The sequence below is a fragment of the Streptomyces sp. NPDC060064 genome (genome assembly GCF_042736455.1).
GTDB lineage: Bacteria > Actinomycetota > Actinomycetes > Streptomycetales > Streptomycetaceae > Streptomyces.
The window spans coordinates 225,553-283,223 of record NZ_JBHWWF010000006.1 but is presented as its reverse complement, the minus strand read 5'-3'; the positions used below and the strand labels follow the sequence as shown (position 1 = coordinate 283,223).

The window sequence follows — 57,671 nt, the reverse complement described above, 5'->3', positions numbered from 1 at the left end:
TCGGCTTCGTCTCGTACGGCGGAATCTCCGGCGGTCTGCGCGCCGTCGAGCAGCTGCGCCAGGTCTTCGCCGAAATGCACGCCGTCACCGTCCGCGACACCGTCTCCTTCCACAACGCCGGCAGCCAGTTCGACGACGAAGGGCAGCACAAGGACCCCACCGCCTGCGACGCCGCCGCGAAGACGATGCTGGACCAACTCGCCTGGTGGGGGCACGCCCTGCGCAACGCCAAGTCGGCCTGTCCGTACGGCGGCTGACGCCATCGCCATCGCCGCGGCCGTGGGCAGGGGCGGGACGACGGGGCGGGAAGGGCGCGTCGTGCGTACGGTGGCCTGATCGACCGGCAATGGACTTAAGGTCCCGCCCGCCCCTGCGACCCGAAGGAACGTGTCCATGGCCCAGGCACTGACCGCACTCACCGTGCTGACCACGACCGACAGTGCGGAGAAGGCGGAGGCGCTCGCGCGGGGTGCGGTGGAGTCGCGGCTGGCCGCCTGCGCGCAGATCTCCGCGCCCGTCACCTCCGTCTACCACTGGAAGAACGCGATCGAGACGGCGGAGGAGTGGCAGGTCCTGTTCAAGACGACCGAGGCCTGCTACGCCGCGCTGGAGGCGCATCTGACGGCCGCGCACGACTACGAAACGCCGGAGATCATCGCGACGCCGGTGGCGCGCGGCAGTGCGGGGTATCTGGCATGGATCGACGCGGAGACCGTGGCGCCGTGACCGAGCCCGAGATCGAGTCCGGGTCCGGGTCCGAGACCGAGTCCGGTTCCGGGCCTGGGGCCGAGCTCCCGTTCTTCGTCTACGGCACGCTGCGCCCCGGTGAGTGCAACCACGATCTCTTCCTGCACGGCCGCACGGCGGCGGAGGAGCCGGCGTTGCTGACCGACGCGGTGCTCTACGAGGGCCCGGGCTATCCGTATGCCCTGCTCGACGCCGGTGGGGGCACGGTCGCGGGTGAGGTGGTGACGGCGGCACCGGGGGAGTACGGGGAGCTCCTCGCCGTACTCGACCGGCTGGAGGAGTACGTCGCGCCGGGCCACCCGCGCAATCTGTACGAGCGGGTGGCCCGCGACGTCGTCCGGCCGGACGGCACTGCGGTCCGGGCCTGGGTGTACCTTGCGGCGCCGGGCCTGGCCCGGGAGCTCCGCGCGAAGGGCACCCGCATCCGCGGCGGCAACTGGTGCGGCCGAAGCGGCAGCTGACCCGCGCCCACTGCCGCTGTCGCCTACCCCTGCCGTTCCTCCTGCTCCGCGCGTTCCACCCGTACCGCGCACACCTTGAACTCCGGCATGCGCGAGGTCGGGTCGAGCGCCGGATTCGTCACCGAGTTGACCCGGCCCTCGCCCGGCCAGTGGAACGGCATGAAGACGGTGTCCGGCCGGATCCCGGTCGTGATCCGCGCGAGCCCGACGGCCCGCCCGCGCCGCGAAACGACGGCGAGCGGAGCCCCCTCGACGGCGCCCACGCGCTCGGCGAGCTGCGGATGCAGCTCGACGAAGGCCCCGGGCGCGGCGGCATTGAGCTCATCGACCCGCCGGGTCTGCGCCCCGGACTGGTACTGGGCGACGACCCGCCCGGTCGTCAGCAGCACGGGATACTCGGCATCCGCTTCCTCCGCGGCGGCCCGGTGCCCGACGGCGATGAACCGGGCACGCCCGTCCGGAGTGGCGAACCGCTCGAGGAAGAGCCGTGGCGTACCGGGATGGACGGGTCGGGATCCGGGCGCGTGCTCGGCCGCGACGGGTCCATGGGTGCCCCCGGCCGCGGCCGGCTCCTCCGGGCACGGCCAGAACACCCCGTCCTCCTCCGCGATCCTTTTGTAGGTGATGCCCGAGTAGTCCGCGGGGCCGCCCGCCGATGCCCGGCGGAGTTCCTCGAAGACCTCCTCCGGGTCCGACGGGAAGCCCTTCTCGTGGCCCAGCAGGCCCGCCAGGCCGCCCAGGACTTCCAGGTCGCTCCGTACTCCCGGCGGCGCCGACACCGCCTTCCGGCGCAGCAGGACCCGGCCCTCCAGGTTCGTCGTCGTGCCCGTCTCCTCCGCCCACTGGGTGACCGGCAGCACCACATCCGCCAGCGCCGCCGTCTCCGACAGCACCACGTCCGCGACCGCCAGGAAGTCCAGCGAGCGCAGCCGTTCCTCCACATGCCCGGCGCGCGGCGCGGACACCACCGGGTTCGAGCCCATCAGCAACAGCGACTTCACGTCCCCGCCCAGCGCGTCCAGCAGTTCGTACGCGCTGCGCCCCGGACCCGGCAGCGTCTCCGGCTCCACACCCCACACCCCGGCGACATGCGCCCGCGCCGCCGGGTCGTCCAGTTTGCGGTAGCCCGGCAACTGGTCCGCCTTCTGGCCGTGTTCGCGGCCGCCCTGGCCGTTGCCCTGACCGGTCAGACAGCCGTAGCCGGACATCGGCCGTCCCGCCCGGCCCGTCGCCAGGCAGAGGTTGATCCAGGCGCTCACCGTGTCCGTGCCTTTGGAGTGCTGCTCGGGCCCGCGCGCCGTGAGCACCATCGCGGACTCCGCGTCGCAGAACATCCGTACCGTCTCGCGCAGTTCGGGCACGCCGACACCCGTGATGCGCTCGACGAGCTCGGGCCAGTGCGCCATCGCGGCCGCCCTGGCCTCCCCCCAGCCGCTCGTACGGTCCTTGACGAACTCCTCGTCCGTTCGTCCCTCCGCCACCACCACATGCAGCAGCCCGAGCGCGAGCGCCAGATCCGTTCCGGGCCGCGGCGCCAGATGCAGATCGGCCTGTTCCGCGGTCCGCGTGCGGCGCGGATCGACGACGATGAGCTTGCCGCCGTTCGCCCGGAGCTCGGTCAGATAGCGCAGCGCGGGCGGCATCGTCTCGGCGAGATTCGAGCCGACGAGGATCACGCATCCGCTGCGCGGAATGTCCTCCAGCGGGAACGGAAGCCCGCGGTCGAGACCGAACGCCCGCTGGTGCGCGGCCGCCGCCGACGACATGCAGAAGCGGCCGTTGTAGTCGATCTGCGAGGTGCCGAGCACGACCCGGGCGAACTTCCCCAGCGTGTACGCCTTCTCGTTGGTGAGGCCGCCGCCACCGAAGACGCCGACCGCGTCGGGACCGTACACCGCCCGCGTACGCCGCAGTCCCGCAGCGACGGTGCCCAGGGCCTCCTCCCAGGTGGCCGGCTCGAGCCTGCCTGTGGCGGGGCGTCGGACCAGGGGCTCGGTCAGGCGCACCCGGGAGGAGAGCAGCGCGGGCGCGGTGCGGCCCTTGCCGCACAGCGCGCCACGGTTGACGGGGAAGTCCGGCCGCTCCACCACCTCGACCGCCTCGGCTCTGCCGCGCAGGCTCATGCCGCACTGCAGGGCGCAGTAGGGACAGTGGGTCGGGGTGGTGTCGTCGAGCATGTCGGGCATAGCGCCAGCGTGCGACGCCCGTGTTACGCGGGCGGACGCCCCGGATTACGGTCCGGGTACGCCCGGCTCCGAGCGCGCCCGCCCGTCTCGTGAGGCGCCTCGCCCTCTTTCAGGCGCGCCGGCCCAGCAGGGCCAGCAGCCTGGTCTGGTGGCCGTCGCCCGGCGGCGGCTCGATGGGCGGGGCGAACAGGCCGGACTTCGACAGGCCCGACGCGTACGGCGTGACTTCGTCGAGCGCGAAGCTCACCAGCGCGGCCGGCAGCTGCTCCTGCGCCCCGATCCCACGGGACAGGTCCCAGGTGTGCACCACGGCGTCCGTGATCATCTGTGCGCAGTACGCGACGGCCGGTGTCTCCCCGTACGACAGCTGTACGGTCTGCTCCAGCGCGCCCGGGGCCGCGAAGGCATTGCGTGCGGCGCGTGCGGCGGCGTCCCAGGTGGCCTTCGGTTTCTTGCCGAGCACATCCCCCTCGTACGTGTCGCCGACCTCCTCGACGCTCGATCCGTCGGTCACCAGGGCGGGCACCCAGAGCTGTTCCACGGTGAGGTGGTTGACGACATCGCGTACGGACCAGTCGGTACAGGGCGTCGGAGCGTCCCACTGGTCGGCCCCTACGGCATGCACGCGCTCGGTGAAGAGCGCGAGCGCTTCGGTGTGCCGGGTGAGGAGGATTGCCACATGGTTTTCCATACGGCTCACTGTCGCGCGCCGCGGATGCCGACGCGAGTCGGTCGGCCGCCGTGAGGCTCGTGTCGCAGCGTGTCACCCTGCCGCTGCGGCCAGTGCTTCCTTCACACCGCGCTCCTTGGCGCCGAGGAATTGCGGATCGGGCGTGAGCGTGGCGTCCAGCGCCGCCTTGCCGGCGGCGAACATCTCCCGCGTCCCGCCGTAGTACCAGGTCGCGTCATGGGGCTCGGCGACCCCGACACCGTACGACTCGACCCCGGCCGCCTGGCAGAGCGCGACGGCCCGCCGGATGTGGAAGCCCTGCGTCACCAGGACCGCCCGCTCCACGCCGAAGATCTTCTTGGCGCGGACGCACGAGTCCCAGGTGTCGAAGCCGGCGTAGTCGCTGACGATCCGCCCACCCGGTACTCCGCGGGCGGTGAGATACGTCCGCATGGCATCCGGCTCGTCGTACTCGACCCTGCTGTTGTCGCCGGTGACCAGCACGACCTTGACCTTGCCCGCCCGGTACAACTCGGCGGCGGCGTCGAGCCGGTGCGCGAGGTACGGCGTGGGCCGGCCCTTCCACAGCCCGGCCCCGAAGACGACGGCGACATCCTGCGCGGGCACCTCGGCGACGGTGCGGACCCGGCTGTCGGCGACGGCATGCATCCAGGTCGCGGGCGCGAGCGCGAACACGCACGCGAGCATGACCGTCTGCACGAACCGTCGCTGGGTGCGCCGGGCGCGCGGCAGCTTCGGGAGTCGCAGCAGCTTCAGTCCTGATGCCTTGGACGGCTTCGGCGCCTTGGCTGCTTTCGGTGCTTTCGGTGCTTTCGGTGCTTTCGGTGCTTTCGACGTCTTGGGCGCCTGCGATGCCTTCGATGTGCGGGATGCCTTCACGCCTGGTCAGACGCGGATCGGGGCGCAACGGTTCGGTCCACGGTGCCGGAGATCGCCCTCGTGTCGTGGTCCGGGCCCGTCGCCGACCATGCGGCCGACAGCAGCGACCTGACCGCCGCCGAGGTGTAGACCGCGGCCGCGAGCCAGGCTGCCGCGAAGGCGTCCGGGTCGGCGGGCAGCAGTCGGCCCAGTGCGTCGTGGCGGCGGTCGGCTGCCGTTTCGGCCAGGGACAGGGCGCAGTCGGCGCCCGTGGCGAGGCCCACCGCGCGCAGGCGGCGCGGGAGTTCGCCGTCGGCCGATGCTGCGGTGACGGCGCGGCCGCCCGCGACCGTACGGTCCACCGCGCGGCGCAGCAGATCCAACTCCACCGGCAGCGCGGGCGGCGCGGCGGCGACGAGGTGCAGTGGATCGGTCTGGGTCGGTACGGGCGCCGGTATATGCGCCGGTACATGGGAACGGTTCAGCCGCCGCAAACCCAGGTCCGCGCGGACGCTCTCGCCGTCGTGGCCCGTCCAGGCAGCGGCGAGGGCATGGACGCCGCCCGGCCGGTCGGGAACGGCTCGGGCGATCAGCCGCAGCGCGAGTCCGGGGCGCGAGGCGAGCAGACGCAGATTCTCCGCGTACGGCAGTTCCGGGCGCTCGTCCGGGGCGAGCAGCTGCAGCGCCGGGCCGCCGACGACGCGGAACCCGCCACCGCAGACCGTCCCGGTGAGGAAGAGCAGATCGCCGCCCGCCGTGCGGTCGTCGGCCGGTTCCGCCAGCCAGTCGAGTGCGGCCGCGAGTTGAGCCGCGGGCGGCCGCTGCCACAGCGCGTCGAGCGGCGACTCGTGCCATTGTGCGCCCGCCGCTCGTACGGAACGGAGCCGGGCGCCGCCGCCGATCCGGCCGTCCGGTGAGACGGTCGGGCCGGTCAGGATCACCCCGCCGCCGTCGCCCCACGCCCGCAACGGCAGCGCACAGCCGCCCGGCACCGGCGAGCCCGCCGCCTGGACCGCCCGCTCCGGGCCGCCGGGCGCCACGTCCGAGACCGTGCGGAGGGTGCCGTCCGGTGCGACGGCGTACGTGGTCGCGCCCGCATAGCCGGACGCGGTGACGACCGGTTCGGTGAACAGGCCGTACAGGCGCAGGGGTTTGGCCGGCCGGTAGGCGCGGCGCGCGGGGGTGACGGCGTCGGCCGGCCGCTGTACGAGATCGAGCAGCTCCGCGAGCTCGGCGGAGAGCTCGGGCAGCCGGAACGCCGGATCCTCGGAGCGCGCCTCGCCCAGCCGGCGTGCGATCCGTACCGCGGCGGCGGAGTGCAGCTGGAGCCCGGCGAGCCGCGCGGAGTGCGCGGCATGCAGCAGCTCGGCGCGGTGAACGGCGCCGGAGCCCGTAACTCCCGTGACGAGAACCGCTGTTGCGGCGGCGCGGAGGGTGTGGAGGGCGGTCGACCGATTGGTGCCGAGACTGGTGCTGGTGCTGGTGCTGGTGCTGGTGCTGGTGCTGGTGCTGGTGCCGGCGGGGGCGGGGGCGATGGTGCTGCCCGTGGGCGCCGCGGCTTCCGCCTCCGGGGTTTTCGGTGGTGCCGCGTCCGGGGCCCCGGGCGGCGCCGTGTCCTCCGCGAGTGGCGCGAGCGAGAGGACCGCCGCGCGATGCAGGCAGGCCGGGGCCAGCAGACAGCCGCATACCGCGTCGTCCGCCCGCGCCACGATCCCGTTCGTGACTTTCAAGGTCACCGCGGTGTCCTCGTCCACCCGGACGAGGACACCGTCCGGCGTGGCCTCCACCGGCCGGCCGGACACCTTTGCCACGGCGCCGTCGAGGCGCTTGCGCAGCCGTGCCGGGAGCAGGTCGAGAGCCCCGGCCGCCACCTCGGCGGTCACTGGAGGCAGCCCCGAGGGTCCGGAAGGCAGTCCCGTAGAGGGTGTTGTGGTCACCGGTGCGTACCTCCTACGCGCTCGCCGACCCAGCGGGCCAGCTCCAGGGGACTGAGTGCCGCGACCGGCATGCCCGCAGCCACCAGCCGGCCCGCCACGCCCGCCGAGTAACGCGGCCTGCCCTCGTCGTCCAGCGAGGCGCAGCCCAGGACATGGCAGCCCGCGTCGACCAGCGTCCGTACCTCCGACAGCAGGGGGCCGACCGGTCCGCCCTCCTCGAAGTCGCTCACCAGGACGACGAGCGTGCGTGACGGCACCGTCACCAGCTCGCGCGCGTGGCGCAGGCCGCGCGCGATGCTCGTGCCACCGCCGACGCGTACCTCCAGGAGCAGGCTCAGCGGATCGTCCACCTGGTCGGTGAGGTCGAGCACCTCGGTGGAGAAGGCGATGAAATGCGTGCTCAGGGCGGGGACTCCGGCCAGTACGGACGCGGTGAGCGCGGACCAGATCGTCGAGGCCTCCATCGAGCCCGACACGTCGACGACGAGGACCAGCCGCCAGTCGGCCGACCTGCGGGCCCGGGTGCGGAAGACGGGCCGCTCCGGGAGGACCGTGACCGTGCCGGTGTCCGGGTCGCGGCGGGCGGTCGCCAGGTTCGCGCGCAGGGTGCGCGGGAGGTCGAGCGGGCCGCCGGGGCGACGGGTGGGGCGCGGATGGGCCAGGCCGGTGAGCGCGGGGCGCAGCCGGTTGGCGAGGGCCTCGGTCAACTCCCGTACGAGCCGGGCCACCAGGGGCCGCAGACGGGCGAGCTGCTGCTCGGGGAGACCGCCCGCGTAGGACAGGACGGTGCGCAGCAGCTCCACGGATGGGCGGGCCGATGCGGGGTCGAGCTCGAGTGCGGCATCGAGCCGGCCGGCGTCGGCGGCAGCGGCGAGCACCTCTTCGCGGACGCCGGGCCCGAAGAGCGCGGTGAGCTCGTCCGACCAGGCCCGTACATCGGGGTACGGAGCCTCGCTCCCGCCGCCGCCCCCGAGACCGTCACCGTCCTCGCCACGGGAGCCCTCGCCCCGCCCGTGCCCGTACAACTCGTCGAGCGCGGCGGCAACTCGCGCGGCGTCTCCCGTCAACTCCCGCCCCCGCCCGAGAAGCAACCGCCACCGCTCCCCGGCCACCGGCCCGACGCCCGCACCCTTTTCCTCAGGACCGTCCGGTCCGGCCCCCGGGGCACCGGCCGCCCCGGCCCCCGGGGCACCGGCCGCCCCGGCCCCCGGGGCACCGTCCGGTCCGGCCCCCGGGTCACCGTCCACCGGAGCACCAAGGCTCCGATGCTCCGGAGCCGGCGCACCCAACGTGCCCCGTCCCGCAGTCGCCTCGGACCGGCCCTCCCGGACCTGGGCCTCCCGGGTCAGGCCTCTTGCCGCCAGTGCCTCCCTGCCCGCCAGGTCCGCCGTCGCCAGCAGGGCCAGCGTCGCCGGGTCCGTCACCGGCCCCTGGAGGGTGCCGGCGGCCGTACCGGTGCGGTCCTCCACCACCGACAGCAGCCGGGAACGGGCCGCGGGCGCGAGCGTGTCGAAGCCCGCCCGCAGTGCGGGCAGCCGGTTCAGGAACTCCCGGTCGGGCAGCGACTCCACCCGCTCCAGCAGCGGGTCCAGCGCCTTGCCCGTCTCCAGCAGCGGGCCCGCCGCGAGCAGTGTCCCGCGCAGGAACTCCGCCAGCCCCGCGCGCAGTTCCCGCGAGGTCGCGCCGTCCGCGCGGGAGGCCAGGCGCTCCCCGAACTCTCCCGGGTCCCGCTGACCCAGCAGCACCCGTGCCGCGCCCGCCGCGCCCCGCATCAGCGGTGTCGCCCCCGAATCCAGCCGGGCCAGCGCGTCGGCGAGGCGCAGGCCGCCGCCCACCCCGGCGGCCTGGCAGGCGAGCGCGACGAGGGCGCGGGCGTCGTCCGGTGCGGTGGAGCCCGCGAGGCCGTCGAGCGCGCGGACCCCCGCCGCGGCCAGTTCCTCGTACGCCGCGTCGACGGCGTCCCGCTCCCATCCGGCGTCGAGCCCCGGCAGATGGCCGGATCTGATCCCGTCCAACAGGTCCATTCCGGCAAGCAGTTCGGGCAGCGTTCCGGTGGCCGGAAGCAGTTCGGCGGACTCCGCCAGCCGCTCCGCCGCCAGGTCCGGCAGGCCGCACCGCGCGGCCTCCGCCAGCCCGTCGACGACCTCGGCGGCGGTCGGGCCGCCCTGCCGCCGCTCATCGGCGCGCCGCTGCCGCAGCACTCCGGCGGCGGCCTGCTCGATGGTCACCCCGTGCAGGCCCGCCACATCGAGCATCGCGGCCGTCGACGGAGACCAGGCGACGGCCCAGCGTGTGGTCAGCGCGGCGGCGTCGCCGACTCCCGCGACCGCGGACTCCTCGCCGTACGGGACGCGGCAGACCGCGAGCCGTCGCAGAGTGATCTCGCGGCGCCGGTCGAGCTCGGAGCGGAGCATGTCCAGGCGCAGCTCGCGCCGCTCGGGAGCGTCCGGCACGGGCAGCTTCAGCTCGCCGAGCAGCGTCTCGACGGCGGGCCCGAGCCCGGAACGCGGTGTCCCCGGCGCCAGCCGCCCCTGCCGTCGCCCGACCAGCACCCGCTCCATGGCGGCGGCCACCACGCGGCCCCGCCCCAGCAGCCGGCCCTGCGTGAGCACGGTCTGCGCGGCCTCCGCCAGCTCGCCCCGCCCGGCCGCCGGCAGCCCGCGCAGCGACGCCAGGTCCCGGGCGACGCGGACCACTTCGCGGGCATCGGCGGGCCCGCTCGGGTGACCGGCATCCCGTACAGCCGCACATATCCGTACGGCGGTGGAGGTCAGCAGGTCGTCCAGCAGGCCGGGATCGCCCGCCGCGTGGAAAACACCGCGCTGCCACTCCGGGTCCCGGATGCCTGCGGGGTAGCCGGAACGCTCGTCGAGCAGCGCGTACGAGTACGGCACCAGCGAGGTGACGACCTCGGCGCCACCCGGCCGAGGTGACTGGGGCAGGCCGCTCTCGGCACCGGAGCCCGCCGTCAGCGCGGGCGCGTGAAACGCGCCGATCACCGCGGCCGCGCGTCGCCCCGCATGCGCGGGATCCGCCAGCCGGCGACGCATGTTCGCCTCGCGCCGCAGGTCGTACGGATCCACCGCACCCGCACCCGCGTCTGTCCGCAGTGCCCACCCCACCAGCAGTGCGGCACGCCGCAGCGCTTCGGGCCCGGAGCCGGGAGCCGTCGCCTCGACCAGCCGGTCCCACAGGTCGTCGCCCGGCCGGCCACCGGCTCTCGCACGCAGCGCCGCCGTGAGCGAGCCCGCACCGGGACCTGCCTCCCGCGCCTCCTCGTCGGCAGGACCTCGCTCCGCCAGCGGGAGATCGAACGGCACCACCTCCACGCCCGCCTCCCACGCCCAGCGGATCGCCGCCAGCTCCGGCGAGAACTCCGCGAACGGCAGAAACACCGGACCGGCGCCACCTTCGCCCCCGCTGCCCGCCAGCGCGACCGGCGGCACCGTCGCCGGGTCGGCAAGGTGCTGCAACCACGGCGCGAACTCCTCCGGCAGCTCGATGAACAGCACCTCCGGCGCCGCCTGAGCCAGCAGCGCGGGCACGGCCGCCGCGAGCGCGGGGGAATGGTGCCGCACCCCGATCAGATACGGGTCACGGCACCCGGCAAGTTCAGCCAGCGCTTCCTCCGGAGCTTGCTCAGGGGCCTGCTCAGGTGAGCTCATCGCGCAGCTCCCACAGCGTCCGCCACAGCGGTGCGCCGCCCTCGGCCCGCCGCCGCACCGGCCCGTCCCAGTACCCCAACAGCCGTGCGTGGTCGGCCGGGTCGTCCTTGCGCACCGTGCCGAGGAGATGCCCCGGCAGTGTGCGTACGACATCCCGCCCGTCGCTCAGATACGCCGCACCAAGCCCCATCGACGTGGCCACATGGACCGCCTCCGCCGTCGACATGACCGTCGACGGCCGCTCGACCTCCCAGCCCTCCGCGCTGCGCCCGGTCCGCAGATCCCGGAAGGCCGTCACCAGCGCCTCCAGCACCGTCTCGTCCACCCCGAACGGTGCGCCGGAACGCGCCAGCGCCGCCGTGGCCTGCCCGCGCACCAGCTCCGTCTCGGCGTCGAGGTCGCCGATCGGGCCGACCTCCTCGAAGTTGAAGCGGCGCTTCAGCGCGGCGGACATCTCCGAGACGCCCTTGTCACGGAGGTTGGCCGTGGCGATCAGCGTGAAGCCGGGCACGGCGTGCACGGTCCCGTCCGCTCCCTCCGTCCCCTCGGTGCCGTCCCCGCCCGTGAGTCCTGCCAGTTCCGGCACGGACATCCGGCGCTCGGAGAGCAGCGAGACCAGTGCGTCCTGCACCTCGGGCAGACAGCGGGTGACCTCCTCGATCCGGGCGACCGCGCCCCGTGTCATCGCGGTCAGCACCGGAGAGGGCACGAGGGCCTCGCGGCTCGGCCCCTTGGCGAGGAGCATCGCGTAGTTCCAGCCGTAGCGGAGCTGGTCCTCGGTGGTGCCGGCCGTTCCCTGCACGGTGAGCGTGCTGCTGCCGCACACGGCTGCGGCCAGCAGTTCGGAGAGCATGGACTTGGCCGTGCCCGGCTCGCCGACGAGCAGCAGCCCCCGCTCGCCCGCGAGTGTCACCACACACCGCTCGACCAGTGCCCGGTCACCCACGAACTTCCGTGAAACGACCAGCTGCTGCCCCTCCGCCGTCCGCAGCGGCTCGCCGTCGGAACCGCAGACGAACAGCACCGCCGCGCGTGGCGTCATCCGCCATCCCGGCGGCCTCGGCCCGCCGTCGTACGCAGCGAGGAAGCTCAGCTCCTCGCCGTACCGGTCCTCCGGCAGCTCCACCTGCCGCGCCGCGCCTCCCGCGACGCTGCTCTTCGCGACCTTGCTCTTCGCGACCCTGCTCCCCGCGCCCGCGCTCATCGCGAACCTCCTCTGCCGCCACGTCCCTTGAACTCCTCGAACCCCGGCGCATCGCCTTCCACGACCCGCCGCCATGCCGCCGCGTACAGCTGCGCCACCGGACGGTCCGGCACCACGAAGCCGTACAGATCCCACGGCACGATCGCCGTCTTCCAGCTCTCCGCCGGCAGCCGCGGTGTCTTCTGCTCCAGCCAGCCGCCGGGCAGGAAGAGCGAACGCCCGGCGCGCGCCCGCTTTGCCTCCACCACCAGGTCGGTGGCGGCCAGTTCGGCCCGCGCCTTCTTGAGCCGGGCAGGCTTCCAGCCGGTCCACTCCGCCTGATTGCGGTCGGTCGGATCGGGCAGGGCCAGCAGCATCAGATAGAGCGCGGCCGCGTCCTCGGAGAGGCCGAACCGCTCCGCCGCCGCTGTCACCAGCTCCGGCACGCTGTGCGGCGGATACTGCGCCGCCCCCGCCTGCCCGTCGGCCGTGACCAGCGCCGTGAACTCCTCGCTCAGCACCGTACGCAGCGCCTTCAGCGCCGGCTTCTCGCCCGCCGTCGCGGCCAGCTGCTTCAGCGCCGGATGGTCCGGACCTCCGCTCGCGCCGTCCACGAGGGCCGCCGACCGCACCCACACCGAATCCCACTCCGAGCGGTACCGCATCGGCGCAAGCACCACCGCGTCCGAGACCTCGACCAGCCCGTCCTTCGCACTGTCGCGCTTCAGCGGCAGTCCATACGCCTCCCGCAGCCGCACCGAGGTCGCGCTGCCCTCCGTGTCCCAGTCCACGCCGAGGTCCAGCAGCAGCCCGGGGTCGGCGAGCCGCTCACGCACCATCCGCAGCGTGACCGGCAGGACCGCGCGCAGCGGATCGCCGTACGGCAGCCGGTACGCGAGCCAGCGCAACATGGCCACATAAGTACTCAGCGTGGATCCGGTGAGCAGCTTCTCCGGCTCCGCCGGGACCAGCCCGTCGTCGCCGTGCCGCTGCTCGGTACGGCCGGTGAGCTCGGTCTTCGCCTCGGGGTTGAGCGCGTGGTCGAGGATCGGTCCTGTCCCGATCTCGGCCACCGCCCGTGTGATCAGCCAGGCGGGCGCGACGCGCCGCTTGCCGCGCGCCGCCAGCCAGGCCCGGGTGAGCGGCTCCAGATCGAACCCCTTCGTCCACAGCTCCGCCACCCGCTGTGCCTCGGCCGGAACCAACAGACCGGTGTACAGCTGCCGTTCCGCGGGTGACAGCGAGCCCAGCACTCCTCGCCCGGCCTGCGCCTCGGCGCTCTTCGCTCCCAGCGGCGCCAGATACTCGGCGGAGAGCAGCCCGTGCCGGCCGTACGTGGTGACGCCCGGCAGCCCGAGCAGCAGCAGCGCACCCGTGACCGCGCCGACGCCGACCTCCTCGGCGAACTCCTGTGCCTGCTCCGGCCGGTACTGCAGCGGGCCGTGTTCCCGTATCCCGTCCACCATCCGGCGCACCGAGGCCGCCCGCAGCGGATCGTCGGCCGCGCCCAGCACATCCGACTCGGCGAGCGTGAAGTCGTCCCAGGCGCCGAAGGCCCCGGCCGGGTCGTACTCGATGCCGTTCCAGTACGCGTACTTGTCCTCGATCCGCTGACAGGCGACGATCAGCAGCCGCCGCGCCCCCGAGTGCCGGACCTCACCCAGCAGTTGATCGCTGTGGGAGGGCCGCGCGATCCGCAGCTGCACGATCCGCAGCCGTCCGCGCGGATCGACGAGTACCGCGTCGCCGTCCGCCCGTACCTCCAGCACCGCGTCGAGGAACTCCAGCAGCGCCGCGCGGTCCGTCTCACTCGTCGTCGGGGAGGCCGCACGTACGGCGAGCGCCGACATACCGGGCCCCGGAAGCGTCAGCCACCCCACGCCGGTGCCCGTCAGCGGCACCTTCCCGGCGCCGGTCTCAGGTGCCAGCACCCGTTGCAGCAACCGGAGTTGGTTCACGCACGTGGTGGTGTCCCGCTCCCAGTAGCGGTGGTGGCCATAGAAGTGCCGGGAGCCCATGAAGCCGTCGAATGCTTCGCGCAGCGCGCCGTCGAGCGCATGCCGTACCCGCTGCTCCTGCGCCTCGGCCGCGTCCGGCTTCTGCCGCTCCTTGGCCGCCCGCTCGGCGAACACACCGATGCGCTTGCCGTGCCGTACCGCCTCCTCGACCAGACCGGCCACGCCCGCGACCAGCCCGGGATGGGTGACCTCCGGCAGCAGTCTCCGTACGGCCGCGTCCGGCTTCGCACCGTCCGAGACAGCGCTCAGAAGTGCCTTCGCGTCCGCCTCCGTCACCGCCCGCAGAGCCGCCGAACCCCGCTCGTCGCGCGGCCGCAGCGCATGCCAGTAGGCGATCGGCGGAACCAGCGGTGTACCCGCCGCGTGTGCCCCGCCCCGGTCGCCCTCCTTGAACATGGCCAGGCAGATGCCCTCGGAGTCGTACAGCGCGAGCTGCCCGTCGAAGCCGCGCGACTCGCGCGGATGCAGTGCGGCCCCGCCCGGCAGCCGCAGCGGCGGCAGCGGAATGCCGTGCGTGAGGTGCTCGACGCTGCTGCCTCGCGGGAGCTCCACCGCCGGACTGCGGCTGCCGTCCACCGAGCAGGCGGTGAGCGTCCGCGCCTGCGCGTCGTACCGCACCCACCAGCCGAGCAGCCCGTCCTTGCTGCCGAACGGCGAGGACTCCAGGCCCGGTTGTACGGGCAGCAGCCGGCAGGCCCTCTCCAGCAGGCTGCACTGTCCGTGCGCGCTGCCCGCTCCTTCGGCGAGCGCCGAGTCGAAGAAGGCCGGCAGCGAGATCCGGCCCCTGCGGGCCGACTCGGGGTCGTAGTCCCACCACTGGCCCTGGTGCAGCACCCACACCGAGATGCCGTCCGAGGCGACCGGCCGCTGCTCCGCCGCGAACGAGGTGTCGCCCGCGTGGACGGGCCGCCCGCCGAAGGTGCGGCTGCCGTCGGGCAGTGCCAGCGTCGGATTCTGGAACGAGGTCCAGTGGTCCCTCAGGTCGCCGTCCGGCTTGAACACCTCGGCGGGCCGTCCCGACCAGCGCGCCCGCCGGTCGGCGCCATGGCCGTTGGCGACCAGCCACTGGCCGCCCACATAGCGGACCGTCGGCACATCCCAGGAGGACGACGACCGCACCGGCAGCGTGAGTGTCTGCCGGTCCAGCACGCCGTTCGGCCCCACCGCCGCGACGCGCGTCCCGACCCGGACGACCAGCGCGGGCCAGGCGTCCGCGAGCCGGTACCACTCGTCGGCCAGATAGCCGTGCCGCTGCCCGGAGGCCATGGGATTGACCTTGCCGAGCTCCGGAAGCGCCTCCTCCAGCGCGGGCCAGCCCAGCTCGTCGAGAATGCCCGCGCGCAGTGTGCGGGCCAGCGCACCGGCCGGGGAGACGGCGGCGATACGGTCCACGGCCTCGGGCGCCGCCGCCAGGACGGACGGTGCGGAGAACTTCGTCAGCCGGCCCAACAGGCCGTCAAGACCCGGCAGTCCGAGCGGCTGCGACAGATCCTCGGCCCGGTCGGCCAACCAGCCCGCGAGCACCGCGCGCAGCGCCGGATGGTCCGCGATCCGGTTCAGCTGCGCCGACGCCTCGTTGGTGCCGGCCGCCCGCTCCACGCCGCCACGCAGCAGCGGCGCAAACCGTGAATCGGCAGCCAGCGCCGTCAGATCCCTGCGCCCCTCACCCTCGTCGGACAGCCACGGCCCCAGCTCCAGGTTCTCCATCGCGTCCGACGGCGCCTCGACCGGCACCCCCAGGGCCAGACACGCGTCGAGGAGATCCAGGTCGACGGTGGTGCGCCAGCCGCCGCCGCGCAGTAGCTGCAGCGGTGTGCCGTCCGCGACCAGCCGGTCCGCCAACCGCTCCACCAGGGCCAGTTCGGCCGCGAGCCGCTTCATGCCGCGCCAGCCCCGCTGCCGGTGCCTGGCCCAGGCCGACAGCCACTCGGCCGCCGGAACCGTCCCGTCCAGCAGCAGCCCGATGGCCCCGCACCGGTCCAGCAGCGACAGCCAGGCCTCGTCGAACTCCGCCGGGCTGTCGCCCCCCACCGCCGGCAGCAGCGCCAGCAGCCGCTCCCGTACCGCCATATCCTCGGCTGCGATATGAGCCAGGGCCGGCAGCGCCGACTTCCAGAAGCTCGCCGCCGCGCGGTTCATCGCCCCGGTGTGGATGATCTCCGCGATCAGCGCACGCTCCTCGGCGGCCGCGTCCAGACCCGCGCCCTTCGCGAGGCGCCGCAGATCCTCCACCATGCCCGCGTACGGAGTGAGTCCGGCCGCGCACCGCTCCAGCGACACCGTCCTGAACTGCGCGTACGCCTCCGGTGACGCCAGCCGGGCCGCCAGCCCCTTGGCGTACTCCCGCAGCGCCTTGCCGCTCAGTGCGCCCGCACCCGCGAACTCCAGGAAGACCTCCCGCAGCCGCTCCTCGTCGACCGCCAGTGCGTGCCGCTGCTCCGCCGCCCGCGCCTTGCCGAAGAACACCGCGGCGTGCTGCCGCGACTCGGCGGCCAGGAACAGCCGCGCCGCCTGCTCGTAGAAGGTCGGCAGGAAGTGCGGTACGGAACGGTCCAGCCGCGCACCGATCTCGTCGAAGCCCTCCTTGGCGAGCCCCGGCTTGGTCGTGACGAGCCGCGCGAGCCGTTCCATCTCCTTGACCACGGCGAGCGCGTGATGCCCGTTCTCCGGGTCGTGGACCAGTGTCCAGGCGGGGAAGCCGAGCGACTGCCGCTTCACCCGTCCCACCGGCGCCGACCCGGAAGGGGCGAAGCCCAGATACTCCAGGGCGAGATCCTCTGCGGGGCCGATCGCCTCCGGGACCAGCCGCACCACCGTGCGCCCATCGAGCGCCGGATGTCCGTACGCCCGCGCCGTCAGCTCGTCGCCCTGAGCCTGTACCTGTCCCTCGTCGCCAGGTCCCGCACTGTCGTCCGCGCCGAGCGGCAGCACCGCCCCGGCCTCCAGCAGTCCGTTCACCGTTCCCCCTGCCGTGCTTCCCGCGCCGCTCACAGCAGCCCCTCCTCGTCACCCGCGGCCACCCGGCCCGCGTACACCAGCGCGGCCATCCGCTCGCCCTCCGACCAGGCGACCGGCCCCACCTCGGCGAGCGGCAGCCGCCGGCCGTCCTTGTCCCGCCACTCCAGCGGGCCGGTCAGCGCCTCCAGATCCGGATAGTCGTCCCCCAGCCAGTACGCCGCCTCGAGCGACCGGCCTTCCTCCACCAGAGGGCAGACCGCCTGGCCGCCGCGCACCCGGTAGCCGAGCGAGACCGCGCGCGTCGTGGCGTGCCGCAGCTGCTCGAACTTTCCGTTGGCGTACGCCTGCCAGTCGTGGCCCCGCACGTCCTCGGGCCGCCGCCACACCTCGCGGAACAACTGCTCCACGCCTTGCTCGACCCCCAGCTCCACCGCGAACTCCCGCAGATCGTCGAGGTCTTCGAGGAGCACGGGATGCGGGATCAGCACGGTCTCGCAGTCCAGCCGCACCGAGTCGCCGTCCAGATCGACGATCCCCGCGCCCTTCTGCGCATCCGCGTCCCGCAGAAACCCGGCGCGCTCCATGTCGGCCGTCCCGTCCGCCGCCACCGGTGCCACCACAAGATCGCGCAGCGCCGTCTGCCACGCCGTGTCCGGCCACACCCGGGCCAACAGCCCCACCGGCACCGGCAGCGAGCGCACCAGCCAGGTGTCCACCTGCTCGCGGCAGTCCCGTTCGTGCCGCTCCAGCCACTCGGCCAGCTGCCGCAGCCGCACGACCTCGGCGTCGTCCCGCAGTTTCGCCGGCACTTGCTTCAAAGCGCGCCCGGCAGCGTTCCTGCACAGCACCTTGGTGCCGTCCAACGTGACGGCGTATCCGCCGCTCTCCGTCTCGATCCAGCCCATGGCAAGACCGCCTCCCCGACGTTCCGGTTCCGATGTCGATCACAGTAGGTGACGGGTCTGACAACGCCGCCGGGCAGCCGGTGAGCCCGTGGAAAACACCCGTCACCCTCACGCAACGACCCGGCAACCTGCGCCCGTCAGGATCGGTTCATGACGGAGTCGGCACACGTTCGTGAGTCTCTGCCCCTCGACACCACCGCGCAGCTTCTTACGCGCATCACGGCCCAGCTCGGCACCCAGCTCAGCCACGTCACACTGAACGGAACCCGCAGGCCCATGCCCCCGACCGACCGGCCGCCCACCCTCGTCGCAGTCGCCCACGGCAGCCGCGACCCGCGCGCCCTGCGCGTCGTGACCACGCTCCTCGACCGGGTCCGCGAACTGCGTCCCGGGCTCGATGTCCGCCTCGGCCACATCGAGCTGAACGAGCCGCTGCTCTCCGCCACGCTCGCCACGCTCGGCGGCGAAACCCGCGAAACCCGCGAAACCCGCGAGGTGCGCGAGGTGCGCGACGGGCTGAGCGGAGCCAGAGCCGTCCTTGTACCGCTGATGCTGAGCCGCGGCTACCACGTCAAGCACGATCTGCCGCAGGCCGCCGCGGCCGTCCCCGGCGCGGACATACGCATAGCCGCCCCGCTCGGCCCGCACCCCCTCCTCGTCGAGGTGCTCTGCTCCCGTCTCGCCGACGCGGGCTGGCGCCCCGAGGACGGCACCAGCCGCAGCGCCGGAGTCGTCCTGGCCGCCGCCGGATCCCGTGACCCGGACTCGGTCGCCGACGCCCGCCGCACCGCCGACCAGCTCAGCGAGCGCCTCGGCGGCGTGCCCGTCGTCCCCGCGTACGCCTCCGCCGTCTCGCCCACCGTCCCGGCGGCCGTGCGCGCGCTCACCGCCCGTGGCCGCCACCGGATCGCCGTCGCCTCCTACTTCGCGTCCCCCGGCCTCTTCGCCACCCGCAGCGCCGCCGTCGCGCCCTGGATCGCCGCCGCCCCGCTCGGTGCGCACCCGGCCCTGGCCCGGCTGCTGCTTCAGCGTTACGACGAGGCCGTGACCACTGCGTACGCCCCTCAGCGGCGCGAACTCACTCCGGCGTAGCCCGCCCGCAGCCCCCCGGCTGTCACCGGCTCCGGTTACCTTCGGTGCATGGAAGGCACCACCAGCACCACCTCATACGACCCCGCCGGCCACGACGTGTACGACGAGGCTGCCACCGCGCGCTGGGCCACCGAGCCCGACAAGCGTCCGGGCCGCACGGCCTTCCAGCGGGACCGCGCGCGCGTGCTGCACTCCTCCGCGCTGCGCCGCCTCGCCGGCAAGACCCAGGTGGTGACCCCCGGCACGCGCAACCAGGCATGGGACGCCAGCCCGCGCACCCGGCTCACCCACTCCCTGGAATGCGCCCAGGTCGGACGGGAACTGGGCGCGGCGCTCGGCTGCGACCCCGATCTGGTGGAGGCCGCCTGCCTGGCCCACGACATGGGCCATCCGCCCTTCGGGCACAACGGCGAGCAGGCGCTCAACGACTTCGCCAAGGACTGCGGCGGCTTCGAGGGCAATGCCCAGTCGCTGCGGCTGCTGACCCGTATCGAGCCCAAGCGGTTCGTCCACAGCGAGGCCGTGACATCATCCGCCGCCGCGGCGGGCGGCGAACTGGTCAGCGTCGGCCTCAACCTCACCCGGGCAGCCCTGGACGCCGCCACCAAATACCCCTGGCCGCGCGGCGGCCACCCCACCGATCCCGGCTCGGGCAAATTCGGCGTGTACGAGGACGATCTGCCGGTCTTCGAATGGGCCCGCCAGGGCGCGCCGGCGTACCGCAAATGTTTCGAGGCCCAGGTCATGGACTGGTCCGACGACGTGGCGTACTCCGTGCACGATTTCGAGGACGGTCTGCACGCCGGCCATCTCGACCCCCATCTCCTCCTCGCCGAGCCGGAGCGGAGCGACATCTGGGCGGTGGCGATCGGACGGTATGTACCTCAGGACACCGATCCGCAGGAGCTGGCCGAGGCCCTCGACCGGCTCGTCGGCCAGGAGTGGTGGCCGCACCACTACGACGGCTCGGCCGTCGCACAGGCCCGGCTGAAGGACGCGACGAGCCAGCTCATCGGCCGTTTCTGTCTCGCCGCCGAGGCCGCGACACGTCAGGCGTACGGATCGGGGCGGCTCACGCGGTACGCCGCCGAGCTGGTCGTCCCGCGCGCCACCCGCAACGAATGCGCGGTACTCAAGGCCGTCGCCGACCGCTATGTCATGCAGCGCGCCGAACAGGAGGCCATCCGCGCCGATCAGCGCATCGTGCTGGCCGAGCTGGCCGAGGCGCTCACGGCCCGTGCCCCCGAGAGCCTCGACCCGCAGTTCCGTGCCCTGTTCGTCGCCGCGCCGGACGACCGGGCGCGCAAGCGGGTGATCGTCGACCAGCTCGCGTCCCTCACGGACGCATCCGCGCGTACGCTCCACACCCAGCTCACGGCCCGCCGCTGAGCAGCCCGGAGCGCCTTGGCGGCGCCTGGGCGGCACGTCCGAGATGGCACGCCCGGGGACCACTCCCTCTTCCGCCATCACGCTCCGTGCGGGACGCTCGCTGAAGGCTGAACGGCGTAGAAGCAAAGAGGAGGCATCAAGTGGTCGACGCACATCGGACATTCGTCATCGTCGGCGGTGGACTGGCCGGAGCCAAGGCCGCCGAGACCCTCCGCGCCGAAGGGTTCACCGGACGAGTGATCCTCATCGGTGACGAGCGCGACCACCCCTATGAACGCCCGCCCCTGTCCAAGGGCTATTTGTCGGGCAAGGAGGAGCGCGACAGCGTCTTCGTCCATGAACCCGCCTGGTACGCGCAGGCCGACGTCGAACTGCACCTCGGCCAGACCGTCGTCGCCATCGACCGCGACGCCAAGTCCGTACGGATGGGCGAGGGCACCGTCCTCCACTACGACAAACTCCTGCTCGCCACCGGCGCCGAGCCGCGCCGCCTCGACATCCCCGGCACCGACCTGGCCGGCGTCCACCATCTGCGCCGCCTCGCCCATGCCGACCGGCTGCGCCAGGTGCTCACGGCCCTGGGCCGCGACAACGGCAGGCTGGTCATCGCGGGTGCGGGCTGGATCGGTCTGGAGGTCGCGGCGGCCGCCCGCGGCTACGGCGCCGAGGTCACCGTCGTCGAACCGGAGGCCACCCCGCTGCACCGGGTCATCGGCCCGGAGCTGGGCCAGGTCTTCACCGAGCTGCACCGTGAGCACGGTGTCCGCTTCCACTTCGGCGCCCGCCTGACCGAGATCACCGGGCAGGACGGCATGGTGCTCGCTGTCCGTACCGACGACGGCGAGGAACACCCGGCCCACGACGTCCTCGCCGCGATCGGCGCCGCCCCCCGCGCCGCACTCGCCGAAAGCGCCGGCCTCGCGCTCGCCGACCGGGGCCACGGCGGCGGTATCGCCGTCGACGCGGGCCTGCGCACCTCCGACCCCGACATCTATGCCGCGGGCGACGTCGCGGCCGCCCACCATCCGCTCCTCGACTCCCGGCTGCGCGTGGAGCACTGGGCGAACGCCCTCAACGGCGGCCCCGCCGCCGCCCGCGCGATGCTCGGCCAGGACGTTTCGTACGACCGCATCCCGTACTTCTTCTCCGACCAGTACGACCTGGGCCTGGAGTATTCCGGCTGGGCGCCGCCCGGCTCCTACGACCAGGTCGTTCTCCGCGGCGACGTCGGAAAGCGGGAGTTCATCGCGTTCTGGCTGAAGGACCGCAGGGTGCTTGCCGGGATGAACGTCAATGTGTGGGACGTCACCGATCCCATCCAGCAGCTGATCCGCAGCGGAACACCCGTGGACTCCGAGGCCCTCGGCGACCCGTCCGTACCGCTCACTTCCCTCAACAGCTGACGGGAGTGTCACAGCGCCACCGTAGACTTCACGCGTGGCAGGCAGGATCAACGATGACGACGTGAAGGCGGTACGGGACGCGGTCCCGATCGACGCCGTCGTTTCCGAGTACCTCCAGCTGCGCAATGCCGGCGGCGGAAACCTCAAGGGCCTCTGCCCCTTCCACGACGAGAAGTCCCCCTCCTTCCAGGTCAGCCCGAGCAAGGGTCTCTTCCACTGCTTCGGCTGCCAGGAGGGCGGCGACACGATCGCCTTCGTGATGAAGATCGACCATCTCTCCTTCTCGGAGACGGTCGAGCGCCTCGCCGCGACGGCGGGCATCACCCTGCGCTACGAGGAGGGCGGGTACAACCCCACTCATCAGCGCGGCGAGCGCATCCGCCTGGTGGAGGCGCACAAGATCGCGGCGCAGTTCTACATCGAGCAGCTGGAGACCGGCTCCGAGGCCGAGACCGGCCGCAAGTTCCTCGCCGAGCGCGGCTTCGACCAGGCCGCGGCCCAGCACTTCAGCGTCGGCTACAGCCCGCAGGGCTGGGACCACCTCACCCGCTTCCTGCGCGGCAAGGGCTTCAGCGACAAGGAGCTGATCCTCTCCGGCCTCTCCCAGGACGGCCGCCGCGGCCCCATCGACCGCTTCCGCGGCCGACTGATGTGGCCGATCCGCGACATCTCCGGCGATGTCGTCGGCTTCGGCGCGCGCAAGCTGTACGAGAGCGACAACGGCCCGAAGTACCTCAATACGCCTGAGACGGGCATCTACAAGAAGTCCCAGATGCTGTACGGCATCGATCTCGCCAAGAAGGAGATCGCCAAGACCAGCAGGGCCGTGGTCGTCGAGGGCTACACCGACGTCATGGCCTGCCATCTCGCCGGCGTCACCACCGCCATCGCGACCTGTGGCACGGCCTTCGGCGGCGACCACATCAAGATCCTTCGCCGGCTGCTGATGGACAACGCCACCGCCGAGGTCATCTTCACCTTCGACGGCGACGCGGCAGGCCAGAAGGCCGCGCTGCGCGCCTTCGAGGACGACCAGAAGTTCGCCGCGGAGACCTCCATCGCGATCACGCCGGGCGGTATGGACCCCTGCGAGCTGCGCCTCGCGGAGGGCGACGACGCGGTGCAGAAGCTGGTCGAAACCCGCACGCCGCTCTTCGAGTTCGCGATCCGCCACAGCGTGATGCGCCACAACCTCGAGACGCCCGCGGGCCGGGCCGCCGCGCTGGACGAGTCCGCGCCGATCGTCGCCGGCATCAAGAACATCGCCATCCAGCACGAGTCGGCGGTGCAGCTCGCCGGCATCCTCGGCATCCTCGACACCCAGTTCGTCGTCAAGCGCGTCGCCCAGCTCGCGCGCTGGGCCCGCGACCGCGGCGGCCGCGGCCCGGCGACGCCGTCCCGCGCCCCGCAGTCGTACGAGCAGCAGGGCGCCCCGCGGACCCCGGCGGGCCCCGCCCTCAATCTGCGCAGCCCCGCCCACCGCACCGAACGCGAGCTGCTCAAGCTCGCGCTCCAGCACCCGGGCCTGGTCTCCCCGGCCTTCGACGCGTACGGCGGCGACGAGTTCACCGCCCCGCCGTACGCCGCGGTCCGCCAGACCATCGCGGAGGCGGGCGGTGCCGAACAGGGCACCCAGGACAGCCCCGACTACCTCGCCCGGGTCCGCGACGCCGCACCGAACGACACGGTGCGCGCCATGGTCACCGAGCTCGCCGTGGAAGCCATCCACGCCAGGACGGTCGACGAGACCTACGCCGGCACCCAGTTGGTCCAGGTCCGCCTGCGCGCGGTCGACCGCCGCATCGGCGACGTCCAGGGCACCCTCGCCCGCCTCGGCCCGAACGCCGACCCGGAGCACCACACGGCCGTGGCGAACGAACTCTGGGTGCTCCAGCAGTACGCCCAGTCCCTCCGCAACCAGGGCGCGGACGCTCTCTAGCCCATCTCCAGCCCATCTCCGGCCCCCGCAGATCCCCCTTCGGTAACCACCCGGTCACGCACGGGACTCAAAAAGTCACCGCACGCCCCTCGTGGCAGCGATGTGTCGTACCCCACACTGGGGTGCGGTGCCTGAGTCCTCGGAGCGCGGCCGGTCCACCCACAGTGGGCCCCTGACCCCCGCGGATCCGCTCATCGTGTACGGGACGGAAAGCGGCCCGGCCGCCTCCGTCCCGCTGCCGCACGCCCCCGAACCGGCAGCGATCACCCTGGAGGTCGCCCCCGTGCAGACCCAGACCCTGACCGAGACCGACTCTGTCGCGGCCGTCTCCGCGCAGGTCCCCGCGCAGAGCCGGGCCGTACATCACCCCGAGGCGGTACCAGAAGCGGTCCCGGAGACCGTTGTCGAGGATCCGGTGGAAGTGCCCGTACCTCCCGAGTCGCGGGCCGGCAGCCGGGCGGACAGCGGTGGGCCCTCGTCCGATCTCTTCCGGCAGTATCTGCGGGAGATCGGCAGGATTCCCCTGCTCACGGCCGTCGAGGAGGTCGATCTCGCGCGTCGCGTCGAGGCAGGCCTGTTCGCCGAGGAGAAGCTTGTCAGCACTCCCGACCTGGACTCCCAACTCGCCATCGACCTGGACAAGTTGGTCGTCATGGGCCGGATGGCCAAGCGCCGGCTGATCGAGGCCAACCTCCGGCTCGTCGTCTCCGTCGCCAAGCGCTATGTCGGCCGCGGACTGACCATGCTCGACCTCGTCCAGGAGGGAAACCTGGGCCTGATCAGGGCAGTCGAGAAGTTCGACTACGCCCGCGGCTACAAGTTCTCGACCTATGCGACCTGGTGGATCCGCCAGGCCATGTCCCGGGCCCTCGCGGACCAGGCACGCACCATCCGGGTGCCGGTCCATGTCGTCGAGCTGATCAACCGGGTCGTACGGGTCCAGCGCCGGATGCTCCAGGAGCGCGGCTACGAACCCACCCCCGAAGAGGTTGCCATCCACCTCGACCTGCCCTCCGAGCGGGTCAGCGAGGTGCTGCGGCTCGCCCAGGAGCCGGTCTCCCTGCACGCCCCGGTGGGGGAGGAGGACGACGTCGCACTCGGCGATCTCATCGAGGACGGCGACGCCGCGTCCCCCGTGGAGTCCGCCGCCTTCCTGCTGCTGCGCGAGCACCTCGAGGCGGTCCTCTCCACCCTCGGCGAGCGCGAACGGAAAGTCGTCCAGCTGCGGTACGGACTGGCCGACGGCCGGCCGCGCACGCTCGAAGAGATCGGCCGGATCTTCGGCGTGACACGCGAACGTATCCGCCAGATCGAATCCAAGACCCTCAACAAGCTGCGCGACCACGCCTTCGCCGACCAACTCCGCGGCTACCTGGACTGATGCGCCTCCATCGCCGGCGAGGCCTGAGTTTCCCGCACTGGCGGCAAACTCAAGCCCGTCCGGCGTTTGAGGACACGGCCGAAGGCCGTACGCGGTCCGGGTCGACCCGAAATCCAGTCCCGTCGGCGATGGAAGCGCGGGGCCCGGCCGCGGAGCCCCAGGCCTACGCGCCCTCGCCCGAAGCGCCCGATGCGTCCGAAGCCCCCGGCTCGCGCTTCTTACGCGCTGCATCGATCCCCGCGCCGACGGCGACCCCGAGGCACATCCCCAGCCCAAGTCCCAGTCCCAGGTTGTCGAAGACGAACAGTCCGAGGACGATCCCGGGGCCCAGCCCCAGCGACAGCCCCGCCGCTGTAGCCGTACCCACCGGGCTCCCCTTGCCTGCTTTGCCGTCCTTCGCGTTGTTCTCCATGCGTGTGGTCCTCCCCGTGTTCCCCGTCATGTGCCGGTGCTTCAGTCGACCTTGGCCACCGCCTGCGCGAACTGGGCCGCGTACAGGCGCGCATACGCGCCCGCGGCCGCCAGCAGCCCGTCATGCGTGCCCTGTTCGACGATCGAGCCGTTCTCCATCACCAGGATCACATCCGCGTCCCGGATCGTGGAGAGCCGGTGCGCGATGACAAAGCTCGTACGCCCGTGGGCCAGGCGCGCCATCGCCTTCTGGATGAGCACCTCGGTACGGGTGTCGACCGAGCTGGTCGCCTCGTCGAGCACCAGGATCACCGGGTCGGAGAGGAACGCGCGTGCGATGGTGATCAGCTGCTTCTCGCCCGCGCTCACGCCCGAGCCCTCGTCGTCGATCACCGTGTCGTAGCCGTCGGGCAGGGTCCGTACGAACCGGTCCGCGTGGGCGGCCCGCGCCGCCTCCTCGATCTCCTCCCGGGTCACCTCGCGGGAGGCTCCGTAGGCGATGTTCTCCGCGATGGTGCCGCCGAACAGCCAGGTGTCCTGGAGCACCATGCCTATCCCGGACCGCAGTTCCTCGCGTGACATCTTCGCCACGTCCACGCCGTCCAGACTGATCCGGCCGCCCGTCACCTCGTAGAACCGCATCAGCAGATTCACCAGCGTGGTCTTGCCCGCACCGGTCGGCCCGACGATCGCGACCGTGTGACCGGGCTCGACGCTCAGCGACAGATCCTCGATGAGCGGCTTCTCCGGCTCGTACCGGAAGGCCACCTTGTCCAGCGACACCTGACCGCGCAGCTGCTCCGGCCGCTCGACCGAGGAGGAGTCCGGCTCCTGCTCCTCCGCGTCCAGCAGCTCGAAGATCCGCTCGGCCGAGGCGACGCCCGACTGCACCATGTTCGCCATCGACGCGACCTGCGTCAGCGGCATCGAGAACTGGCGCGAGTACTGGATGAACGCCTGCACATCGCCGATCGACAGCGACCCGGACGCGACCCGCAGCCCGCCGACGACCGCCACCAGCACATAGTTGAGGTTGGAGACGAAGAACATCAGCGGCTGCATGATGCCGCTGTTGAACTGGGCCTTGAAACCGGCCTCGTACAGCGCCTCGTTCTGCTCGGCGAAGGCCTGCGCCGACTCGTCCTGCCGTCCGAAGATCTTCACCAGCGCATGGCCGGTGTACATCTCCTCGATATGGGCGTTGAGCTTGCCCGTGGACTTCCACTGCTGCACGAACTGCGGCTGCGAACGCTTGCCGACCTTCGTTGCCACAAAGACCGACACCGGCACCGTCACCAGCGCGACCAGCGCCAGCAGCGGCGAGATCCAGAACATCATCGCCAGCACACCCAGGATGGTCAGCAGCGAGTTGATCAGCTGTCCCATGGTCTGCTGCATGGTCTGCGAGATGTTGTCCATGTCGTTCGTCGCCCGGCTGAGCACCTCGCCGCGCTTGGCCCGGTCGAAGTACGACAGCGGCAGCCGCGACAGCTTCGCCTGTACGTCCGCGCGCATCCGGTACATCGTCCGGTTGATCACCCGGATCGACATCCGCGTCGACACCAGCATCAGCAGCCCGGCGGCCACGTACACCGCCAGCGCGATCAGCAGCACCTTGCCCACGGCGTCGAAGTCGATGCCGTTGCCGGGCGTGAAGTCCACCCCGGAGAGCATGTCGGCCAATCCGCCGCTGCCCCTGTCCCGCAGGCTCTCGATCGCCTGGTCCTTGCTGGTCCCGGCCGGCATCCCACGGCCGACGACCCCTGCGAAGACCAGGTCCGTCGCCTGCCCCAATATCTTCGGGCCGACCACCGAGAACGCGACGCTCAGCACACCCGCGCCGAGCATCGTCCACAGCGTGGCCCGCTCCGGCGCGAGCTGCCGCAGCAGCCGCTTGCCCGAGCCCTTGAAGTCCATGGACCGCTCGGTGGGGCCCATCATCATGCGTCCGCCCGGCCCGCTCATGCGGCCTCAGCCTCCGTCAGCTGCGAGAGCACGATCTCGCGGTAGGTCTCGTTGCTCTCCATCAGCTCGTGATGGCTTCCCGTCCCCACGACCTGCCCCTCGTCCAGAACCACGATCCGGTCGGCGTCACGGATGGTGGACACCCGCTGGGCGACGATCACCACGGTCGACTCCGCGGTCTCGAGCGCCAGCGCCCGGCGCAGCGCCGCGTCCGTGGCGTAGTCCAGCGCCGAGAAGGAGTCGTCGAAGAGATAGATCTCGGGCCGCTGCACCAGTGTCCTGGCGATCGCAAGCCGCTGCCGCTGGCCGCCGGAGACATTGGTCCCGCCCTGCGCGATCGGCGCGTTCAGCCCCGCTTCCAGCTCCCGTACGAAGTCGGCGGCCTGCGCCACCTCGAGGGCCTGCCACAGCTCCTCGTCGCTCGCGCCGGGTTTGCCGTACCGCAGATTGGTGGCCACGGTCCCGGAGAAGAGATACGGCTTCTGGGGCACGAGCCCCACCGTCTTCGCCATCAGCGCCGGATCGAGTTCACGCACATCCACGCCGTCGACGAGCACCTCGCCGCCCGTCACATCGAACAGCCGCGGTACGAGCCCGAGCAGCGTCGACTTGCCGCTGCCCGTCGACCCGATGATCGCGGTCGTCTCGCCGGGCCGCGCCACCAGTTCGATGCTCCGTAGCACCGACTCCTCGGCCCCCGGGTAGCGGAACTCGACGTTCCGTACCTCCAGATGCCCGTGCCTGCGCAGCTGCCGTACCGGCTCGGTCGGCGGCACCACGCTCGAATCCGTGCCCAGGACCTCCTCGATCCGCTCGGCACAGACCTCGGCGCGCGGCACCATCATGAACATGAAGGTGGCCATCATCACGGCCATCACGATCTGCATCAGATACGCGAGGAACGCGGTCAGCGCGCCGATCTGTATGGCGCCGCTGTCGATCCGGTGCGCACCGAACCAGACGACCGCGATGGACGACACATTCACCACCGTCATGACGGTCGGGAACATCAGCGCCATCAGCCGGCCGGTGGACAGCGACACATCCGTGAGCTCGTTGTTGGCCTCGCGGAAGCGCTCCTTCTCGTACTCGTCCCGTACGAAGGCGCGAATGACGCGGTTGCCGGTGATCTGCTCCCGCAGCACCCGGTTCACGGTGTCCAGGCGCTCCTGCATGGTGCGGAACAGTGGCCGCATCTTCTTGACGATCAGCGACACCGCGATGCCCAGCACCGGCACCACGGCCAGCAGCACCGCCGACAGCGGCACGTCCTGGCCGAGCGCCATGATGATGCCGCCGACGCACATGATCGGCGCCGACACCATCAGCGTGAACGCCATCAGGACCAGCATCTGCACCTGCTGGACGTCATTGGTCGTACGCGTGATCAGCGACGGTGCACCGAACTGCCCGACCTCCCGTGCGGAGAAGCTCTGCACCCGGTCGAAGACGGCCGCGCGGACGTCCCGCCCGAGCGCGGCTGCGGTCCGTGCGCCGTAGAAGACCGCTCCCATATTGCAGAACACCTGGACGACGCTGACGGCGATCATGAGCGCGCCGAGTTCCAGGATGTAACCCGTGTCCCCCTTCACGACACCGTTGTCAATGATGTCCGCGTTCAGGGTGGGCAGATAGAGGGTGGCGCTGGTCTGCAGCAGCTGGAGAGCTACGAGCAGGGCGATGGGTTTCTTGTACGGACGCAGGTGCGTCCGCAGTAGTCGTATTAGCACACGCAGTCTCTCGAGGTCGGCAAGATCGGGGGGTCACCCCATCTTCCGACACTCCACCCCTGGAATCTCAAGCCATTAACCCAAGGCGGGGTCAAGAAGTCGGGTTGAACGCCCTCGGATGAATCTGATCCCGCGTCGCACCGTACTGCTGGCGCACCGCCTGACCCACCGCCAGATCCTCACCGGGCTCGAAGACCTGCGCGGCCGCGCCCTGCCAGGCCGGCGGAGCGGCCGGCGACAGCGTCCCCCGCGAGACGCCGAGCGACCAGGCGGCCTGCCGGGCCGCGCCCACCGCCGCATAGTCGGCGGGCTGCGGTACGACGACCTGCGCCCCGAAGATCGCGGGCGCCGAGGCCTGTACGGCGGGCAGCCCGGCGGCCGCACCCAGCAGAAAGACCCTGCGTACGTCGACCCCGCGCCCGCGCAGTACGTCCATCGCGTCCGCGAGTGAGCAGAGCATGCCCTCGAACGCGGCCCGCGCCAGATGCTCGGGCTTCATCGACTCGCGCCGCAGCCCGCTCAGCGTTCCCGCGGTGTGCGGCAGTTGCGGAGTCCGCTCGCCCTCCAGATACGGCAGCAGCACAAGCCCGGACGATCCCGGCGTCGACTTCAACGCCTGCGCGGAGAGCTCGTCGAGGCCCTCCAGACCGAGCAGCTCGGCCGTTCCGCGCAGCGCCCTTACGGCATTGAGCGTGTGCACGACCGGCAGATGCATCCCGGTCGCATCGGCGAACGACGTAATCATCCCGCTCGGATCGGCCAGCGCCTCATGGTGCACGGCCATCACGGAACCCGAAGCCCCCAGCGACACCACCGCGTCGCCGGCCCCGACGCCGAGCCCGAACGCCGCCGCCATCGTTTCGCCGGTCCCGGCGGAGATCAGCAGCCCCTCGGGCGTCGTCCCGGCCGCCTCGGCCGGGCCGAGCACCTCGGGCAGCGCGCACTGGTGCCCGAGCGCGAGCTCCACCAGATCGGGCCGGTAGGACCCGCTGCCCGCGGACCAGTACCCGGTGCCGGAGGCGCCGCCGCGGTCCGTGGTCCTGCGGGCCGGGCGGCCGAGCAGTTGCCACACCAGCCAGTCGTGCGGCTGCATCACCAGCGCGACCCGCTGTGCGAGCTCCGGCTCGGAGCGCGCCATCCAGCGCAGCTTCGCCACCGGCTGAGCGGCCTGCGGCACCGAGCCGACCGCCTCGGCCCAGGCCTGCCGCCCGCCCAGCGCATCGATCAGATCCGCCGCCGCGACCTGCGCCCGCTTGTCGTTGCCGAGCAGCGCGGGCCGTACGAGATTGCCCTGGCGGTCCAGCGCCACCAGTCCGTGCTGCTGCGCGGACACCCCGATGGCCTGTACGCCTTCCAGCAGCCCGCCGGTCGCGGCCTCACCGAGCGACAGCAGCCAGGCCTGCGGATCTATCTCGGTGGCCTTCGCCTCGACGGGGTGCGGCGCGTACCCCTGGCGCAGCACGGCGCCCGTGTCCGCGTCACAGACGACGATGCGCGTGAATGCAGACGAACTGTCCAGCCCGGCGACTATCCCCATGTCAGAAGATTCTGCCGCACCCGTGGGGGTATCTCGTCACGTGTTGCTCGTTCCCCAGTCGTCCTCACCGGCCGCGGTCCGCTCCCGCAGGGACCGCACCCGCTCCGCAACCGAGTCGGGTACCCGTTCCCCGACCTTTTCGCTCACCGTGTGGAAGGCCTTGCCCGCCACCTCGCGGCTGTTGTGCGCTGCCGACTCGGCGGCATTGCGCACGGCGGGGTTCTGGGCGAACTGGCGCGCGGACTTCTTGAGCTGCTCGTAGCGCTCGTGGCCGGCCCGAGTGCCGAGCACGTAGCCGATTGCCAGTCCGATGACGAACGTCAGCTTGTACCGCATGGCTGCCACCCTTCCCTTGCGTCGGTGCTGCCCGCCTACCCGGCGCGGCCCGAGATCACCCCGGGCATACCGATTGGCGGAGCACCCCCCTGCTTGCGCTAATGTATGTGTCGCAGCGAGCACACGCCCCCCAGGACGCTCTGAGGTGGGTACGTTCGGTGCACATGCAGCAATCCCCTGTAGCTCAATTGGCAGAGCAGCCGGCTGTTAACCGGCAGGTTACTGGTTCGAGTCCAGTCGGGGGAGCGCGATCCCCTGTAGCTCAATTGGCAGAGCATTCGGCTGTTAACCGGAGGGTTGCTGGTTCGAGTCCAGCCGGGGGAGCAGATACCGGAAGAGGACCCCTTGGGGGGTCCTTTTTCGTGTGTCCTGCAGGACTTTTCGATCTCTTCTGGAACCGGGCAGCGGGCAGCACAGTCCTCATGATTGTGCGTTGCCGACCATCCGAGGCAGGAGATCGTATGAGCGGCTATGCTGCGGCAGACGGCGCGCACATATGTGCGCGACGCGCCGTTAGGGGCGGTAGCTCAGCCGGTTAGAGCAGCGGACTCATAATCCGTCGGCCGTGGGTTCGAGTCCCACCCGCCCCACAACGTGCTACGCGTGGAGAAACGATCTGAGCAGCGTCTTCGCTGGTCAGGTGGATCTTGCTGGTGATCGTGACGGCCCGTTTCTGCCGTTGTCCACTCAGTGTGTGGACAGTGTGTGGACAGAGGCGGCAACGACACGCCTCAGCCGCGTGTCCCTATGCGGCTTCCTGGCCCGGTCCCTCGTCCGCGCCGTCGTCCTTCTGGGCTCGCTCCAGCCAGCCGGCTACATCGGATGCAGTGACGCGGCCGATCACGAAGCGCACCAAGGTGAGGTGCTGCCGCTGATCCTCAGGTACAGCCGTGTGCAGGTTCTCGACTCGGACCAGTTGCAAGCTGCCCTCGGTGCAGTGCTCGCGCAGCCACTTCTCTGCGGCAGCCGCCGCCTGCTCGGGAGAGCGCACGGGGGCTCTGATCTCCCCCAGCAGTTCGCCGTCGTGCCGAAGCAGGGCGCCCACCGCCCAGAGGTCGCCGGAGCTCGCGGCATGGGCGTACACGATGGCCAGCCCGTCCCTAAACGCACTCTCCGGGATCTTCAGCGTCTGATGCACCCTGTAGGACACTTCGCGCGGGACGACGGACAGCGTCGACTCTGCCTCGGCGCGCAGCAGCTCGGGCAGGACGCTGGTGTACGTGTCGGAGGTGATCTGCCGTGAGCTGTGGCCCAGCTTCTCCTGCACGACCTTGATGTCGTTCCCTGCGAGCAATGAAAGGCTCGCTGAGATGTGCCGGGCATCGTGGAGGCGGACCGGGGGCAGCCCGGACAGCTCAACCAGGCGCTTGAATCGCCGACTGACCCAGTCCGGGTGAATCGGCTCACCGTTTTCGTGGGTGAAGGCCAGACCTGACTCGACCCAGGCGCCGACCTCGGACCACTGTTCGCGCTCCCGCTGTTGCTTGGCCTTCCATTCGCGCAGGAGGCACCCTCAAGTGATCAACGCACCACCCACGGATGATCATGTCGTCGTGGAGGCACAGGTGCGTGACTACGGGTTTTCGCCAGCTCAGCAGGATGAGATCTGGAGACGCTGGCGTGAGGGGCAGTCGTTCAGCTTGATGGGGCGGGCGCTCGGGGCACCGATGCACCACGTACGCCGGTTTCTTACCAGAGCGGCGGCGTCCGCCTGGCCCCGCAGCAGCGATCAGAGCGCCATCTGACCGGCCACGAGCGCGAGGAGATATCCCGCGGCATCGCTGCTGGGGAATCCGCCCGGCAACTGGCCCGGCGGCTGGGCAGATCGGCGTCGACTGTCTCCCGCGAGATCGCTCGCAACGGTGGCCGGGACCACTACCGCGCCGCGATCGCCGACGCGGCTGCCTACGCGCGGGGGCGTCGGCCCAAGCAGGCCAAACTCGTCCAACGACCCGCACTGCGGGCCCTGGTGGAGGCAAAACTGGCCCTGTGCTGGTCGCCTGAGCAGATCGCGGGCTGGCTGCGGCGTCAGTTCCCTGGCGACGTCTCCATGCAGATCTCGCACGAGGCGATCTACCTCTCGCTCTTCGATCCGCGCCGCCGCCAGGCAATCGACCGCAGCCTCACCCAACGGCTGCGGACCGCGCGACCCATGCGCCGCCCGAAGGTCGCCCGCCGGCCGACCGGGCGGGGCGTGATCCGCGGCATGGTGTCCATTAGCGCCCGCCCCGCCGAGGTCGAGGACCGCAAGATCCCCGGTCACTGGGAGGGAGACCTCGTGATGGGCACCCGGCCCTCAGCGGTCGCCACCCTCGTCGAGCGCACCAGCCGCTACACCGCCATCGTCGCGCTGCCGGACGGCATCAAGGCCGAGCAGGTCGCCCCGCACCTCACCCGAAGCCTTCTTGGAATCCCGCCCCAGCTGCGGCGGACGCTCACCTGGGACCGGGGCCGCGAGATGGCCGAACACCAGGCCATCACCGCCGAGACGGGTATGCCGATCTATCTCTGCAAGCCACGAAGCCCGTGGCAGCGCGGCACCAACGAGAACACCAACCGACTGTTGCGGCAGTACCTCCCCAAGGGGGCGGACCTCCGCACGTTCAGCCAGGCCGACCTGGACGCCATCGCCCACGAGCTCAACTACCGTCCGCGCAAGACCCATGGCTACCGCACTCCGGCAGAGGTCTACGCTGACCTTCTGAACAGCGGTGATGCGCTGACCGCTTGAGCCCGCCATCGTTTGACGACAGACGGCCGTGACGGGTCCGGGCCGATCGGCTGGGAAACGACACGACCGCCTGACGCTGATCACGTGCGATGTGTCCTCGGGCCCGGGCGGCGCCCAGGCAGGGCGAAAACGACCTGTGAGCGGCTAGTTGTCCTCCGGGGGCAACCCGGCGTTTTGCCGGTCGAATGCCCGCTGGCGATCGGCGTACGACCGCTCAGTGTCCGCGGGCGCTGCCGTCCGGGTGGGCTCGGTCACCTGGTCTGTGCCGTAGACGTAGTGCGTGGACTCACTGTTGTACGTCGGCTTGTATAGCGTGACGGCGTACAGGTTCTGGTCGGCGTTCGCGCACGTGACCGCACGCACGATCCCGTCGTAGTACACGCCGTTGCTGCTCTCGCGGTGGCTGACGATGCGCACGGCCCGATTCGGGTCGGGCTGGAGCTCTGCAACCGTGGTCATGGCGAATCTCCTTCACTCCGGTAAAGGGGGGAAAGTGCCTGTTCGTCACCCTCGTATGCCCGTCTTCGACCGGGAAGCTACTGGTGGTGTCTTCAAGGCTGCTGGGATAGCGCGTCGGCTGGCGTTAGCCGAGCCGGAAGTGCTGGTTGTGGCCCTCGTTGCACTCCCACTGGACCAGTGCGGCACCGTTCTGAGTGCTGACTCCCTGGACCGTCAGGCACTTACCGCTGTGTCGGGCCTCGATGGAGAAGTAGCCGCTGTCCTTCTGGACGAGCCTCCACTCCTGGTTCGGCACGTCGACCAGGCAGTCCCACTGGACCACCCTGCCGCCGTTCCCGGTGTCCGCGCCGTCGACCGTCAGGCACTTGCTGCTGTGCTCGGCCCTCACCGTGTAGTAGCCGGCGCTGGTGGCCACCAGCTTCCACTTCTGGTTCGGTACGTCGACGCAGTCCCACTGGACCACCCTGCCGTTGTTCGTGGTGACCGCGCCGTCGACCGTCACACACCTTTGACTGTTGCGCGCTACCAACTCCGCTGTGAACGTGGTGGCGGACGCGGGGACCTGCGCGCTCGCGAGCAGGGTGGCGGACACCACGGCGGTGAGGCCTGCGGACCAACGGGAGAGTTTCATGGGACGCCTTCCATGGAAGTGACACAAGTCGCTGGGGTCTTGATATTTGAGGCAACTCTCCCAAGACAAGCGTTTACCCTCTATAACACCTGAACAGACGAAAAGGCCGAGAGGAGGAAGCCCGCGCCCTCGCCGACCAGCTACGGCCCGAGATCGACGGCGCCGCCCGGGTTCACTCCGCGACGTCGTCGTCCAGTTCCGGCGCGTCCGGGTCGCGCAGCGGACGCAGGGCGCCGACGGCCGGGGTGGACGCGGTGAAGCTGTAGCGGCCGAGCAGGTTCAGGTTGCGGTGCTTGAGGGGGGAGAGCCGGCCGATGTCCGCAGGAAGCCGTCCGACTCCTCGTCCACGGTCCCGTCCGGCCAGAGGATTGTGTACGACCAGCCACCACCGACCCTCTTCATGGCCTGCACCCGAAGGTCCCCGAGGACCATCCCTCGCCGCATCCGGCCCCCTCAACGCCACTTGACGAAGAGGCTTTCCACGCTCGGTAAAGCAGAACGCGAGGGGGCTACACATCGCTCCAACGAGTAACCCGGACACCTTCGATGTGGTCGGTAAAGATCAGGATCCGGCGCTGTGTCTCGGTGATCTCGTTCATGCCACCTCCCTCCAGCCGGGCGCACGGGCGTGGTGTCGCAGCTGCACCCTGGCCGCCGGCGAACCACCCGCCTCGGTCCAGAACGGGTGACCGGCCAGTCGGCACGACAGCAGGGTCAGGCGGCGCCGGAGCGCCGTTGTGCTGGCCACGGGGGAGCACTGGGCGAGCTCCTCGTATGTGCGGATCCAGTCCCTCTGCATCTGCACCAGGTCGTCCGGGAAGCCGTTTCGCGCCATGGCTTAATTAGAGCACGTGTTCGATTTCTGGCGCATGGGGAGACATGCGGGATGCGCCCCGACCGGCAGCGGCCGACGCTGGGGTCATGAGGGCCATCTGGTCCGGTGTGATCCAGTTCGGGATGGTTGCGCTGCCCGTCCGGCTGCACGGGGCGACCGAGGAGCACGCCGTGAGACTCCACGAGATCCACGCCTTGGACGGCAGCCGGGTCGAGCACCGGCGCTTCTGTCGTGCCGAGGGCCGGGAGATCCCGTACGAGGAAGTGGGGCGCGGCTTCGCGATGCCCGACGGCAGCGTGGTGCCGCTCACCGAGGCGGACCTGGCGCGCCTGCCGCTGCCGACCAAGCACACTTGCGAGGTGCTCGGCTTCGTGCCGGGCGCGGACATCGACCCGATCAGTTTCGCCCGGCCCTACTACGCAGGCCCCGCGGGTCCGGGTGCCGAGAGGCCGTACGCCCTGCTCGTGAGGCTGCCGAAGATGCCGTAGCAGCTTGCCATCTGTAGCCCGTCGCCGGTCGGTAGTCTGCTCGCCGACGTCCTGGCCTGCGGCAACGGCCATAGAGGCTCCGCCCCGAACGCCGGGCTGGAGCCTCTGCGCGTGGAAGGGGAATCCGCTGCGCGGAGGTTCGAGTCCCTCTTCCGAGCTGGGGCGAAGTAAGCCCGGTGCCTCACGGCTGCCCCTTTGGGGAGGGCCAGGGGCCCAGGCCGATCATGTTGCTGGTTAGGGTGCGAGCGTGTCCAAGACGAGCGTGAGCAACGAGACCAGCAGCCTGCTCTGCCTTCCTGGCCCTCCGTGACCTCGCCGAAGACGACGTGCTTGCCGTCGAACGAGGGGTTGGCCCCGAGGATGATGAAGAACTGCGAGTTGTTGGTGTTGGGGCCGGAGTTCGCCATCGTCAGCAGGTACGGGTAGCAACGTGCCGGGCGGCCCTGTGAAAGATGTTGGGCACGGAGTGGGACGGCGGGCTGGGCAGTTCGAAGTCAACGGCGGCAGCATGCGAGCGGAGATCCCGTCGAAGTCGTGTCGAGGGGCGCGGCGTCCCTCCATCATCCGGGCCCACTTCCGCCAGACCTCGCCGAGCCTGCGGGTGGGCATGCTGCAGCCGCTCCAGGACCGGGCCGCGAGCCGCCTGGAACGCATCGTCCGAATTCGGACCGCCAGGCTCTTTCCTCGCTGACGCGGCGGGCCTGGGCGGCGGTGACTTCGGCGACGTCCATTTCAGGGCCGAGGCGGGCCACATCCACCAGGGCAGTGCGGCAGAGGCCTGCAGGGGTGTCATGAAGACCTCCGGCGTGCCCCCGCACCGCCTGACCACCTATCACTCCATTAGGGGGATAGGGAAGAGTTTCTCCGTCTTCTCGCTTATCTCGCCTTCGATGATCAACCTGCGGCCTCCGGCAGACCAGCACGCATCACGCTGCCCTCGTGAATCTTCGCCGCCCAGGTCAAGCGATGAGTAGGAAGGGGGACTGTATGCACCTGACTCCGCATGAGCAGGAACGTCTGCTGGTCCATGTCGCGGCGGATGTTGCCCAGCGGCGCCGTGAGCGGGGGCTGCTGCTGAACTATCCCGAGGTCATGGCGCTGTTGACGGCGCACGTGTATGAGGAGGCCCGGGCCGGTGCGACGGTGGACTCGGTCATGGAGTCCGGCCGCTGTGTGGTGAAGCGCGGCGAAGTTATGGAAGGCGTCGCGGAGATGATCGCCAACGTGCAGGTCGAGGCGACGTTCCCGGACGGGACGAAGCTGGTGACCATTCACGATCCGTTCGACGAGGCGGCCGAGGACGTGGATGTCCATCCGGGCAAGCTGGAGCTTCTCCCGGACGACGATGAATCCGCGGTGGAGTTCAACGAGGGCCAACAGCCCGTGGAACTGCTCGTGAACAACCCCTCGGACCGCCCGATCCAGATCGGCTCGCACTATCACTTCGCCGAGGTCAACGAAGGTCTCCTCAAGGTCAACGAAGGTCTCCGCTTCGACCGAAAGGCGGCACACGGCAAGCGGCTGCACATCCCCTCGGGTACGTCGGATCGATTCGAGCCAGGTGACGAACGCACCGTGCAGCTGGTGCCTATCGCGGGGGACCGCATCGTCAGGGGACTTCAGGCCGGGAAGAGCGAAAAGGATGTGCACCTCGATGCGCAGCGCGACTGAATATGCGAGCCCTCTGAAGCGGTCCACGTACGCCGAGCTTTACGGCCCGACAACCGGCGACCGGGTACGGCTCGCCGACACCAACCTCGTCATCAGGATCGACGAGGACTGGAGTGGCGGGCCTGGCCGCAGCGGCGACGAGATGATCTTCGGCGGCGGCAAGGTGATCCGCGAGTCGATGGGCCAGTCGCACATTCCGCGCGACGATACCCGGACGCCGGTGGACACGGTGATCACAGGCGCACTGATCCTGGACCACTGGGGCGTGGTGAAGGCCGACATCGGTCTGCGCGACGGCCGGATCCAGGCGATCGGCAAGGCGTACAACCCCGAGACGATGTCACCAAGGCCCAACAACCACGAACGTGCATCGGACTTCGTCGTCGGGCCCGAGACGGAGGTGATCTCCGGCAACGGACGGATCCTGACCGCGGGCGGCGTCGACACCCACGTGCATTTCTTGTGCCCCGAGCAGATCCACGAAGCACTCGCGTCGGGTGTGACCACACTGATCGGCGGCGGCACCGGGCCCGCCGAGGGCAGTACCGCCACCACCGTGACACCCGGCAAGTGGCACATCCAGCGGATGTTCGAGGCGCTGGACTCCTACCCGGTCAACATCGGTCTGCTCGCCAAGGGCAGCACGGTCTCGGAGAAGGCGTTGCGCGACCAGGTCACCGCCGGCGCCCTCGGCTTCAAGATCCACGAGGACTGGGGTGCCACGCCTGCGGTGATCGACGCGGCTCTGAGGGTGTGCGACGAGACGGGCGTTCAGGTCGCCCTGCACGCCGACTCGCTGAACGAGTCCGGGTTCGTGCAGCACACCCTCGCCGCGACCAAGGACGGCAAGGGGAAGTACCGCAGCCTGCACGTCTTCCACGTCGAAGGTGCCGGCGGCGGTCACGCACCCGACATGATCAGCCTGGTGGGCGAGGCGAGCGTGCTGCCCGCGTCGACGAATCCGACTCGGCCTTTGACGGTCAACACCGTCAAGGAGCACGTCGACATGATGATCGTGTGCCACCACCTCAATCCCGAGATCGAGGCGGACATGGCCTTCGCCGACTCGCGGATCCGGCCCTCCACCATGGCTGCCGAGGACCTGCTGCACGACATGGGCGCCATCTCGATGATGTCCTCCGACGCGCAGGCCATGGGCCGCATCGGCGAGATGATCATGCGGACCTGGCAGACCGCGCATGTTATGAAGTCCCGCTACGGACACCTGGGCCAGGACACCTCCGAGGCGGACAACTTCCGGGCCCGGCGCTACGTCGCCAAGTACACGATCAACCCGGCCATCACCCACGGAATCGACGACGAGGTCGGCTCCGTGGAGACGCGGAAGCTCGCGGACCTGGTGCTGTGGGAACCCAAGTTCTTCGGTGTGAAGCCGCACATGGTCATCAAGGGCGGCCAGATCGCGTACGCGCAGGTCGGTGACGCCAACGCGTCCATTCCGACGCCGCAGCCGTTCCTGCCGCGCCCGGTGTGGGGGTTCAGTGGCCAATCTCCAAAGAGCAACTCCTTCAACTTCGTGCCGGAGTTGGCCGTCGAGGGCGAGCTGTCCCAGATCGGCCTGCTCAAGCCGCTGCGCTCGATCAAGTCCACGCGTCAGGTGACCAAGGCCGACATGGTGCACAACGACGGCCGGCCGGAGATCGTCATCGACCCGGACACCTTCGACGTCACCATCGGCGGCGCCACCACATCCGACGTACGCACCACGGTGAACGGGCAACAGATCGGACGGCACTACGCCACCGAACTGCCCATGGCCCAGCGGTACTTCCTGTTCTGATCCCGCTTTCCCCGTTATCGGCCCGGCCACGCCTTCTCGCCGGGCCGTCTGTCCCCGTGAAAGGCGGGCCGCTGCCCCCCATGAGCCGTGCTGCCCTGCTCGTCCTGGCTGATGGCCGCTTTCCCGCCGGTGGGCATGCCCACTCCGGCGGTGTGGAGGCCGCTGTTGCCTCTCACGGCGTGTACGACACCGCAAGTCTGGAGGCCTTTTGCCGGGGGCGCCTGCACACCGCCGGGCTGACCGCGGCCGGGCTCGCCGCCGCAGCGGCCACCGGATACGACCTTCTGATGCTGGACGAGGCTGCCGATGCCCGCACGCCCGTGCCGGCGCTGCGACAGGTCGCCCGCAGGCTCGGCCGGCAGATGTTGCGGGCGGCGCGCATCACCTGGCCCTCGCCCGACCTCGACCGGCTCGCCCGCGTCCTGCCGCAAGGAGCGCACCAGCCGGTCGTCCTCGGTCTTGCGGCCCGCGCCGCCGGCCTGACGCCGTTCGATGCCACTCAGTGCGCCGCGTACGAGAGCGTCAGCGGGCCGGCGACCGCGGCGGTGAGGCTGCTGAGCCTCGACCCGTTCGAAGCGACCGCCCTCCTGGCGCGGCTCGCCGGTGAACTCGACGAGGTCGCCCGAACCGCGGCCGACGCGGCGGATCGCGTAGCCGCCGAGGGTGTCGGCGTGCTGCCCGCCGCGTCCTCTCCGCTGCTGGACATCACTGGTGAGCAACACGCCGCCTGGAGCGTCCGTCTCTTCGCTTCCTGACTTCCCTCTACCGACCTGGAGTCGTCGTGCACCTCGACCATCCCACGACCATGCCCCACCGCCACGCATTCAGCGCCGATGCGCTGCGCCCCGACGGCAGCCGTCGCGCGCTGCGGGTCGGGCTCGGCGGGCCCGTAGGCTCGGGCAAGACCGCGACCGTGGCCGGGCTGTGCCGTGCGCTGCGGGACCAGTTGTCCATCGCCGTGGTCACCAATGACATCTACACGCGCGAGGACGCCGAGTTCCTGCGCCGCGAGGCCGTGCTGCCGCCAGAGCGGATCACCGCCGTAGAGACCGGTGCCTGCCCGCACACCGCGATCCGCGACGACATCTCCGCCAACCTCGAAGCGGTGGAGCAGTTGGAGCAGACACTTGAGCCGCTGGACCTGATTCTCATCGAGTCCGGAGGGGACAACCTCACCGCCACCTTCTCGCGCGGACTCGTCGACACTCAAGTGTTCGTGATCGACGTGGCCGGCGGCGACGACATCCCGCGCAAGGGCGGGCCCGGCATCACCACCGCCGACCTCCTCGTGGTCAACAAAACTGACCTCGCGCCGTATGTCGGTGCCGACCTGGACACCATGGCAGCCGACGCGAAGAAGCAGCGCGGCGCTCTGCCGGTCGCATTTACCAGCCTCGCCTCGGCCGACGGGATCCGTCCGGTCGCCCACTGGGTCACCGGGCGTCTCTCCGCTTGGCGTGCCGGGGTCACCGCGTGACCGCCGCGCAACTGCCGACCTCGACACGGGCGCCGGCCGGCTACCAGCCGGGAGCTGAAGAAGGCGAGGCGGGAAAAGGGCGGGCAGCCGAGGTCCCCTCTGCATTTCAGGCGCACACGCCCGGCACCCACCCCAGTGCCCAGAGCCGCGCACCCGAGGACCACACCTCCGTCCTCCACCCCACCGGCGTCCGCGCCACCGCCCGTATCCGTGCCGCTCACAACGGCCGCACAACGACGCTCCCGCTCCTGCACAACGACGGTCCGTTCCATCTGCGCCGACTGCGAGCCCGCGACGGGCGGGCACGGGTCTGCGTGATCGGGGCAATGAGCGCACCGCTCGGCGGGGACCGACTCGAACTCGACATCGCGGCCGAGGCGCGATCCGAGCTGGAGGTGATCACTGCCGCAGCCACCATCGCCCTGCCCGGCTCCACCACCGCCCCTGCCACCTACGACGTCCGACTCACCGTCGGCGAGAACGCATCCCTGAACTGGCTGCCACAGCCGTTGATCAGCGCCCGAGGCAGCACCCTGCACCAGTCCTACGCCGTGGAACTCGCCTCCACCTCCCGCCTGCTGTTACGGGAAGAACAGCTCCTCGGCCGCACAGCGGAACCCCCCGGTCATCTCTCCACCCGCCTGACCGTGCGGCGCGAAGGCCAACTGCTCCTCGACCAGCACACCGCCTACGGGTACCCGGCACCGGAGTGGGACGGCCCCGCAGTCTTGGGCGGGCACCGCGCCGTCGGACAACTCCTCGCCGTTTACCCCGAGCTAGCCGCAGATCAGACGCCACACTTCATCGGTGACGACCCGGCGGAGGGATGCGCCGTCGTAACCCCGCTTGCCAACGGGCCAGCACTGCTGGCCACCGCCGTTGCACCGACACCGGCCCACCTGCGCCGCCTCCTCGACACGGCTCTCGCACACGTCCTGATCGCACAGGCATGAACGGTTTTGTGTGCTCCTTTGAGTCCCGTCGACCAGATCGCCCGACCGGCAGTGGCATGAGTGAGAAGCGATGAACAGTTCGCTGGATGATCACGATGCTTGACAGCGCCGAGTGGCTGGCAGCGAGAGGCCCGCTGCCCTGAAGGGCAGCGAGTTAACCCCAGAAGCGGAGCAGGTCGGCTGTTGCCGGGACGTGGCACACGGCTCGGAAGGTGCGTGTGGACAGCATCGACATAAGCCACCGTCGCGATCTCGCTGGTGCTGCACGACGCCTGCTGGGAGAGCTTCCGCCGGATCATGGGCACGGTCGATCCCACTCTGGTTGACGCCGCCGAGCACCTGCTGGGCGACGTCGTGACCGTGCGCGCGGTGAGCGAGCTCCGGCTGCGCTGGATCAGCGCCTGAGCGAGCCGGTTGAGCAGGAAATTGCGCGTTGGAAGGGAAATCCGCTGCGCGGAGGTTCGAGTCCCCTTTTCGAGCTGGCGAGATCGCTCTCGTCCCCTTCGATCCTGTCCAACCGGGACGCATTCGGGACGCGGTCAGGACACAAGGACAGGAACAGACTGACAAAGACGAAGTAACACCGACACAGCTCGCACGCTCTGACCTGCGAAAACGTCGTAGATCAGCGTAGATCGACAAGGGCCGCCAAGATCCCCAAAGGACTCATAATCCGTCGGCCGTGGGTTCGAGTCCCACCCGCCCCACCGCTGAGTGGTGAGCTGAATCGTTCTGATCTGCGGAAACGCAGCAATGAGGGCCCTCGGGGACACCCCGAGGGGCCCTCACTGTAGCCCCGAACCAAGATCAAGTGGCCCGGTAGTGGCCCGGCGGGTCGCAGTCCGCGCGGCGGCGCCCACCGAACCGAGCCGGGCAACCAGCACGAAGGTGGCCCATCTGGTGTCGCCCCGCATCCGGCGTGACGAGCTGCGCGTACTGGAAACCCCAGCCACGCCGTCGGACGCCACGTGGCACGCCACCGTCCTGCAGCCCGAGCACCGTTCCCCGGCCACCGACGCGTTCCTGCACTTCCTGCACACCCCCGCGGCGACCCGCATCATGCGCGCGCCCGGCGCGGGCGTCCCGCCCTCCCAGTTCCGGCCGCCGGTGTACGTCACGTTCTGGGGCCGGTGAGAGAGAGCAGGCTTTCCCCCCGTAGCGGCGGGCCCGGCTTGTGTTTTCGAGGGCCGGTCCGGCGAGCTGACCACGGCGGAACGCGAGGAGCTCCAGCGGCTGCGCAGGCAGAACGCCGAGCAGGCCCGGACGATTGAGGTGCTGTGAAAAGCCGCGGTCTTCTTTCCGAAGGCGAGCGATCGATGAGCGAGGTGTATGCGTTCATCGAGGCGGAGAAGACCACCCATGGTGTCGCTTCACGGAGTGGCGCGGCCGGTGTCGGCCAACGCCGTGAACGGGCCGCAGCCGCACCTGACGTACCGTCACCTGGTAGTGGGCCGCGGGGCCGGGTCTCATTCGTCGGTAGGGCTCTCCGCTGCGCAGAGGTTTGTAGTCCACGTCCCGATGTGGAGTGACCGGTCAACTGTGCCTGAGCACACGCCCCCTGGGGACGTCCAGGGGACGGTGAGGGGACGTAGGTTCCCGACCGCAGCTTCGCGCCGTTCAGGGCTGTTGTGCTGTCTCGCCGCGGGTGCGCTCGTATTCGGCCCGGTCCAGGATCTGCCAGGCGGCCTGGCCGATGGCGAGGACACCGCGGGCCGGCAGGGGCACGCCACCGATCCGCGGATTCTCCTTCAGTTGAACGGGGCGTCCGAGGTCTGCGCCATCAAGCGTGGCTCGTGAGGCGTCGATGAAGTACATCTGCTGTGGCATCAGCGTTCCGGGGTGGCCGCTCGGCATCACGCCGGTCATCTCCAGGCGGCCCAGCCCCAGCGCCCGTGCCAATCGCTCGCGCGCCCCCACCAGAGCTCGGAGACGCCATGTCGCCAGCGGCAACGCCACGCTGACGTGGTTCAGCAACCCGAGGAGTCGGGTCACGGAGGCGGTGAGAGTCCAGTTCAGAGAGGGTGAATCCATCGTCACCCGCAGGGAGGCCGGGGCCGTCCACGTGAGACCGATCCGGGCGTGGCCCGTGTGATCGCAGGCCGCGCCGTAATACCTCGGGCATGCCGTGTCGAGTCGCTCCCCGTCGACGTAGATCGACCACCTGCCGGTCGGGTCGCGATGCCACACCGTGCGATAGGGACCGAAGGAGCTCTCCGGAAACACGCGCAGCGCGAGCACGTGACCGGAGTCGAAAGGCAGCCCGAACACGCCCCAACCCTTGACGTACTCGTGGTTCGGCCAGGGGGCCCGTCCCCGTCCCGCCGGGACCTCCGACAACTTGGACGACAAATCGAGCATCTGCGCCACCTCGTTTCTCCTCGATCGGAGGAGTGTCATCGCTCGTCGCCGGGACCTCACGCCCGCAGGGGACCCTCCCAGTATCAAACGCCGCACCGGGCACGGCACGGTGGTTCGAAAAGCCGGGGGCGATGACGGCTGCCTGATTCGCGCCATGTGCAACGCTGCTCCGGGCCTTCCCGCGCCGCGTCGCGCGTTCGGAGCAGCCCCAGCCCGCGGCCGCCGGGGGCCGCCCAATCCAGGGACGCGCCGCGTACGCCACCCGCGTCGGTCGGATACGGACACGCGCATCCGGCAGGAGGTGTCCTCGCGTGGCTTCGAGGTACGTTCGGTGACAAAGCGGGCGGCGGCGCCGCCCGGCCCCCTGAGGAGACTGGGGTGACGGAATGCCGCGCGAGGCCTTGACCCGCTGGTCTGACGGCGCTACCAGGTGGGCGGTCGCGCCATTCGTCGATCCCGCCACGAGACCCGGCACGGGGCGTGTCGTCCCGGCGGACCGGCACGCCGCCTCCGTGGCGACGGCACTCTGTGGGTTGTGGCCGCAGCCGCAGGCAAGCACCCGCGCCTCGACCCCGCGCAGCAGCCGAACATGACCGGACATCACCCCACCGATGCCGGCGGTCCGAGCAATCCGCACGAGCCGGAGCCGCAGCAGGCGGCGTTCGGTGAGGCCCGCTGGCCGATGGCCGGAGCCGTCGTCGTCGGCATGGTGCTGCTCCTGCTGATGCCCGACGACCTGCGCCTGGGGCCTCGTTGGCTGCTCCCGATGGTCGAAGGACTGCTCCTGGTGACGCTGATCGCGGGCGACCCGGGCCGGATCAGCCGCCGCTCGGCCGCCCTGCGCGCAGTATCTATCGCTCTGGTCGGCGTGCTGGCACTCAGCGCCATCTGGTCGACTGTCCGGCTGATCGACGACCTCATCCACGGCGGGACCGAGACGAATTCCGCCGCCGGCCTGCTGCAGGCCGGCGGCAGTGTCTGGGCCTCCACGGTCCTCGCCTTCTCCCTGCTGTACTTCGAACTCGACGGCGGCGGAGCGGCCGCCCGAGCCCACCGCATGCCCGCCACCCCCGAACTCGCCTTTCCCCAGCACCTGAACCCCGACCTGAACGCCATGCACTGGCGCCCCCGCTACGTCGACTACCTCTACCTCGGACTCACCAACTCCACCGCCTTCAGCCCCACCGACGTCATGCCACTGGCCCCGTGGGCCAAGATCGCCATGGCCGTCCAGTCCCTCATCTCCCTGCTCATCCTGGGACTCGTGATCGCCCGAGCCGTGAACGTCCTCGCCTGAGAACCAGCCCCCGCAAACCACCGGGGGGCCTCCCGGATCCAGGAAATCTGCATGTTCACTGCACGCGAGCTTTCACGGCGCCAGGCAAGAACACGGGGCGGCAGCGCCGCCCCGGGCCGTCTCCCCGACGCGCTTTGCTCAATCGCGTGCGTCGATCGCGTCGGCGAGGTGGGGGTCGATGTGTCTGAGCGCCGCCACGGCGAACTGGGTCGTGAACTCGGCGGCCGATGCCGGATCCAGCGACTCGGCGACCAGCGTGTACCGCGCGCCCTCGACGACCGTGCCGACGACGAAGGAGGCGCAGAGCTCCGCACTCGTCCCCCAGGTGCCACGGCCGTGGCGCCTGGTGAAGTACCGGATCCGGCGCGTGATCTCCTGGGTGGCGGCTGACATCAGCCGTTGTCTGGCCTCGACCGCCGACCCCGTCGCGTGCGCGCCGAAGAGCAGCCGGAATCTCGCCGGATGGACGTCCGCGTAATGGAAGAACGAGGCCACGCCCGCTCGAACCTGCTGTTCGAGCGGAAGATCGGCCGCTGCTGCATAGGCCTCGAAGAGCGCGCTTCCCAAGGTGTCGGCTGCGAGGTCGGCGCATTTGCCGAACAGCTCCTCCTTGCTGCCGAAGTGTGCGTACAGCGTGGGTTTGGTGGATCTCGCACGCGCGGCGACGACGTCCATTGTCGCCGCGTGGAATCCGGCCTCGCTGAAGACCGCGGAGGCCGCGTCCAACATGTCGTCGTCGGTCGGGCGTGCCGCAGGGGGGCGGCGACGGCCGGCTGGACGCTGTGGCGGGGGGCCGGCCTCGGGCGGGTGATCAGCCATGTCCACCACTTTACTTCCGGGTAAACCCGGATTACGGTTTTACTCCAGAGTAAATGCGGTTGTGATCGACTCCCTGACTCGAGAACCGGCCAGGGCCTTGTGGAGGCTTTTATGCACCACACTCACCTCGTACAGCCTGCCGCGACCGCCGCAACGCGCCCCGTCCCTGCCCCGTCCCTGGGCTTCGCCCCCGACCGGGAGCTGACCGTCGCCGGCCCCTGGCGGCTTCCGCGGGCTCCGGACACCTGTGGTCAGGCCCGCAGAGCGGTGTGCAGCACCCTGGCCGACTGGGGCCTGGACCATCTTGCGGACACGGCCGAACTCCTGGTCAGCGAACTGGTCGGCAATGCGCTGCTGCACGCGTACGGTCCTGTCCGCCTCACCGTGGTACGCCGCGAGGTCATCTGTTGCCAGGTCCGCGACGGCAGCCGGGAACTGCCGCAGCTCCGTTCGGCGCAGACGACCGACGAATTCGGCCGCGGCCTGCATTTGGTTGACCTGATGGCGAGCAAATGGGGCGCCGACCCCACACCCTGGGGCAAGGAAGTCTGGTTCGAACTTCCGGAAGCGCCGGATTCCCTCGGTGGAAGGTGGCACTGAGTGAGGCGCCCTCGCGCGTATCGAGCCGCTTCGTCACGCCACCGATTTCCCGTAGGGGAACGTCACCGCTCGATTCCGCCAGTGCCGGAGGAGGTCCTCAAGAGCACCACCGTCCTCTCGGTCACCTGGGCGAGTACCGCGATCAGCAAGGCCGTTGCTCGTGCCGTGCTGCCGCGCCGTTCCTGACCCGCAAACCGTCCAGGCGCCGCCGCACGGCCGTCACCCAGCTGTCGGCCGTCAAAGGCGGGCAGCAACCCGGCGAACATTCCCGGTCGCAGCATTAGTATCTTGGCATGTCCACACCTTTACTCATGCTGGCCAGCAGAATCCCCTCCGATTCGCCGATCCTGGATTTCGACATTGTCGTCGTCGGCGGACGCCCGCTCCTTGTCTGCACCGACTTCGGCGGTGACGTCTTCAGTTGGGATCCGCTGCGGGACGAGTGGGCCGGGCATCGGTTGGACATGCCGTGGCGGCCGGAGGACGAGTACGAGTTCAGCGACATCCTCACGATCGGTGCCGCGGTCGTCGACGGGCGGGTCGTGGTGGGTGGGGGCGGGGAGCACCAGCCCTTCGCGCAGTGGGATCTGGAGAGCGGTGCGATACGGACGTACGCCCGCTACGAGCACGGCGGGGTGGCCTCGACGGCCACGATGGAGCTTGACGGCCGGGCGCTGTTCGTCAGCGGCTGCACTGGCCCGGCCGTACATCTGTGGGACGCCTCGAAGCGCGATCCCGATCCTGCTGCCGACGAGGTGCAACTGGCCGGGCACGGCGACGGCGTTGGCGGTGTCACCTCGGGCAGGCTGTGGGACCGGCCGGTTGTGGTGTCCGGCGCCCATGACGGCAGCGTTCTTGTGTGGGACATCAGCGCTGAAGAGCCACTTACTCAATTCGACGATCTCGACTTCGTGGTTCGCGGGGTCGGTCTGGTGACTGTGGACGGGCACGCGCGCGTGGTCGCCGCCGGGGGCCGGGCGCTTGTCATGGGCGATCCCGACACTGGTGCATGGGAAGCGCCGCTCGCCGTGCCGGGGGACGACATCAACTGCATGGACGTCGGTGTCGTCGATGGGCTGCCGGTGGCGGTGACCGGCGGTGAGGACGGCACGGTGTGCGTGTGGGATCTGGTGGGCCGGAGGCTGCTCGGGGTGCCGCTCACCGAGCATGAGAAGGAGGTCTTCGCCGTCCGTGTCACCGACTTCGACGGCCGCCCCGTTGCCGTCACCGCGGGCCGGGACCGCCGTATGCGGCTGTGGGACCTCGGGGCGTTGCTCGGTCGGTGAGCCGGCGGGGCGCTCGGTCGGCTCGTCGCCCAGTCAGCTCATTTTCTTCCGCGGCCGTCACCTCGGAAGAGGTCTCGGCCAGGCGATGGCCTCCCCGGTTCACGCACGCCCCGGCAGCGTGCAGCAAGCCGTACGGTGACGGGGGCACGACAAGCTCGCCATGGGCGGCCACGTGTCGCCCCACTGACGGAGCATCGGGACTCCCCAGCCGCCCTTCCCCATGACAGCGGTCACCCTCCCGTCCCGTTGCCGTCCGCGAGTGGGTAGTCAGCGTCCTGCCGGGGCACGGTTCGGGGGCAGCTCGCAGCACGCTTGTAGCCCGACCGTGTGGCATGCCCGGACTAATACGTCTACGTGGCGCGCCGGTCTGTCCCACCCGCGGCGCAGGGTGCTTTGGTCGGGGCGCCGGGCATGCGACGGCTCCTGTGTCTGTCCTGGCGGCCGGCCGGCTCCCGGCCTTCCTCATGCGCGTCGCCCGTTCTCGGCGTGCGTGCTGTCCAGAACGCCGAAGGAGAGATCGTGGTGGCGGGAAGCGCCGACGAGAACCGCGGGACGATGTCCGCGCAGCTCCTCAGGGGCCAGAAGGCTCTGGTCACCGGTGCCAACTCAGGTATCGGCATGGCGACCGCCATTGCTTTGGGCCGGGCCGGCGCGGACGTCGTGGTGAACTACGTCGTCGGTGGGGACGAGGCCGAGAAGGTCGTGGGGCAGATCAAGGACTTCGGAGTCCGCGCCTACGCCCACGAGGCCGACGTGTCCGACGAGGGCCAGGTGGTCGCCATGGTGGCGCGGATGGTCGAGGAGTTCGGCACCATCGACATCATGGTGGCCAACGCGGGCCTTCAGCGGGACGCGGCCGTGCTGGACATGACACTCGCCCAGTGGCAGAAGGTCATCGACGTCAACCTGACCGGCCAGTTCCTCTGCGCGCGCGAGGCCGCCAAGGAGTTCGTGCGGCGCGGTGTGGTGGCGGAGGTGTCCCGGTCGGCCGGGAAGATCATCTGCATGAGCTCGGTCCACCAGATCATCCCGTGGTCGGGGCACGTGAACTACGCCTCCTCCAAGGGCGGTGTGTGGGCATGCTGATGCAGACCCTCGCCCAGGAGTTGGCCCCCCGGCGGATCAGGGTCAACGCCATCGCACCCGGCGCCATCCGCACACCGATCAACCGCGACGCGTGGTCCACCCCCGAGGCCGAGGCCGACCTGCTGCGCCTCATCCCGTACCGCCGCGTGGGCGACCCGGACGACATCGCCAACGCCGTCGTGGTTATGGCGTCCGACCTGCTCGATTACGTCGTCGGCAGCACGCTCTACGTCGACGGCGGAATGACGCTCTTTCCCGGCTTCGCCACCGGAGGCTGATCTCCGATGCAGGATTACGTCACGCCCCGCCGGGTGGTGATCCTCGGCGGAGGGTTCGCCGGGCTGTTCGCCGCCCGCGCCCTACGTCGGTCACCGGTCGCCGTGACCGTGGTCGACCGCCGTGCCCACCACCTCTTCCAACCACTGCTCTACCAGTGCGCCTCCGGAATCCTGTCCGAGGGCCAGATCGCGCAACCGCTCCGCGCGGTCCTGCGACGCCACCACAACGTGAGCTGCCTGCTCGCTGAAGCCATCGACGTGGATGTCGAAGCCCGGCTGGTCCACGCCCGGCGACCGGACGGCGGAGCTCTCGAGCTGCCCTACGACGATCTGATCGTCGGAGTCGGCATGCGCCAGTCCTACTTCGGGCACGACGAGTTCGCCGCGCACGCCCCCGGCATGAAGACCCTGAACGACGCGCTGGACATCCGCCGACGGGTCTACCAGGCGTTCGAGATGGCCGAAACGGCCGCAGACGCCCGGGAACGGCAGCAGTGGCTCACCTTTGCGCTCGTCGGCGGCGGGCCGACCGGCGTCGAACTCGCCGGACAGATCCGGGAGATCGCCGGCCACACGCTCGACCGGGAGTTCCAGACGATCGACTCCGCCCAGGCCCGGGTGCTGCTCTTCGAGGGGTCCGACGAGGTGCTGGGCGCGTTCGGCCGCCCACTGGCCGATCGCGCGGCCCGAACCCTGCAGAGCCTCGGTGTGGAGCTCCACCTGGGCACGAAGGTCACCGACGTCGACGCGCGCGGCTTGACGGTACAAGACCAGGACGGTGCGACCACCCGGTTCGAGGCACGCACCGTGCTGTGGACGGCCGGGGTCGAGGCGCCGCCCTTCGCCGCCGCGCTGGCCCGGGCAACCGGCGCCACCCAGGACCGGGCCGGACGCATCGTCGTCGAACCCGACCTCACCGTCCCCGGTCATCCGGAGATCCGCGTCACGGGCGACGTGATGAGCCTGAACAAGCTGCCGGGCCTGGCCGAGGTCGCCATGCAGTCGGGCGCGTATGCCGGCCGGGTCGTGCGCCACTCGGTGGAGGGCAGGACGAAGCAGCAGAAGCCCTTCAAGTACCTGGACCTCGGCAGCGCCGCCTACATCTCCCGCGGCCGGGCCGTCGTCAAGGCCGGCCCGCTGCACCTGTCGGGAGCGATCGGCTGGCTCGCCTGGCTCTTCATCCACCTGGCCTTCCTCACCGGATTCCGCAGCAGGCTGGGGGCGGTGCTCAGCTGGTCCGTCGCCTTCGCCACCAGCTCGCGGCGCGAGCGCGCCTTCACCTCGTCCGACGCCGACGCCGACGCCGACGCCGACGCCGACGTCGGCGCGCCGGCCGGCCGGGCGCCCGGGCAGAAGGCGCCCCCGCCGCCTCCCTGACCACGGCGCCCGGCCGACACGCCCCGGCCGCCACCCCTTCGCACCCCGTCGTTCCTCACCCCCCGCGCCCCGCGGGGCAGACCATCGAGGCGCACATGCTCAGCACAGCGGCCCTTCTGGCGGACACCCCGCCCCAACTCCTGCCGGCTCGGGAGCTGATGGCCTTCACCCTGGCCTCGCACATCCTGCTGGTCCCGTTCGGCGTGGCGCTGCCGTTCATCACGGTGCTGATGCACCACCGGGCGCTGCGCCGCAACGACGCCGTCGCCCTTCAGCTCGCGCGGCGCTGGTCGGCGGTGATGGCTGTCCAGTTCGCCATCGGCGTCGTCACCGGCACTGTGCTGTCCTTCGAGCTCGGACTGCTGTGGCCCGGCATGATGGGCCGCTGGGGCGACGTCTTCGGCCTCGGGTTCGGCATTGAGGCATGGGCGTTCTTCCTGGAGGCCGTCCTGATCGCGATCTACCTCTACGGCTGGCGTCGGCTCAAGCCCTGGACGCACTTCTGGCTGGCCGTACCGCTGCCGCTGGCCGCCCTGATGGGGGCGTTCGGCATCATCGCCGCGAACTCCTGGATGAACACCCCGCAGGGGTTCCGCCTCGACGCCCAGGGCAATCCCGTCGACGTCAACGTGCGGCAGGCGGTCTTCACGCCGATGTTCGGCCCGGAGTACTGGCACTTCGTGGTCGCGATGTTCCTGACCGCCGGCTATGTGGTCGCCGGCGTGTACGCGGTCGGCTGGCTGCGCGGGCGCCGCGACAGATACCACCGGCTCGGCTTCACGCTGCCGTTCACCGTTGCCGCAATCCTCACGCCGGTCCAGTTCATGCTCGGCGACTCCGCTGCCCGGGCCGTCTTCCACAAGCAGCCGATCAAGTTCGCCGCCACGGAGATCGTCTGGAAGACAGACACCCACGTGCCCGAGTACATGTTCGGACGGCTGAACAGCGATGGGACGATCTCCGGCGGACTGAAGATCCCCCAGCTGGACTCGATCCTCGCCGGCTTCAAGCCCAGCACCCAGGTGACCGGGCTGACGTCGGTGCCGGCCGCCGACCGCCCCACCGTCGTCCAGGCCACCATCGCCCACTGGGCCTTCGACATCATGGTCACCATCGGCAGCCTGCTGATCCTGCTCGCGCTCTGGTACGCGTGGTCCTGGCTGCGACACCGGGACCTCCCGCGCAGCCGCTGGTTCTTCCGCTGCGCCGCAATCGCAGGAGTCGCGTGCCTGGTCACCGTGGAGTGCGGCTGGATCACCACGGAGGTCGGCCGCCAGCCCTGGATCGTCTACAACCACATGAGGGTCTCGGAGGCGGTGACCGCCACCCGCGCCGGATCGCTGTGGGCGATGCTCGGCATCGTGATCGTTGTGTACGTGGCCGTTTTCGGCGCGTTCCTCGCGATCGTCCTGCAGATGCGAACTCGGTGGCGCATCGCCGACGAGGGCTCGGCCGCCGCGCGCGCCGCACTGCCCCCTGAGACCGACACCCCCTACGGGCCCAGAAGCGAGCCCGAACCCACAGCAACCGGGGCCCCGCCTGGTGTCGGGTCCGGCCGCACCCCCGGCGGTGCGTCATGATGGCCGATCTCATCGCCTGGGTCATGGTGCTCGCGATCGCCGCCTACGCCTGCGCCGGGGGCACCGACTACGGCGCGGGCTTCTGGGACCTCCTCGCCGGAGGGGCGGAGCGGGGCCGGCGGCCCCGCTGGCTCATCGACCATGCCATGGCACCGGTCTGGGAGGTCAACAACGTCTGGTTGATCTTCGTCTTCATCGTCATGTGGACCGGCTTCCCGACGATGTTCCAGGCCGTCTTCGAGGCGATGTGGCTGCCGCTCGCCCTCGCGGCCGTCGGCCTGGTGCTCCGCGGCGCCGGATTCGCCCTGCGCAAGCCCTCCCGGCGACTGGCCCAACGACGGCTCTACGGCGCGGCGTTCGCCATCTCGTCGCTGCTCACGCCGTTCTTCCTCGGGGCAGTGCTCGGCGGTATTGCTGCCGGTCGGATCGTGGTCGGGACCACTGCCTCCGCGGACGCCTGGGCCAACGCGACCTCAGTCCTCACGGGTCTGCTGGCCATTGCCGCCACCGCGTTTCTCGGGGCGGTGTTCCTCTGCTCCGACGCCCGACGGTTCGGCGCGGAAGACCTCGTCGACTACTTCCGTCTGCGGGCGCTGTTCGCTTTCGCCGCAATCGTCATCCTCGCGCTCATCGCCCTGCCTGTCACCCACGACGATGCCCGGCACGTCTGGGAGGGCCTCACCGGAGGCCTGGGCCTGCTGCTGATCGTCCTGGCAGGAGTCTGCGGTCTGGCCACGGTGCTGCTTCTGGTACGTCGGTCCTATGGCTGGACCCGCTACACCTCGGTGGCGAGCGTCGCCCTGACCGTCGGCGCCTGGGGCTGCGCACAGCGGCCCTACGTGCTGCCCACCTCGCTGACGGTGGCCCAGGCGGCCGGCGCCGCTCACACCCTGCGCTGGCTGGCGCTCGTCACGGTCATCGCGATCGTGCTGGTCGGCCCGGCGCTGGTGCTGCTCTACCGGCTCGACACAATGGGTGAGCTGGAGCCGCTGACCGACACCGACACCCAGGCCGCCAGAACACCCGGGGACAATCTGTAGCGCCGCTCCGCCGGTTCGCGCAGCGGACGTGCGACATCCCCGTCGGCGCAGCCGTGCGGCGATGCGATCGCCGACCCGCAGGGCGTTGGCGATGGCGGTCAGTGACCTGTGACGACAGACCTGAACACCCTCTCGGCCGTACTTTGGGTGAAGTCAGACGACGAGAGCAGGGGAACCCGCTGGTCAAACGCTAGATTCGGCCCATGAGCCCCATGGAGCGTCCCGCCGCTGCGAGCGCCGCCCGGTTCCTGCTCCCGTACCCGGCGTCGCGGGTCGGCGGCCTGCCCGAGGGTCTGCCCGTCGCGGTGTGGGACGGTACCGGCGGTCCGCCCGGCGTCGAGAGCCTGGCGGACGTGGAGTTCTTCGTCGTCCCCTACGCCTTTGCGGATGCTGCCGCAGCGGTGCTCCCGCGCCTGCCGCGGCTGCGAGTCGTCCAGTCCCTTTCCGCCGGCGTCGACGACCTCGTGAAGTACGTTCCCAGCGGTGCCGTGCTCTGCAACGCCAGGAAAGTTCACGACGCCAGCACCGCCGAGCTGGGCGTGTCACTCGCCCTCGCGTCGCTCCGCGGCATCCCCGACTTCGTCCGTGCCCAGGACGCCGAGGAGTGGCGGACCGGCTTCCGCCCGGCGCTGGCCGACCGCACCGTCCTGCTCATGGGCTACGGCTCCATCGCCGCTGCCGTCGAGGATCGGCTCACCCCCTTCGAGTGCGAGGTCCTGCGAGTCGCCCGGACCGCCCGCACCACTGCGCGCGGGGCCGTCCACGCCCTCGTCGATCTGCCCGAGCTCCTGCCCCGCGCCGACATCGTGATGCTCACCGTCCCGCTCACCCAGGACACCCGTGGCCTGGTCGACGCGGGCTTCCTCGCACTCATACAGGACGGCGCCCTGCTGGTGAACGTCTCCAGGGGCGCGGTGGTGGACACCGACGCGCTGCTCGCCGAGCTCAGGACGGGCCGGCTCAGCGCGGCCCTCGACGTCACCGACCCCGAGCCGCTCCCGGCCGGGCATCCGCTCTGGCACGCGCCCAACACGCTGATCAGCCCTCATGTCGGAGGCAACAGCTCGGCTTTTCTGCCCCGGGCGATGCGGCTGATCCGCACCCAGCTGCTGCGCTACCTGGCCGGGGAGCCGCTGGAGAACATGGTGCTGCCCCGCAAGCCCTGACCTGGATGCGTGACCATGGGTCAGCGCCCGTCCTCCGCGTCGAGCGCCTTGTCGAGGGTGGTGGCGGCCATGATCAGGGACAGATGGGTGAATGCCTGGGGGAAGTTGCCCAGTTGCTCCCCGCTGGGACCGATCTCCTCGGCGAAGAGCCCGACATGGTTGGCGTAGGTCTGCATCTTCTCGAAGGTGTAACGGGCCTGGGACAGCCGCCCCGCCCGGGCCAGCGCGTCGACGTAGAGGAAGGTGCACAGACTGAAGGTGCCCTCCGAGCCGCGCAGCCCGTCCGGCGATGCCGCTGGGTCGTAGCGGTAGACAAGGCTGTCGGACACGAGCTTGCGGTCCATCGCGTCAAGCGTGGAGAACCAGGCCGTGGCCCGGGGAGCGATGAAGTCGACCCTGGGCATGAGCAGCAGCGAGGCGTCCAGGACGTCGCCGCCGTAATGCTGGACGAAGGCACGCTCCTTCTCGCTCCAGCCGCGTTCCATGACTTGATCGAATACGGCGTCCCTCGCATTGCGCCACCGCTCCACGTCGGCGGGCCTGCGGAAGTAATCGGCCAGGCGCAGCCCTTGGTCGAAGGCAACCCACGACATCACCCGGCTGTAGGTGAAGTCCTGGCGGCCGCCGCGGGTCTCCCAGATGCCCTCGTCCGGCCGGTCCCAGGCGTCGGCGAACCAGTCCAGCGTCCTGGTGAGTGTCTGCCATCCCTCGAAGCTGGCCTGCTGGGCGATCTCGCGCCCCTGGGACAGCGCGTAGAGGGCCTCGCCGTAGATGTCCAGCTGGAGCTGGTCGGCGGCGCCGTTGCCGATGCGGACGGGGAAGGAGCCGCGGTAGCCCTCGAAGTGATCGAGTGTCTCCTCCGGCAGGTCGGGATTGCCGTCGATCCGGTACATCGTCTGGAGCGGCTCTTCCTCCTTGCCCTCGCGCTCACGCAGCCTGTCCACCAGCCAGTGGACGAAGGCGGTGGCCTCCTCGACGAAGCCGAGGTCCAGCATGGCCCGCACGGACAGCGAGCCGTCGCGTACCCAGGTGAACCGGTAGTCCCAGTTGCGCTCTCCGCCGACCTGCTCGGGCAGACCCATGGTGGCCGCCGCGATCAGGGCGCCGGTGGGGGCGTAGGTGAGGAGCTTGAGGGTGATGGCCGAGCGGTGCACCAGCTCGGGCCACCGGCCCCGGTAGCGGGACTGGCGCAGCCAGTGCTGCCAGAACTCGCCGACTTCCCCCATCTGTTCGGTAAGCCCGTCGGCCGTGAGGGGTGCGGGCGTCTTGCCGCCGGACGCGCAGACGGTGAACACGGCGCCGCCGGACTCGCCGGATTTCAGCGTCACCTTTCCGCGCACGTCCTGGCCGTCCCGCTCCAGCGGGAAGGTGGACTGCAGGTGCCCGTCGATTCCGGGTGCCCGGAACAGGGCGCCGTTCTCGCCGAGCTCGAGCTCGTGCTCGGCCCGGCCGTAGTCGAAGCGCGGCCGGCACTCGAGTGTGAACTCGACCGTCCCCCGCACGGCACGGACCACCCGGACCAGGGTGTGCCGGTCGGTGGCGGTGCGGGTCCGGTCCGGGGGCATGAAGTCGATTACCTCGCCCACCCCGTCCGGTGACATGAACCGGGTTACCAGGATGGCCGTATCGGGGTAGTAGAGCTGCTTGCAGGTTGCGTCGGAGTGCTCTGGGGCCAGCCGCATATAACCGCCGCCGTCGTGGTCGAGCAGGGCGGCGAAGATGCTGGGTGAATCGAACCTGGGAGCGGCGAACCAGTCGATGACGCCCTGCGACGAGACGAGCGCGGCGGTCTGCAGATCGCCCACCAGACCGTGCTCGGCGATGGGAGGGTAGCGGTCCATTGCTGCTCCGAAGTCTCGGAATGTCCCCTGCGTCCACTATCCGGCACCCTTCTGGTCCCTGCCATGTCGACGCAGTCGAGGACCGCCTGCCCATGGGCCATCAACGACGACGGCCTGCGGGCCGACACCCGTATGGTGCAACGGCGACCGGCCGCAGGCGTGCCCTGGCCGGCGCCGCGTCGAAGGACCGAAGCCACCTTGGCCGCCGGAGCTGAGCGCCGCCCTCGGCTTGCTGCCCACCTTCACGGTGGGGGTTACTGACTGTGGTCGACACGTACAAGTGGGCCCCGACCCCGGCGTACGGGCACTGCGGCGCTCCCGTTCGGCCGTCAGCCGAGTGACGGAGGCTGTGGATGGAGATGATTCATGTCCGCCTGGTGAGCCCAGTTGATCTCACCCCTCGGGCGGTCGGGCTGCTCACCGGTGACCGCTATGTCTTCAACCTGGTCGTCCTTCCCGGACTGGCGCAGAACCCCGACGGCGACGCGGTCGAGTGCGACATCCTGGCGGGTGCGGCCAACGCCGTGCTGCGCGGTCTGCGCGAGCTGGAACTCGACCGCCGCGGATCCATCGTCATCGAGCCGGTCGAGATGGCCTTCTCAGGCACCGCGGCCGAGGCGGAGCAGCAGCAGCTCGGGGCGCTCGCGCACGCGCCCGTCTGGGAGGAGGTCGAAGCGCGCATTCGCGCCGAGGGCACCTATCTGCCGAGCTTCTACGTCTACCTGGTCATCGCGGGTGTCATCGGGGCGGTGGGAATCATCACCAACTCCCAGATCCTGATCGTCGCGGCGATGGTCGTCGGACCGGAGTACGGCGCCATCACCAGCGTCGCGCTGGGCATCGACCGTGGCAACCGCATCAGGATCCGGCAGGGCCTCTTCGCCCTGACCGCAGGATTCTCGCTTGCCGTCCTGCTGACGTTCCTGTTCTCGTGGGCGATCCGGGGTCTCGACCTCCAGCCCAAGGCGTTCGACCTGGGCATCAGGCCGGTCTCCACACTGATCGACGCCCCCAACTTCTTCTCGGTCGTCGTCGCGGTCCTGGCCGGCATCGTCGGGATCGTGTCGCTGACCCAGGCCCGGACGAGTGCGCTGCTCGGCGTCTT

46 protein-coding genes, 3 tRNA genes and 2 pseudogenes (2 of these 51 only partly in view) are annotated in these 57,671 nt (G+C 70.6%); 29 read left to right on the top strand and 22 right to left on the bottom strand.

What is annotated here, in order from left to right:
- From ACFWDI_RS10870 to ACFWDI_RS10860, 3 genes are all read left to right on the top strand, one after another.
- Positions 1-257 carry the 3' end of an NADPH-dependent FMN reductase gene (locus ACFWDI_RS10870; RefSeq protein WP_385302859.1) on the top strand. It extends 331 nt beyond the left edge of the window, so only the last 257 of its 588 coding nucleotides appear in the window; the start codon falls outside the window, past its left edge; the stop codon is at positions 255-257.
- A gap of 136 nt (positions 258-393) precedes the next feature.
- The gene (cutA, locus tag ACFWDI_RS10865) at positions 394-726 is read left to right on the top strand and encodes a divalent-cation tolerance protein CutA (protein ID WP_385302858.1); all 333 of its coding nucleotides are present in this window, start codon (positions 394-396) and stop codon (positions 724-726) included.
- The gene (locus ACFWDI_RS10860; RefSeq protein ID WP_385302855.1) at positions 723-1,208 is read left to right on the top strand and encodes a gamma-glutamylcyclotransferase family protein; all 486 of its coding nucleotides are present in this window, start codon (positions 723-725) and stop codon (positions 1,206-1,208) included. The genes cutA and ACFWDI_RS10860 overlap by 4 nt, the downstream gene beginning before the upstream one ends.
- Positions 1,209-1,231: 23 nt before the next feature.
- Here the strand turns inward: ACFWDI_RS10860 and ACFWDI_RS10855 are convergent, their stop codons facing one another.
- The 8 genes from ACFWDI_RS10855 to ACFWDI_RS10820 all read right to left on the bottom strand — a co-directional run bounded on the left by ACFWDI_RS10855 (position 1,232) and on the right by ACFWDI_RS10820 (position 17,609).
- Complete coding sequence (locus tag ACFWDI_RS10855; RefSeq protein ID WP_385302903.1) at positions 1,232-3,385, bottom strand: molybdopterin oxidoreductase family protein; 2,154 nt, start codon at positions 3,383-3,385, stop codon at positions 1,232-1,234.
- A gap of 118 nt (positions 3,386-3,503) precedes the next feature.
- Positions 3,504-4,085, bottom strand: coding sequence for a TIGR03086 family metal-binding protein (locus tag ACFWDI_RS10850; RefSeq protein ID WP_385302854.1), 582 nt, complete (start codon positions 4,083-4,085; stop codon positions 3,504-3,506).
- A gap of 72 nt (positions 4,086-4,157) precedes the next feature.
- On the bottom strand, positions 4,158-4,772 hold the full coding sequence (locus ACFWDI_RS10845; protein WP_362681268.1) for an ElyC/SanA/YdcF family protein: 615 nt from the start codon (positions 4,770-4,772) through the stop codon (positions 4,158-4,160).
- Between the two features lie 188 nt (positions 4,773-4,960).
- Positions 4,961-6,880 (bottom strand): hypothetical protein, encoded by a 1,920-nt coding sequence (locus ACFWDI_RS10840; protein ID WP_385302852.1) that lies wholly within the window; start codon positions 6,878-6,880, stop codon positions 4,961-4,963.
- Positions 6,877-10,545, bottom strand: coding sequence for a DUF5682 family protein (locus ACFWDI_RS10835; RefSeq protein WP_385302849.1), 3,669 nt, complete (start codon positions 10,543-10,545; stop codon positions 6,877-6,879). Before ACFWDI_RS10835 ends, ACFWDI_RS10840 begins: the two co-directional genes overlap by 4 nt.
- Complete coding sequence (locus tag ACFWDI_RS10830; protein ID WP_385302847.1) at positions 10,532-11,749, bottom strand: AAA family ATPase; 1,218 nt, start codon at positions 11,747-11,749, stop codon at positions 10,532-10,534. Before ACFWDI_RS10830 ends, ACFWDI_RS10835 begins: the two co-directional genes overlap by 14 nt.
- Entirely contained in the window at positions 11,746-16,737 is a 4,992-nt protein-coding gene (locus tag ACFWDI_RS10825; RefSeq protein ID WP_385302846.1) for a hypothetical protein, read from the bottom strand. Before ACFWDI_RS10825 ends, ACFWDI_RS10830 begins: the two co-directional genes overlap by 4 nt.
- On the bottom strand, positions 16,734-17,609 hold the full coding sequence (locus ACFWDI_RS10820) for a DUF4132 domain-containing protein (RefSeq protein WP_385302845.1): 876 nt from the start codon (positions 17,607-17,609) through the stop codon (positions 16,734-16,736). The genes ACFWDI_RS10825 and ACFWDI_RS10820 overlap by 4 nt, the downstream gene beginning before the upstream one ends.
- A 150-nt stretch (positions 17,610-17,759) precedes the next feature.
- On the opposite strand from ACFWDI_RS10820, the gene ACFWDI_RS10815 reads away from it, so the two are divergent.
- The 5 genes from ACFWDI_RS10815 (at position 17,760) to ACFWDI_RS10795 (ending at position 24,813) form a co-directional block, all read left to right on the top strand.
- Positions 17,760-18,701 carry a sirohydrochlorin chelatase gene (locus ACFWDI_RS10815; RefSeq protein WP_385302844.1) on the top strand — a complete coding sequence of 314 codons (942 nt, stop codon included), beginning with the start codon at positions 17,760-17,762 and terminating at the stop codon, positions 18,699-18,701.
- Positions 18,702-18,749: 48 nt separating this feature from the next.
- On the top strand, positions 18,750-20,090 hold the full coding sequence (locus tag ACFWDI_RS10810) for a deoxyguanosinetriphosphate triphosphohydrolase (protein WP_385302843.1): 1,341 nt from the start codon (positions 18,750-18,752) through the stop codon (positions 20,088-20,090).
- A gap of 140 nt (positions 20,091-20,230) precedes the next feature.
- Entirely contained in the window at positions 20,231-21,493 is a 1,263-nt protein-coding gene (locus ACFWDI_RS10805) for an NAD(P)/FAD-dependent oxidoreductase (RefSeq protein WP_385302842.1), read from the top strand.
- A gap of 34 nt (positions 21,494-21,527) precedes the next feature.
- The gene (gene dnaG / locus ACFWDI_RS10800) at positions 21,528-23,432 is read left to right on the top strand and encodes a DNA primase (RefSeq protein ID WP_385302841.1); all 1,905 of its coding nucleotides are present in this window, start codon (positions 21,528-21,530) and stop codon (positions 23,430-23,432) included.
- Positions 23,433-23,559: 127 nt separating this feature from the next.
- On the top strand, positions 23,560-24,813 hold the full coding sequence (locus tag ACFWDI_RS10795) for an RNA polymerase sigma factor (protein ID WP_385302839.1): 1,254 nt from the start codon (positions 23,560-23,562) through the stop codon (positions 24,811-24,813).
- Between the two features lie 163 nt (positions 24,814-24,976).
- On the opposite strand, the gene ACFWDI_RS10790 is transcribed toward ACFWDI_RS10795, so the two are convergent.
- The 5 genes from ACFWDI_RS10790 to ACFWDI_RS10770 form a co-directional block, all read right to left on the bottom strand.
- The gene (locus ACFWDI_RS10790; RefSeq protein WP_385302838.1) at positions 24,977-25,225 is read right to left on the bottom strand and encodes a hypothetical protein; all 249 of its coding nucleotides are present in this window, start codon (positions 25,223-25,225) and stop codon (positions 24,977-24,979) included.
- A 41-nt stretch (positions 25,226-25,266) separates the two neighbouring features.
- Positions 25,267-27,189 (bottom strand): ABC transporter ATP-binding protein, encoded by a 1,923-nt coding sequence (locus ACFWDI_RS10785; RefSeq protein WP_385302837.1) that lies wholly within the window; start codon positions 27,187-27,189, stop codon positions 25,267-25,269.
- Positions 27,186-28,919, bottom strand: coding sequence for an ABC transporter ATP-binding protein (locus ACFWDI_RS10780; RefSeq protein WP_385302836.1), 1,734 nt, complete (start codon positions 28,917-28,919; stop codon positions 27,186-27,188). The genes ACFWDI_RS10785 and ACFWDI_RS10780 overlap by 4 nt, the downstream gene beginning before the upstream one ends.
- Positions 28,920-29,010: 91 nt before the next feature.
- Positions 29,011-30,456, bottom strand: a complete 1,446-nt coding sequence (locus ACFWDI_RS10775; RefSeq protein WP_385302833.1) for an FGGY family carbohydrate kinase — start codon at positions 30,454-30,456, stop codon at positions 29,011-29,013.
- Between the two features lie 36 nt (positions 30,457-30,492).
- Positions 30,493-30,792 carry a YtxH domain-containing protein gene (locus ACFWDI_RS10770; RefSeq protein ID WP_362680678.1) on the bottom strand — a complete coding sequence of 100 codons (300 nt, stop codon included), beginning with the start codon at positions 30,790-30,792 and terminating at the stop codon, positions 30,493-30,495.
- Between the two features lie 173 nt (positions 30,793-30,965).
- On the opposite strand from ACFWDI_RS10770, the gene ACFWDI_RS10765 reads away from it, so the two are divergent.
- The 3 genes from ACFWDI_RS10765 (at position 30,966) to ACFWDI_RS10755 (ending at position 31,382) form a co-directional block, all read left to right on the top strand.
- A tRNA-Asn gene (locus ACFWDI_RS10765) sits at positions 30,966-31,038 on the top strand.
- Positions 31,039-31,043: 5 nt separating this feature from the next.
- Positions 31,044-31,116, top strand: a tRNA-Asn gene (locus ACFWDI_RS10760).
- A gap of 192 nt (positions 31,117-31,308) precedes the next feature.
- A tRNA-Ile gene (locus ACFWDI_RS10755) sits at positions 31,309-31,382 on the top strand.
- Between the two features lie 155 nt (positions 31,383-31,537).
- Here ACFWDI_RS10755 and ACFWDI_RS10750 read toward each other — a convergent pair.
- The gene (locus ACFWDI_RS10750) at positions 31,538-32,296 is read right to left on the bottom strand and encodes a tyrosine-type recombinase/integrase (protein ID WP_385302901.1); all 759 of its coding nucleotides are present in this window, start codon (positions 32,294-32,296) and stop codon (positions 31,538-31,540) included.
- Between the two features lie 207 nt (positions 32,297-32,503).
- On the opposite strand from ACFWDI_RS10750, the gene ACFWDI_RS10745 reads away from it, so the two are divergent.
- Entirely contained in the window at positions 32,504-33,523 is a 1,020-nt protein-coding gene (locus ACFWDI_RS10745) for an IS30 family transposase (RefSeq protein ID WP_385302899.1), read from the top strand.
- A 144-nt stretch (positions 33,524-33,667) separates the two neighbouring features.
- Here the strand turns inward: ACFWDI_RS10745 and ACFWDI_RS10740 are convergent, their stop codons facing one another.
- The 4 genes from ACFWDI_RS10740 to ACFWDI_RS10725 form a co-directional block, all read right to left on the bottom strand.
- Positions 33,668-33,982 carry a hypothetical protein gene (locus ACFWDI_RS10740; protein WP_385302831.1) on the bottom strand — a complete coding sequence of 105 codons (315 nt, stop codon included), beginning with the start codon at positions 33,980-33,982 and terminating at the stop codon, positions 33,668-33,670.
- A gap of 124 nt (positions 33,983-34,106) precedes the next feature.
- Positions 34,107-34,613 (bottom strand): RICIN domain-containing protein, encoded by a 507-nt coding sequence (locus ACFWDI_RS10735; RefSeq protein ID WP_385302828.1) that lies wholly within the window; start codon positions 34,611-34,613, stop codon positions 34,107-34,109.
- Between the two features lie 172 nt (positions 34,614-34,785).
- Entirely contained in the window at positions 34,786-35,076 is a 291-nt protein-coding gene (locus ACFWDI_RS10730; RefSeq protein ID WP_385302908.1) for a hypothetical protein, read from the bottom strand.
- Between the two features lie 132 nt (positions 35,077-35,208).
- On the bottom strand, positions 35,209-35,448 hold the full coding sequence (locus tag ACFWDI_RS10725; protein WP_385302826.1) for a hypothetical protein: 240 nt from the start codon (positions 35,446-35,448) through the stop codon (positions 35,209-35,211).
- 86 nt (positions 35,449-35,534) lie between these two features.
- On the opposite strand from ACFWDI_RS10725, the gene ACFWDI_RS10720 reads away from it, so the two are divergent.
- Positions 35,535-35,936, top strand: a complete 402-nt coding sequence (locus ACFWDI_RS10720; RefSeq protein WP_385302823.1) for a Ku protein — start codon at positions 35,535-35,537, stop codon at positions 35,934-35,936.
- A 293-nt stretch (positions 35,937-36,229) separates the two neighbouring features.
- Here ACFWDI_RS10720 and ACFWDI_RS10715 read toward each other — a convergent pair.
- A pseudogene (locus ACFWDI_RS10715) lies at positions 36,230-36,358 on the bottom strand (peptidylprolyl isomerase); the annotation flags it as partial.
- Between the two features lie 565 nt (positions 36,359-36,923).
- On the opposite strand from ACFWDI_RS10715, the gene ACFWDI_RS10710 reads away from it, so the two are divergent.
- From ACFWDI_RS10710 to ACFWDI_RS10680, 7 genes are all read left to right on the top strand, one after another.
- On the top strand, positions 36,924-37,607 hold the full coding sequence (locus ACFWDI_RS10710) for an urease subunit gamma (protein ID WP_385302820.1): 684 nt from the start codon (positions 36,924-36,926) through the stop codon (positions 37,605-37,607).
- Positions 37,591-39,408 carry an urease subunit alpha gene (locus ACFWDI_RS10705; protein ID WP_385302818.1) on the top strand — a complete coding sequence of 606 codons (1,818 nt, stop codon included), beginning with the start codon at positions 37,591-37,593 and terminating at the stop codon, positions 39,406-39,408. Before ACFWDI_RS10710 ends, ACFWDI_RS10705 begins: the two co-directional genes overlap by 17 nt.
- An 80-nt stretch (positions 39,409-39,488) precedes the next feature.
- On the top strand, positions 39,489-40,163 hold the full coding sequence (locus ACFWDI_RS10700; RefSeq protein ID WP_385302816.1) for an urease accessory protein UreF: 675 nt from the start codon (positions 39,489-39,491) through the stop codon (positions 40,161-40,163).
- 26 nt (positions 40,164-40,189) lie between these two features.
- Positions 40,190-40,885 carry an urease accessory protein UreG gene (gene ureG / locus ACFWDI_RS10695; protein ID WP_385302815.1) on the top strand — a complete coding sequence of 232 codons (696 nt, stop codon included), beginning with the start codon at positions 40,190-40,192 and terminating at the stop codon, positions 40,883-40,885.
- Complete coding sequence (locus ACFWDI_RS10690) at positions 40,882-41,838, top strand: urease accessory protein UreD (RefSeq protein ID WP_385302813.1); 957 nt, start codon at positions 40,882-40,884, stop codon at positions 41,836-41,838. Before ureG ends, ACFWDI_RS10690 begins: the two co-directional genes overlap by 4 nt.
- A 258-nt stretch (positions 41,839-42,096) precedes the next feature.
- On the top strand, positions 42,097-42,243 hold the full coding sequence (locus ACFWDI_RS10685; protein ID WP_385302811.1) for a hypothetical protein: 147 nt from the start codon (positions 42,097-42,099) through the stop codon (positions 42,241-42,243).
- A gap of 495 nt (positions 42,244-42,738) precedes the next feature.
- Entirely contained in the window at positions 42,739-42,972 is a 234-nt protein-coding gene (locus ACFWDI_RS10680) for a hypothetical protein (protein ID WP_385302810.1), read from the top strand.
- Positions 42,973-43,455: 483 nt separating this feature from the next.
- On the opposite strand, the gene ACFWDI_RS10675 is transcribed toward ACFWDI_RS10680, so the two are convergent.
- Complete coding sequence (locus tag ACFWDI_RS10675; protein WP_385302809.1) at positions 43,456-44,205, bottom strand: hypothetical protein; 750 nt, start codon at positions 44,203-44,205, stop codon at positions 43,456-43,458.
- Between the two features lie 526 nt (positions 44,206-44,731).
- Here ACFWDI_RS10675 and ACFWDI_RS10670 point away from each other — a divergent pair.
- Positions 44,732-45,493: a hypothetical protein gene (locus tag ACFWDI_RS10670; protein ID WP_385302807.1), complete on the top strand. Its 762-nt coding sequence runs from the start codon at positions 44,732-44,734 to the stop codon at positions 45,491-45,493.
- 138 nt (positions 45,494-45,631) lie between these two features.
- On the opposite strand, the gene ACFWDI_RS10665 is transcribed toward ACFWDI_RS10670, so the two are convergent.
- Positions 45,632-46,312 carry a TetR/AcrR family transcriptional regulator gene (locus ACFWDI_RS10665; protein ID WP_385302805.1) on the bottom strand — a complete coding sequence of 227 codons (681 nt, stop codon included), beginning with the start codon at positions 46,310-46,312 and terminating at the stop codon, positions 45,632-45,634.
- Positions 46,313-46,423: 111 nt separating this feature from the next.
- Between ACFWDI_RS10665 and ACFWDI_RS10660 the strand changes: the two genes are divergently transcribed.
- The 7 genes and pseudogenes from ACFWDI_RS10660 to ACFWDI_RS10630 all read left to right on the top strand — a co-directional run bounded on the left by ACFWDI_RS10660 (position 46,424) and on the right by ACFWDI_RS10630 (position 54,725).
- Positions 46,424-46,912 carry an ATP-binding protein gene (locus ACFWDI_RS10660; protein ID WP_385302803.1) on the top strand — a complete coding sequence of 163 codons (489 nt, stop codon included), beginning with the start codon at positions 46,424-46,426 and terminating at the stop codon, positions 46,910-46,912.
- 293 nt (positions 46,913-47,205) lie between these two features.
- Positions 47,206-48,198 carry a WD40 repeat domain-containing protein gene (locus ACFWDI_RS10655; protein ID WP_385302801.1) on the top strand — a complete coding sequence of 331 codons (993 nt, stop codon included), beginning with the start codon at positions 47,206-47,208 and terminating at the stop codon, positions 48,196-48,198.
- 555 nt (positions 48,199-48,753) lie between these two features.
- Positions 48,754-49,562, top strand: a pseudogene (locus ACFWDI_RS10650) (SDR family oxidoreductase).
- Positions 49,563-49,568: 6 nt separating this feature from the next.
- Positions 49,569-50,939: an NAD(P)/FAD-dependent oxidoreductase gene (locus ACFWDI_RS10645; RefSeq protein ID WP_385302799.1), complete on the top strand. Its 1,371-nt coding sequence runs from the start codon at positions 49,569-49,571 to the stop codon at positions 50,937-50,939.
- Positions 50,940-51,034: 95 nt separating this feature from the next.
- A complete protein-coding gene (locus ACFWDI_RS10640) occupies positions 51,035-52,519 on the top strand; it encodes a cytochrome ubiquinol oxidase subunit I (protein WP_385302797.1) in 1,485 nt (494 codons plus the stop codon).
- Positions 52,516-53,559 (top strand): cytochrome d ubiquinol oxidase subunit II, encoded by a 1,044-nt coding sequence (locus ACFWDI_RS10635; protein ID WP_385302794.1) that lies wholly within the window; start codon positions 52,516-52,518, stop codon positions 53,557-53,559. Before ACFWDI_RS10640 ends, ACFWDI_RS10635 begins: the two co-directional genes overlap by 4 nt.
- Positions 53,560-53,762: 203 nt before the next feature.
- Positions 53,763-54,725: a 2-hydroxyacid dehydrogenase gene (locus ACFWDI_RS10630; RefSeq protein WP_385302791.1), complete on the top strand. Its 963-nt coding sequence runs from the start codon at positions 53,763-53,765 to the stop codon at positions 54,723-54,725.
- Between the two features lie 20 nt (positions 54,726-54,745).
- Here ACFWDI_RS10630 and ACFWDI_RS10625 read toward each other — a convergent pair whose 3' ends face one another.
- The gene (locus ACFWDI_RS10625; RefSeq protein WP_385302790.1) at positions 54,746-56,566 is read right to left on the bottom strand and encodes a glycoside hydrolase family 15 protein; all 1,821 of its coding nucleotides are present in this window, start codon (positions 56,564-56,566) and stop codon (positions 54,746-54,748) included.
- Positions 56,567-56,919: 353 nt separating this feature from the next.
- Here ACFWDI_RS10625 and ACFWDI_RS10620 point away from each other — a divergent pair, with 353 nt between their 5' ends.
- Positions 56,920-57,671 carry the 5' portion of a DUF389 domain-containing protein gene (locus ACFWDI_RS10620; RefSeq protein WP_385302788.1) on the top strand. 199 nt of this gene lie beyond the right edge of the window, so 752 of the gene's 951 nt are visible here — the first part of the coding sequence; it begins with the start codon at positions 56,920-56,922; its stop codon lies beyond the right edge, outside the window.

Excerpts from the sequence above, each read along its gene's own strand:
- cutA (WP_385302858.1), top strand. The coding sequence starts at position 394 with ATGGCCCAGGCACTGACCGCACTCACCGTGCTGACCACGACCGACAGT.
- ACFWDI_RS10855 (WP_385302903.1), bottom strand. The coding sequence starts at position 3,385 with ATGCTCGACGACACCACCCCGACCCACTGTCCCTACTGCGCCCTGCAG.
- ACFWDI_RS10850 (WP_385302854.1), bottom strand. The coding sequence starts at position 4,085 with ATGGAAAACCATGTGGCAATCCTCCTCACCCGGCACACCGAAGCGCTC.
- ACFWDI_RS10845 (WP_362681268.1), bottom strand. The coding sequence starts at position 4,772 with ATGCTCGCGTGCGTGTTCGCGCTCGCGCCCGCGACCTGGATGCATGCC.
- ACFWDI_RS10835 (WP_385302849.1), bottom strand. The coding sequence starts at position 10,545 with ATGAGCTCACCTGAGCAGGCCCCTGAGCAAGCTCCGGAGGAAGCGCTG.
- ACFWDI_RS10830 (WP_385302847.1), bottom strand. The coding sequence starts at position 11,749 with ATGAGCGCGGGCGCGGGGAGCAGGGTCGCGAAGAGCAAGGTCGCGAAG.
- ACFWDI_RS10820 (WP_385302845.1), bottom strand. The coding sequence starts at position 17,609 with ATGGGCTGGATCGAGACGGAGAGCGGCGGATACGCCGTCACGTTGGAC.
- ACFWDI_RS10815 (WP_385302844.1), top strand. The coding sequence starts at position 17,760 with ATGACGGAGTCGGCACACGTTCGTGAGTCTCTGCCCCTCGACACCACC.
- ACFWDI_RS10810 (WP_385302843.1), top strand. The coding sequence starts at position 18,750 with ATGGAAGGCACCACCAGCACCACCTCATACGACCCCGCCGGCCACGAC.
- ACFWDI_RS10790 (WP_385302838.1), bottom strand. The coding sequence starts at position 25,225 with ATGGAGAACAACGCGAAGGACGGCAAAGCAGGCAAGGGGAGCCCGGTG.
- ACFWDI_RS10785 (WP_385302837.1), bottom strand. The coding sequence starts at position 27,189 with ATGAGCGGGCCGGGCGGACGCATGATGATGGGCCCCACCGAGCGGTCC.
- ACFWDI_RS10775 (WP_385302833.1), bottom strand. The coding sequence starts at position 30,456 with ATGGGGATAGTCGCCGGGCTGGACAGTTCGTCTGCATTCACGCGCATC.
- ACFWDI_RS10770 (WP_362680678.1), bottom strand. The coding sequence starts at position 30,792 with ATGCGGTACAAGCTGACGTTCGTCATCGGACTGGCAATCGGCTACGTG.
- ACFWDI_RS10740 (WP_385302831.1), bottom strand. The coding sequence starts at position 33,982 with ATGACCACGGTTGCAGAGCTCCAGCCCGACCCGAATCGGGCCGTGCGC.
- ACFWDI_RS10735 (WP_385302828.1), bottom strand. The coding sequence starts at position 34,613 with ATGAAACTCTCCCGTTGGTCCGCAGGCCTCACCGCCGTGGTGTCCGCC.
- ACFWDI_RS10725 (WP_385302826.1), bottom strand. The coding sequence starts at position 35,448 with ATGGCGCGAAACGGCTTCCCGGACGACCTGGTGCAGATGCAGAGGGAC.
- ACFWDI_RS10720 (WP_385302823.1), top strand. The coding sequence starts at position 35,535 with ATGAGGGCCATCTGGTCCGGTGTGATCCAGTTCGGGATGGTTGCGCTG.
- ACFWDI_RS10710 (WP_385302820.1), top strand. The coding sequence starts at position 36,924 with ATGCACCTGACTCCGCATGAGCAGGAACGTCTGCTGGTCCATGTCGCG.
- ACFWDI_RS10705 (WP_385302818.1), top strand. The coding sequence starts at position 37,591 with ATGCGCAGCGCGACTGAATATGCGAGCCCTCTGAAGCGGTCCACGTAC.
- ACFWDI_RS10700 (WP_385302816.1), top strand. The coding sequence starts at position 39,489 with ATGAGCCGTGCTGCCCTGCTCGTCCTGGCTGATGGCCGCTTTCCCGCC.
- ACFWDI_RS10665 (WP_385302805.1), bottom strand. The coding sequence starts at position 46,312 with ATGGCTGATCACCCGCCCGAGGCCGGCCCCCCGCCACAGCGTCCAGCC.
- ACFWDI_RS10660 (WP_385302803.1), top strand. The coding sequence starts at position 46,424 with ATGCACCACACTCACCTCGTACAGCCTGCCGCGACCGCCGCAACGCGC.
- ACFWDI_RS10655 (WP_385302801.1), top strand. The coding sequence starts at position 47,206 with ATGTCCACACCTTTACTCATGCTGGCCAGCAGAATCCCCTCCGATTCG.
- ACFWDI_RS10645 (WP_385302799.1), top strand. The coding sequence starts at position 49,569 with ATGCAGGATTACGTCACGCCCCGCCGGGTGGTGATCCTCGGCGGAGGG.
- ACFWDI_RS10640 (WP_385302797.1), top strand. The coding sequence starts at position 51,035 with ATGCTCAGCACAGCGGCCCTTCTGGCGGACACCCCGCCCCAACTCCTG.
- ACFWDI_RS10635 (WP_385302794.1), top strand. The coding sequence starts at position 52,516 with ATGATGGCCGATCTCATCGCCTGGGTCATGGTGCTCGCGATCGCCGCC.
- ACFWDI_RS10630 (WP_385302791.1), top strand. The coding sequence starts at position 53,763 with ATGAGCCCCATGGAGCGTCCCGCCGCTGCGAGCGCCGCCCGGTTCCTG.
- ACFWDI_RS10625 (WP_385302790.1), bottom strand. The coding sequence starts at position 56,566 with ATGGACCGCTACCCTCCCATCGCCGAGCACGGTCTGGTGGGCGATCTG.